Source organism: Maritimimonas sp. 2205BS37-2 (assembly GCF_056591755.1).
This window is the reverse complement of record NZ_JBWQOI010000001.1, coordinates 1,441,783-1,499,453: the sequence shown is the minus strand read 5'-3', so window position 1 is coordinate 1,499,453 and position 57,671 is coordinate 1,441,783. Positions and strand designations below refer to the sequence as shown.

At 33.9% G+C, this 57,671-nt stretch carries 59 protein-coding genes (2 of these 59 only partly in view); 15 read left to right on the top strand and 44 right to left on the bottom strand.

The features are described from left to right. Positions 1–389, bottom strand: the beginning of a protein-coding gene (locus AC1EUU_RS07135) for a pyridoxal phosphate-dependent aminotransferase (protein ID WP_480200699.1). The gene continues 802 nt to the left of window position 1, outside the view; only the first 389 of its 1,191 coding nucleotides appear in the window; the start codon lies at positions 387–389; its stop codon lies beyond the left edge, outside the window. A gap of 145 nt (positions 390–534) precedes the next feature. Here AC1EUU_RS07135 and AC1EUU_RS07130 point away from each other — a divergent pair, with 145 nt between their 5' ends. Then, complete coding sequence (locus AC1EUU_RS07130; protein WP_480200698.1) at positions 535–1,869, top strand: retropepsin-like aspartic protease; 1,335 nt, start codon at positions 535–537, stop codon at positions 1,867–1,869. A gap of 25 nt (positions 1,870–1,894) precedes the next feature. On the opposite strand, the gene AC1EUU_RS07125 is transcribed toward AC1EUU_RS07130, so the two are convergent. After that, a complete protein-coding gene (locus AC1EUU_RS07125) occupies positions 1,895–2,350 on the bottom strand; it encodes a DUF1573 domain-containing protein (RefSeq protein ID WP_480200697.1) in 456 nt (151 codons plus the stop codon). Positions 2,351–2,477: 127 nt separating this feature from the next. Between AC1EUU_RS07125 and AC1EUU_RS07120 the strand changes: the two genes are divergently transcribed. Beyond that, positions 2,478–5,111, top strand: a complete 2,634-nt coding sequence (locus AC1EUU_RS07120; RefSeq protein ID WP_480200696.1) for a valine--tRNA ligase — start codon at positions 2,478–2,480, stop codon at positions 5,109–5,111. Here AC1EUU_RS07120 and AC1EUU_RS07115 read toward each other — a convergent pair. The 9 genes from AC1EUU_RS07115 to rsfS are packed head-to-tail and all read right to left on the bottom strand — an operon-like array spanning position 5,103 to position 11,909. Beyond that, positions 5,103–5,585, bottom strand: a complete 483-nt coding sequence (locus tag AC1EUU_RS07115) for a DinB family protein (RefSeq protein WP_480200695.1) — start codon at positions 5,583–5,585, stop codon at positions 5,103–5,105. The two genes, AC1EUU_RS07120 and AC1EUU_RS07115, sit on opposite strands and share 9 nt — an antisense overlap. A 27-nt stretch (positions 5,586–5,612) precedes the next feature. Then, on the bottom strand, positions 5,613–6,455 hold the full coding sequence (locus AC1EUU_RS07110) for a cyclase family protein (RefSeq protein ID WP_480200694.1): 843 nt from the start codon (positions 6,453–6,455) through the stop codon (positions 5,613–5,615). Positions 6,456–6,482: 27 nt separating this feature from the next. Continuing rightward, complete coding sequence (locus AC1EUU_RS07105; RefSeq protein WP_480200693.1) at positions 6,483–7,082, bottom strand: YceI family protein; 600 nt, start codon at positions 7,080–7,082, stop codon at positions 6,483–6,485. Positions 7,083–7,087: 5 nt separating this feature from the next. Beyond that, complete coding sequence (locus tag AC1EUU_RS07100) at positions 7,088–7,357, bottom strand: acyl-CoA-binding protein (protein ID WP_480200692.1); 270 nt, start codon at positions 7,355–7,357, stop codon at positions 7,088–7,090. Positions 7,358–7,368: 11 nt separating this feature from the next. Beyond that, positions 7,369–8,022 carry a phosphatidylserine decarboxylase family protein gene (locus AC1EUU_RS07095; RefSeq protein ID WP_480200691.1) on the bottom strand — a complete coding sequence of 218 codons (654 nt, stop codon included), beginning with the start codon at positions 8,020–8,022 and terminating at the stop codon, positions 7,369–7,371. A 2-nt stretch (positions 8,023–8,024) separates the two neighbouring features. Continuing rightward, positions 8,025–8,819: a phosphatidate cytidylyltransferase gene (locus tag AC1EUU_RS07090; RefSeq protein WP_480200690.1), complete on the bottom strand. Its 795-nt coding sequence runs from the start codon at positions 8,817–8,819 to the stop codon at positions 8,025–8,027. Between the two features lie 3 nt (positions 8,820–8,822). After that, a complete protein-coding gene (locus AC1EUU_RS07085) occupies positions 8,823–9,425 on the bottom strand; it encodes an LUD domain-containing protein (RefSeq protein ID WP_480200689.1) in 603 nt (200 codons plus the stop codon). Positions 9,426–9,471: 46 nt separating this feature from the next. Continuing rightward, positions 9,472–11,517: an ATP-dependent zinc metalloprotease FtsH gene (ftsH, locus tag AC1EUU_RS07080; protein WP_480200688.1), complete on the bottom strand. Its 2,046-nt coding sequence runs from the start codon at positions 11,515–11,517 to the stop codon at positions 9,472–9,474. A gap of 20 nt (positions 11,518–11,537) precedes the next feature. Then, positions 11,538–11,909 carry a ribosome silencing factor gene (rsfS, locus tag AC1EUU_RS07075; protein ID WP_480200687.1) on the bottom strand — a complete coding sequence of 124 codons (372 nt, stop codon included), beginning with the start codon at positions 11,907–11,909 and terminating at the stop codon, positions 11,538–11,540. Between the two features lie 74 nt (positions 11,910–11,983). Here rsfS and AC1EUU_RS07070 point away from each other — a divergent pair, with 74 nt between their 5' ends. After that, positions 11,984–12,715 carry a biotin--[acetyl-CoA-carboxylase] ligase gene (locus AC1EUU_RS07070; protein WP_480200686.1) on the top strand — a complete coding sequence of 244 codons (732 nt, stop codon included), beginning with the start codon at positions 11,984–11,986 and terminating at the stop codon, positions 12,713–12,715. On the opposite strand, the gene AC1EUU_RS07065 is transcribed toward AC1EUU_RS07070, so the two are convergent. Continuing rightward, the gene (locus AC1EUU_RS07065) at positions 12,712–13,101 is read right to left on the bottom strand and encodes an STK_08120 family protein (RefSeq protein ID WP_480200685.1); all 390 of its coding nucleotides are present in this window, start codon (positions 13,099–13,101) and stop codon (positions 12,712–12,714) included. The genes AC1EUU_RS07070 and AC1EUU_RS07065 overlap by 4 nt on opposite strands. A 12-nt stretch (positions 13,102–13,113) precedes the next feature. Beyond that, positions 13,114–13,752: an orotate phosphoribosyltransferase gene (gene pyrE / locus AC1EUU_RS07060; RefSeq protein WP_480200684.1), complete on the bottom strand. Its 639-nt coding sequence runs from the start codon at positions 13,750–13,752 to the stop codon at positions 13,114–13,116. Between the two features lie 7 nt (positions 13,753–13,759). Between pyrE and AC1EUU_RS07055 the strand changes: the two genes are divergently transcribed. From AC1EUU_RS07055 to AC1EUU_RS07045, 3 genes are all read left to right on the top strand, one after another. Next, the gene (locus tag AC1EUU_RS07055) at positions 13,760–14,362 is read left to right on the top strand and encodes an NUDIX hydrolase (protein WP_480200683.1); all 603 of its coding nucleotides are present in this window, start codon (positions 13,760–13,762) and stop codon (positions 14,360–14,362) included. A gap of 110 nt (positions 14,363–14,472) precedes the next feature. Further along, a complete protein-coding gene (locus tag AC1EUU_RS07050; RefSeq protein ID WP_480200682.1) occupies positions 14,473–15,375 on the top strand; it encodes a T9SS type A sorting domain-containing protein in 903 nt (300 codons plus the stop codon). 115 nt (positions 15,376–15,490) lie between these two features. Continuing rightward, positions 15,491–17,083, top strand: coding sequence for a SulP family inorganic anion transporter (locus tag AC1EUU_RS07045; protein WP_480200681.1), 1,593 nt, complete (start codon positions 15,491–15,493; stop codon positions 17,081–17,083). Here the strand turns inward: AC1EUU_RS07045 and AC1EUU_RS07040 are convergent. The 4 genes from AC1EUU_RS07040 to AC1EUU_RS07025 all read right to left on the bottom strand — a co-directional run bounded on the left by AC1EUU_RS07040 (position 17,067) and on the right by AC1EUU_RS07025 (position 20,697). Beyond that, a complete protein-coding gene (locus AC1EUU_RS07040) occupies positions 17,067–18,275 on the bottom strand; it encodes a serine hydrolase domain-containing protein (RefSeq protein ID WP_480200680.1) in 1,209 nt (402 codons plus the stop codon). The two genes, AC1EUU_RS07045 and AC1EUU_RS07040, sit on opposite strands and share 17 nt — an antisense overlap. An 18-nt stretch (positions 18,276–18,293) precedes the next feature. Next, a complete protein-coding gene (locus tag AC1EUU_RS07035) occupies positions 18,294–19,055 on the bottom strand; it encodes a helix-turn-helix domain-containing protein (protein WP_480200679.1) in 762 nt (253 codons plus the stop codon). A gap of 121 nt (positions 19,056–19,176) precedes the next feature. Then, entirely contained in the window at positions 19,177–19,632 is a 456-nt protein-coding gene (gene coaD / locus AC1EUU_RS07030) for a pantetheine-phosphate adenylyltransferase (protein ID WP_480200678.1), read from the bottom strand. Between the two features lie 75 nt (positions 19,633–19,707). Continuing rightward, complete coding sequence (locus tag AC1EUU_RS07025) at positions 19,708–20,697, bottom strand: D-alanine--D-alanine ligase (RefSeq protein ID WP_480200677.1); 990 nt, start codon at positions 20,695–20,697, stop codon at positions 19,708–19,710. An 88-nt stretch (positions 20,698–20,785) separates the two neighbouring features. On the opposite strand from AC1EUU_RS07025, the gene AC1EUU_RS07020 reads away from it, so the two are divergent. After that, complete coding sequence (locus AC1EUU_RS07020; RefSeq protein WP_480200676.1) at positions 20,786–21,370, top strand: PASTA domain-containing protein; 585 nt, start codon at positions 20,786–20,788, stop codon at positions 21,368–21,370. Further along, complete coding sequence (locus AC1EUU_RS07015) at positions 21,370–22,395, top strand: RluA family pseudouridine synthase (protein ID WP_480200675.1); 1,026 nt, start codon at positions 21,370–21,372, stop codon at positions 22,393–22,395. The genes AC1EUU_RS07020 and AC1EUU_RS07015 overlap by 1 nt, the downstream gene beginning before the upstream one ends. A 3-nt stretch (positions 22,396–22,398) precedes the next feature. Here the strand turns inward: AC1EUU_RS07015 and AC1EUU_RS07010 are convergent, their stop codons facing one another. From AC1EUU_RS07010 to AC1EUU_RS07000, 3 genes are all read right to left on the bottom strand, one after another. After that, positions 22,399–22,989: a sugar O-acetyltransferase gene (locus tag AC1EUU_RS07010; RefSeq protein WP_480200674.1), complete on the bottom strand. Its 591-nt coding sequence runs from the start codon at positions 22,987–22,989 to the stop codon at positions 22,399–22,401. Positions 22,990–23,055: 66 nt separating this feature from the next. Further along, positions 23,056–23,529 (bottom strand): SgcJ/EcaC family oxidoreductase, encoded by a 474-nt coding sequence (locus AC1EUU_RS07005; protein WP_480200673.1) that lies wholly within the window; start codon positions 23,527–23,529, stop codon positions 23,056–23,058. 3 nt (positions 23,530–23,532) lie between these two features. After that, positions 23,533–24,060 (bottom strand): GNAT family N-acetyltransferase, encoded by a 528-nt coding sequence (locus AC1EUU_RS07000; RefSeq protein WP_480200672.1) that lies wholly within the window; start codon positions 24,058–24,060, stop codon positions 23,533–23,535. A 95-nt stretch (positions 24,061–24,155) separates the two neighbouring features. Here AC1EUU_RS07000 and yaaA point away from each other — a divergent pair, with 95 nt between their 5' ends. Together yaaA and AC1EUU_RS06990 are read left to right on the top strand one after the other, a co-directional pair. Continuing rightward, positions 24,156–24,914, top strand: a complete 759-nt coding sequence (gene yaaA / locus AC1EUU_RS06995) for a peroxide stress protein YaaA (RefSeq protein ID WP_480200671.1) — start codon at positions 24,156–24,158, stop codon at positions 24,912–24,914. Between the two features lie 54 nt (positions 24,915–24,968). Beyond that, the gene (locus AC1EUU_RS06990) at positions 24,969–25,559 is read left to right on the top strand and encodes a SanA/YdcF family protein (RefSeq protein WP_480200670.1); all 591 of its coding nucleotides are present in this window, start codon (positions 24,969–24,971) and stop codon (positions 25,557–25,559) included. A gap of 92 nt (positions 25,560–25,651) precedes the next feature. Here the strand turns inward: AC1EUU_RS06990 and AC1EUU_RS06985 are convergent, their stop codons facing one another. Next, positions 25,652–27,073: an L-serine ammonia-lyase gene (locus AC1EUU_RS06985; protein WP_480200669.1), complete on the bottom strand. Its 1,422-nt coding sequence runs from the start codon at positions 27,071–27,073 to the stop codon at positions 25,652–25,654. Positions 27,074–27,280: 207 nt separating this feature from the next. Between AC1EUU_RS06985 and dnaK the strand changes: the two genes are divergently transcribed. After that, positions 27,281–29,194 carry a molecular chaperone DnaK gene (gene dnaK / locus AC1EUU_RS06980; protein ID WP_480200668.1) on the top strand — a complete coding sequence of 638 codons (1,914 nt, stop codon included), beginning with the start codon at positions 27,281–27,283 and terminating at the stop codon, positions 29,192–29,194. 59 nt (positions 29,195–29,253) lie between these two features. Here dnaK and AC1EUU_RS06975 read toward each other — a convergent pair whose 3' ends face one another. The 3 genes from AC1EUU_RS06975 to AC1EUU_RS06965 form a co-directional block, all read right to left on the bottom strand. Further along, complete coding sequence (locus AC1EUU_RS06975) at positions 29,254–30,042, bottom strand: PhzF family phenazine biosynthesis protein (RefSeq protein WP_480200667.1); 789 nt, start codon at positions 30,040–30,042, stop codon at positions 29,254–29,256. A 33-nt stretch (positions 30,043–30,075) separates the two neighbouring features. Next, positions 30,076–30,735 (bottom strand): CAP domain-containing protein, encoded by a 660-nt coding sequence (locus tag AC1EUU_RS06970; RefSeq protein ID WP_480200666.1) that lies wholly within the window; start codon positions 30,733–30,735, stop codon positions 30,076–30,078. An 87-nt stretch (positions 30,736–30,822) separates the two neighbouring features. Beyond that, positions 30,823–31,287, bottom strand: coding sequence for a CAP domain-containing protein (locus AC1EUU_RS06965; protein WP_480200665.1), 465 nt, complete (start codon positions 31,285–31,287; stop codon positions 30,823–30,825). A 118-nt stretch (positions 31,288–31,405) separates the two neighbouring features. On the opposite strand from AC1EUU_RS06965, the gene AC1EUU_RS06960 reads away from it, so the two are divergent. Beyond that, positions 31,406–32,782 (top strand): MATE family efflux transporter, encoded by a 1,377-nt coding sequence (locus tag AC1EUU_RS06960; protein ID WP_480200769.1) that lies wholly within the window; start codon positions 31,406–31,408, stop codon positions 32,780–32,782. A 1-nt stretch (position 32,783) separates the two neighbouring features. Further along, positions 32,784–34,241, top strand: coding sequence for an oligosaccharide flippase family protein (locus tag AC1EUU_RS06955; protein ID WP_480200664.1), 1,458 nt, complete (start codon positions 32,784–32,786; stop codon positions 34,239–34,241). Positions 34,242–34,281: 40 nt separating this feature from the next. Here AC1EUU_RS06955 and AC1EUU_RS06950 read toward each other — a convergent pair whose 3' ends face one another. After that, positions 34,282–34,995, bottom strand: coding sequence for a hypothetical protein (locus AC1EUU_RS06950; RefSeq protein WP_480200663.1), 714 nt, complete (start codon positions 34,993–34,995; stop codon positions 34,282–34,284). Between the two features lie 317 nt (positions 34,996–35,312). Between AC1EUU_RS06950 and AC1EUU_RS06945 the strand changes: the two genes are divergently transcribed. Then, the gene (locus AC1EUU_RS06945) at positions 35,313–35,813 is read left to right on the top strand and encodes a DinB family protein (protein WP_480200662.1); all 501 of its coding nucleotides are present in this window, start codon (positions 35,313–35,315) and stop codon (positions 35,811–35,813) included. Here the strand turns inward: AC1EUU_RS06945 and AC1EUU_RS06940 are convergent. The 18 genes from AC1EUU_RS06940 to AC1EUU_RS06855 form a co-directional block, all read right to left on the bottom strand. Further along, positions 35,810–36,868, bottom strand: a complete 1,059-nt coding sequence (locus tag AC1EUU_RS06940) for a hypothetical protein (RefSeq protein WP_480200661.1) — start codon at positions 36,866–36,868, stop codon at positions 35,810–35,812. The genes AC1EUU_RS06945 and AC1EUU_RS06940 overlap by 4 nt on opposite strands. Continuing rightward, positions 36,858–37,088 (bottom strand): DUF6095 family protein, encoded by a 231-nt coding sequence (locus AC1EUU_RS06935; RefSeq protein ID WP_480200660.1) that lies wholly within the window; start codon positions 37,086–37,088, stop codon positions 36,858–36,860. Before AC1EUU_RS06935 ends, AC1EUU_RS06940 begins: the two co-directional genes overlap by 11 nt. After that, the gene (gene murQ / locus AC1EUU_RS06930) at positions 37,085–37,897 is read right to left on the bottom strand and encodes an N-acetylmuramic acid 6-phosphate etherase (protein WP_480200659.1); all 813 of its coding nucleotides are present in this window, start codon (positions 37,895–37,897) and stop codon (positions 37,085–37,087) included. The genes AC1EUU_RS06935 and murQ overlap by 4 nt, the downstream gene beginning before the upstream one ends. Positions 37,898–38,107: 210 nt before the next feature. Beyond that, positions 38,108–40,333, bottom strand: a complete 2,226-nt coding sequence (locus tag AC1EUU_RS06925; RefSeq protein WP_480200658.1) for an NADP-dependent isocitrate dehydrogenase — start codon at positions 40,331–40,333, stop codon at positions 38,108–38,110. Positions 40,334–41,355: 1,022 nt separating this feature from the next. After that, on the bottom strand, positions 41,356–41,706 hold the full coding sequence (gene rplS / locus AC1EUU_RS06920; RefSeq protein WP_480200657.1) for a 50S ribosomal protein L19: 351 nt from the start codon (positions 41,704–41,706) through the stop codon (positions 41,356–41,358). 100 nt (positions 41,707–41,806) lie between these two features. Next, a complete protein-coding gene (trmD, locus tag AC1EUU_RS06915; protein WP_480200656.1) occupies positions 41,807–42,502 on the bottom strand; it encodes a tRNA (guanosine(37)-N1)-methyltransferase TrmD in 696 nt (231 codons plus the stop codon). Between the two features lie 22 nt (positions 42,503–42,524). Further along, positions 42,525–43,472, bottom strand: a complete 948-nt coding sequence (locus AC1EUU_RS06910) for an XdhC family protein (RefSeq protein WP_480200655.1) — start codon at positions 43,470–43,472, stop codon at positions 42,525–42,527. Next, positions 43,469–44,902, bottom strand: a complete 1,434-nt coding sequence (locus tag AC1EUU_RS06905) for a DUF6986 family protein (protein ID WP_480200654.1) — start codon at positions 44,900–44,902, stop codon at positions 43,469–43,471. The genes AC1EUU_RS06910 and AC1EUU_RS06905 overlap by 4 nt, the downstream gene beginning before the upstream one ends. A gap of 17 nt (positions 44,903–44,919) precedes the next feature. Then, positions 44,920–45,783: a 2-oxo-4-hydroxy-4-carboxy-5-ureidoimidazoline decarboxylase gene (gene uraD, locus AC1EUU_RS06900; RefSeq protein WP_480200653.1), complete on the bottom strand. Its 864-nt coding sequence runs from the start codon at positions 45,781–45,783 to the stop codon at positions 44,920–44,922. 5 nt (positions 45,784–45,788) lie between these two features. After that, positions 45,789–47,186 (bottom strand): urate hydroxylase PuuD, encoded by a 1,398-nt coding sequence (locus tag AC1EUU_RS06895; protein ID WP_480200652.1) that lies wholly within the window; start codon positions 47,184–47,186, stop codon positions 45,789–45,791. A 1-nt stretch (position 47,187) separates the two neighbouring features. Continuing rightward, complete coding sequence (gene alc, locus AC1EUU_RS06890; RefSeq protein ID WP_480200651.1) at positions 47,188–48,186, bottom strand: allantoicase; 999 nt, start codon at positions 48,184–48,186, stop codon at positions 47,188–47,190. Between the two features lie 11 nt (positions 48,187–48,197). Then, entirely contained in the window at positions 48,198–49,541 is a 1,344-nt protein-coding gene (allB, locus tag AC1EUU_RS06885; protein ID WP_480200650.1) for an allantoinase AllB, read from the bottom strand. After that, positions 49,541–51,814: a xanthine dehydrogenase molybdopterin binding subunit gene (locus AC1EUU_RS06880; protein WP_480200649.1), complete on the bottom strand. Its 2,274-nt coding sequence runs from the start codon at positions 51,812–51,814 to the stop codon at positions 49,541–49,543. Before AC1EUU_RS06880 ends, allB begins: the two co-directional genes overlap by 1 nt. Next, positions 51,807–53,219, bottom strand: a complete 1,413-nt coding sequence (locus AC1EUU_RS06875) for an FAD binding domain-containing protein (RefSeq protein ID WP_480200648.1) — start codon at positions 53,217–53,219, stop codon at positions 51,807–51,809. Before AC1EUU_RS06875 ends, AC1EUU_RS06880 begins: the two co-directional genes overlap by 8 nt. A 62-nt stretch (positions 53,220–53,281) precedes the next feature. After that, positions 53,282–53,923, bottom strand: a complete 642-nt coding sequence (locus AC1EUU_RS06870; RefSeq protein ID WP_480200647.1) for a peptidylprolyl isomerase — start codon at positions 53,921–53,923, stop codon at positions 53,282–53,284. After that, positions 53,904–54,800, bottom strand: a complete 897-nt coding sequence (locus AC1EUU_RS06865) for a TolB-like translocation protein (protein WP_480200646.1) — start codon at positions 54,798–54,800, stop codon at positions 53,904–53,906. Before AC1EUU_RS06865 ends, AC1EUU_RS06870 begins: the two co-directional genes overlap by 20 nt. 11 nt (positions 54,801–54,811) lie before the next feature. Then, the gene (locus AC1EUU_RS06860; RefSeq protein ID WP_480200645.1) at positions 54,812–56,308 is read right to left on the bottom strand and encodes a S10 family peptidase; all 1,497 of its coding nucleotides are present in this window, start codon (positions 56,306–56,308) and stop codon (positions 54,812–54,814) included. Positions 56,309–56,411: 103 nt separating this feature from the next. Continuing rightward, a complete protein-coding gene (locus AC1EUU_RS06855; RefSeq protein WP_480200644.1) occupies positions 56,412–56,981 on the bottom strand; it encodes a YdeI/OmpD-associated family protein in 570 nt (189 codons plus the stop codon). Positions 56,982–57,046: 65 nt separating this feature from the next. On the opposite strand from AC1EUU_RS06855, the gene AC1EUU_RS06850 reads away from it, so the two are divergent. Beyond that, entirely contained in the window at positions 57,047–57,631 is a 585-nt protein-coding gene (locus AC1EUU_RS06850) for a hypothetical protein (protein ID WP_480200643.1), read from the top strand. 1 nt (position 57,632) lies between these two features. Here the strand turns inward: AC1EUU_RS06850 and AC1EUU_RS06845 are convergent, their stop codons facing one another. Next, a protein-coding gene (locus tag AC1EUU_RS06845; protein ID WP_480200642.1) for a DUF5655 domain-containing protein crosses the window boundary here: on the bottom strand, positions 57,633–57,671 show its 3' end. It continues 504 nt past the right edge of the window; 39 of the gene's 543 nt are visible here — the last part of the coding sequence; the start codon falls outside the window, past its right edge; the stop codon is at positions 57,633–57,635.

Below are 57,671 nucleotides of genomic sequence, written 5' to 3'. Positions count from 1 at the left end.
GAAAAACCATTATAGTTTGCATAAAAGGGCTCAGGTATAATTACTTCATCATCGGTGTCCATAATACTACCAAAAGTAAAGAGCAAAGCTTCACTGCCACCAGTAGTGACAATAATATCATTTGCATTTACCTCAATATCGTTTTTTGCATAGTAGTTTGCCAATTTTTCACGGTAGGTTTCAGATCCTTCTGACCGTGCATATTCTAAGACATCAATGTCAGCTTGCTTTACAGCATCCAAAGCTACTTGAGGTGTCTTAATATCGGGCTGACCTATATTGAGATGATAAACCTTTGTTCCTCTTTTTTTAGCGGCTTCGGCATACGGAACTAATTTTCGAATTGGTGATTCGGGCATTGCAATGCCCTTTTGAGATATAGTTGGCATGAACTTTACTTTAAAATTGATACAAATTTCAGAAATTAAAACGGATTGAGAAATACTTTTATCAAGATTTTATAAGCGTTAAAATTATGCTAAATATTTCGACCTTGAAGCAGCTTTTTGTAGATTTAGTTACTTAACCAATTCTATGACTAGTTTAAAAAAGGTACTATTACTTTTTCTTCTTTTTAACTTATGTGTGTTTTCTTCATACTCACAAGACATTTTTAGAATCCAAGGAAATGGGAAAAGTCACGGAATGTCTTTTAAAATGATTAATAACCTTATTGTAATACCCGTTGAAGTAAATGGATCTAAACTTAATTTTTTGTTAGATACAGGCGTTAATAAAACGATCATTTTCAATTTAAGTGTTGAAGATTCTACACGATTAAAGAACACACAAAAAATACGTATTCGTGGACTGGGTGAAGGAAGTTATATAGACGCCATACGATCTAAAGGAAATCTATTTCAAATTGGTAAGATTGCCAATGGTCAACATATGGTATACTTGATACCTGGGAAAGAATTTGATTTAGCAGCTCGCCTGGGAGTCGATGTTAATGGAATCATTGGAGGTGATCTATTTCGTGATTTTGTAATTGATATTAATTATACTACCAAAAGGATAAAGTTTTATGATCCCAAGGAGTATGAATATAAAAAGTGTAAAACCTGCGAGGTTTATAAACTTTCGTTCAATAGGGGAAAGCCCTACATTGACATTAAAGTAAGATCTAATGATGAAATTGTAGAAACCAAGTTATTAATTGATACCGGTGGAGGAAAAACATTATGGCTTTTTGATAAATCTCACGAGAAAATAAAATTACCCAAAAACTATTTTGAAGATTTTTTGGGTAGGGGTCTTAGTGGAAATATTTATGGAAGACGAAGTAAAATTGATGAAATTATTTTAGGGAACTATAGCTTTAGAAATGCAAATGTAGCATATCCAGATTCGGCTTCTGTAGCTACTGCATATCGTTTTAAAGAGCGCAATGGTAGTTTGGGAGCAGGTATTTTAAAACGCTTTAGATTGCTTTTTGATTATAGAAATGAAAAGTTTGTTATTAAAAAGAAATCGTCGTACTACAGAGAGCCTTTTTTATATAATATGAGCGGTATTGAGCTTTTACATGGTGGAACAATGATGGTTAAAGGGAAGAGGCATTCAAGAGATGCATTCGGCCGAAGTACAGAAAATAAATCTATAGTGCAAATTGTTTATGAGTATGTATACGATTTTAAACCTTTGTATAGAATTTCACTTGTGCGGAAAAATTCTCCTGCTTCGAAAGCAGGTTTATTACCAAACGATATTATAATTGATATAAATGGAAAGCCTGCTTATCAGTATGAGCTGGAAGAGATCATTCATATGTTCTCTAAAGAAGAAGGCAAGTTAATTAAACTATTTATTGATAGAAATGGTAAAAAACTGTTTTACTCATTTAGGTTGGAAGACATGCTTAAATAAAAAAAGCGGCTTTTAACCGCTTTAATTAGTTATTTTCTACAACACTCTTTTCCTTTCGTTCTAAAAGGGTCAAAGCACTTACTTTTTTAACTACACCTTTTATGTATACCACTTTTTTAGCATCTGATGCGTTCGAAAAAATGGTAATGGCTTTATTAAACGGGGCCACCCTGTTCGTATCGTATTTTACAGTCATTTCCGCAGTTTGTCCGGGCATAATAGGTTCTTTAGGAACCGTAGGTACCGTACAACCGCAGCTAGTTTTTACATTAGAAATGATCAAAGGTGATTTTCCTACGTTTTTGAACTTAAAAACGCGTTTCCCGTCCGATCCCTTTTCAACTGTTCCGTAATCAATGGTCTCTTCTTCAAATTCAAACACTGGAGCGTTAGGATCTACTTTTTTTGCTTCAACTTTAGTCTGCGCACTCACAGAAAATCCTATCAGTCCAATAAATAATAATAAAGCTATTTTTTTCATAATTCTATCGTTCTTTTTACAGGGTAAATATACTTAATTTTTACCCTTAAAATTGTAACGGGTAAAGTTTTAACATATTGTTGATAATTGTACCTTTGCACTTCATTTTTATCAAGAAGTACGCCAAATGGAAATTCCAGCGATTTATAGTGCAAAAAAAGTAGAGGAGAAGTGGTATAACTATTGGATGAAGCACGAGTTTTTCAAGTCTATACCAGATGAAAGAGAGCCTTATACGATTGTTATTCCACCACCTAATGTAACAGGAGTCTTGCATATGGGACACATGTTGAATAACACTATTCAAGATGTTCTTATTCGTCGTGCACGTTTGCAAGGGAAAAATGCTTGTTGGGTGCCTGGTACCGACCATGCTTCTATTGCAACTGAGGCAAAAGTAGTAGCAAAGCTAAAAGAACAGGGCATTGATAAAAATGATATAACTCGAGAAGAGTTTTTAAAACATGCTTGGGACTGGACACATGAATATGGCGGGGTCATTTTAGAGCAGTTAAAGAAGCTAGGATGTTCATGTGATTGGTCACGTACAAAATTCACAATGGATGATGATATGAGTGAAGCGGTAGTAAAGGTATTTATAGACCTTTATAATAAGGGACATATTTATCGCGGCTACCGTATGGTAAATTGGGATCCACAAGCGCAAACGACATTGTCTGATGAAGAAGTAATTCATGAGGAACGTACAGATAAGCTATACTATGTGAAATACCAAATCGAGGGCGAAAATGAATTCATCACAATTGCAACTACACGCCCAGAAACAATTTTGGGAGATACAGCAGTATGTATTAATCCAAATGATGAACGTTATACCCATTTAAAAGGTAAAAAGGTAGTTGTACCTATCTGTAATCGTATTGTGCCAATTATTCAAGATGATTATGTTGATATTGAGTTTGGTACAGGATGCTTAAAAGTAACACCCGCTCATGATGTAAACGATAAGGAAATCGGCGATCGCCACAATTTAGAAATCATTGATGTTCTAAATGCAGACGGCAGCATGAATGGCTTCGGATTACATCATGAAGGAAAAGATAGAGTGATAGCTCGAAAAGATGTTGCCAAGGAGCTAGAGGATTCTAATCTTTTGGTTAAAACAGAGAGTATTACACATAATGTTGGTACTTCAGAACGCACAAAAGCAGTTATAGAACCAAGGTTATCAGATCAATGGTTCTTGAAAATGGAAGAATTGGTGAAACCCGCAATCAAAGCGGTGTTAGAAACCAATGAAGTAAAATTGTTTCCAAAAAAGTTCAATAATACTTATCGTCATTGGATGGAAAACATTCGTGACTGGAATATTTCAAGACAGCTATGGTGGGGACAGCAGATTCCGGCCTATTATTATGGAGAAGGAAAGGAAGATTTTGTTGTTGCCGAAAGTAGGGAAAGAGCATTGGATTTAGCTAAAGAAAGAACAAATAATAATGCGTTAACGGTTGATGACTTACGTCAAGATTCAGATGCTTTAGATACCTGGTTCTCATCGTGGTTGTGGCCAATGTCTGTTTTTGATGGAATTCGCAATCCTGAGAACGATGAAATTAAATACTACTATCCAACAAATGATTTAGTTACAGGCCCCGATATACTATTCTTTTGGGTTGCACGTATGATTATTTCAGGATATGAATATAAAGGCGAACGACCATTCGAAAATGTGTATTTAACGGGGTTGGTACGTGACAAGCAACGACGTAAAATGAGTAAATCCCTTGGGAACTCACCGGATGCATTAAAATTGATTGACGATTATGGAGCAGATGGTGTTCGCGTAGGTTTATTATTGAGTTCTGCAGCAGGAAATGACTTGTTGTTTGATGAAGCATTATGCCAACAAGGGAAACAATTTGCAAATAAAATTTGGAATGCTTTTAGACTTGTTAAAGGATGGGAAGTAGCCAAAACAGTGCAGCCCGAATCGGCTAAAATAGCAATTGCCTGGTATAAGACTAAATTCAATAAAACCTTAGCGGAAATTGAAGATCACTATAGTAAATATAGATTGTCCGATGCTCTCATGGCGATATACAAATTGGTTTGGGATGATTTCGCATCTTGGTTACTCGAAATTGTAAAGCCAACTTATGGTGAACCAATTGATGCTATAACATACAATGAGGTTATAAGCATTTTTGAAAATAATTTAAAGATACTACACCCATTTATGCCGTTCTTGACGGAAGATATATGGCAGTATATTGCTGAAAGAACTCCAGAAAACGCCCTTATCGTTGCTAAATATCCAGAGATAGAGACGGTTGATGAAAGTTTAATAACTGCATTTAATTTTACGTCTGAGGTGGTTTCTGGTATCAGAAGTATCCGTAAAGAAAAAAATATCGCTTTTAAGAACCCAATAGAACTAGTGATATTAAATCATGAAGAGGTTTCTACTGATTTTGATGTTGTAATAAAGAAGCTAGGAAATATTAATAACCTTTCTTACACCACTGAAAAAATTGAAGGAGCTTTAAGTTTTCGTGTGAAGTCAAATGAATATTTTATCCCAATTTCTTCTGATAATATTAATATAGAAGATGAGATTAAAAAGTTGACTGAAGAATTGAACTATACAGAAGGGTTTTTGAAATCTGTTCAAAAGAAATTAGCAAATGAACGTTTTGTAAATAATGCGCCCGAACAAGTAGTTGCCAATGAAAAGAAAAAAGAAGCTGATGCTTTAGCTAAAATTGAAACTATTAAGGCAAGTTTGGCAAACTTAGGATAGTGAACTTTTTTCTCGAATAAGTTTTTTGATTAGCGAAATCTGACCTAAATGATAATAGGTATGCTCAATCATTCCATTGATATTCCTTAGGTAAGTACCATATTTTTTATCAACAAAGACATCATTTATTTTTTCATCAGACATTGCTTGAACGTAGTTAATAAATTCTTCACTATTATGGATTAAGGTATTTACTAAAGTATTCCAATCGTCGTTAGATTCTAGTGGTGGCATGTCGAAACTATATTTATCTCTAATTTCAAGCTTTCCGTTTTTAAAAAAATTAACAATTCCTTCAATATAATAGTTGATGTGAAAGGTAAGAACGGCTATGGTGTTTAAAGTCCCAATTTTTGTAATAGCCTCTCTAAATGAAACATCGGCCAATTGATCTTTCATATTGGTATTGGCTACCCATTTACCATCTAATACTACTTCTCGAAATCTATCTGCAAGTTGATGAGACTGTGACATATATGCTTAAATTTTAATTTAGTTTGATTAGTTGTTTAAAACAGCAACAACTCTTAAAGGAGCTCCGCTTCCTCCTTTTATTTTCATTGGAAGCGCGATAATCTCAAAATCTTTATTTGGTAATTGTTCAAGATTAGTAAGATTTTCAAAAACGGGTATGTTCTTATCTAATAAAATGACATGACTTTTAAAATATTCCGATTGTCCATAATCTATACTAGGTGTATCAATCCCTATGGCGTTGATATTTCGGTTCAGTACTAACCATTCGGCTGCTTCAGGAGAAAGGCCTGGAAAGTGGAGCTGTTTTATGGCATGCTGACCGCGTTCATTGGTTCCAAGATATTTCATTTTGTCTGGATAATAGGTTGAATACCCTGTTTGCAATAAAACGATACTTTCATCAGGAATTTTAACTCCCGCTACCTTTTCCCAATTCTTTAGATCTTCTATACTTATAAGGTAATCAGGATTATGAAGTGCTTTTGAAGTAATATCAATTTTAATAGCATTGCCAATGAGATTCTCAAGAGGTATTTGATCTACCGTTTGCCTATTTTCAGCAAAGTGAATAGGAGCATCAATATGTGTACCTCCATGTTCTGCCGTACTAAAATTATTGGCAGTATAATAAAACCCTTTAGGGTTTTGCCCAGCATAAACAGTATCTAATTTGAATTCTTTAGAAGTAACCCAGTAAATGGTTTCCTCTGAAAAATCATGAGATAGGTCTATGAGTTTTCGGGTGGAGTCATTCGATTCTTTTATAGAATGAGATTGTTTTTTACAAGAAACTGCTAAGCAAATTAAGAACGAGCAACTGAAAATCATTATGGCATGTACTAATCTTATTTGATAACGGTTTGTCATAGTAGTTGCCTTCTCAATAGACCTCGTTTATTTTTTTCTTAGATAAATAGCGGCATCAATACCTACTTCGCTCCATGTTTTACTAACTAGATCTGGGCCTTTATGTAATTCAAAACAGGCTTTACTAATCGATTCTAAGGCTGCAGTGGCTTGAAAATCATTAACAATATCTAATGTACCACTAAGTTCAACTAATTGTCCGCTTGCAATATAAGTAACCGGTATTTCTTTACTTACATTGTTCATTTTTAGATTCACAGTTCCTTTACCATCTTCGTTTAAATTTAAAGTACCTGTTAACGCAACAGTTGCATCCATTACTTCAAAGAAAAGTTGCTTTAATTTACCATCACGTTCTTCATCACCAGAAAATAAGCTGCTAACGGGTAAGCTAAATGTAGTGCCGTTTAAAGCTTCTAAGGCAGTAGCGGCTTCTTTACTATTTGCAATTTCAACGGTTTTAAATTGACCTTTAACAGGAATTTTAGAGGTGGTTTTATAACCAGTCCAATTTACAGTGATAGTCTCTGCAATAACAGAGAATTTTGCCGATTCCTTTTTTACTTCTTTCTTACATGATGTTAAAAGAAATGCAAATACGAGCGTAAAAAGAGCTATTTTTTTCATAAACGTTATTCGATATTTTGTTCAGTTATGGCTTCTACTAATTCAATATAATGTTTTTTAGCTTCCTCTTCAGTAAGCATGTTAATTTGAAACCAAGCATTTAATTTAAAGGCATTTCTAACTTCATTTTCACCGGAAGGAGTTGTGTAATTAGTACCCTTTGTAGCTTGTTTATAATAGGCATATAGCTTTAGCATGATGTCAGGGGGTAATTTTTCCTTCATTGAAGAAGAAATTTTATAGGCCTTTTCAAACTTTCTATTAACTTCTTCCATACCGATCACCATTAGGTGTTTTCAGCAATTACAGTAATCCCTCCCTTCGCTTTTTGATCTAAAGCTACATTTACCTTCATATGTAAAGGTAAAAAAATATCTACTCTTGATCCAAACTTTATAAAACCAGCATCTGTACCCTGTTTTACTTCTTCACCTTCATTTGCGTAGTTAACGATTCGTCTTGCGAGAGCTCCAGCAATTTGCCTGTATAAGATTTCACCTACATTTTTGTTTTCAACAACAATGGTAGTACGTTCATTTTCTTCAGATGATTTTGGATGCCAAGCCACTAAATATTTCCCAGGATGATATTTGCTGAAATTAACTTTTCCGCTAATAGGATAACGAGTAACGTGCACGTTAACCGGAGACATGAAGATAGATACTTGCCTGCGCTTATCTTTGAAATATTCTTTTTCTTCAACTTCTTCGATCACGACTACTTTTCCGTCTACAGGAGCAATAATTTGGTCTAAATTCTCAATCGTTACACGTTTTGGGTTTCTAAAAAACTGTAGTATTAGTATGAATAGTATTAGTAAAACAAACATTAACAGTCTATTCAACCAATCGACCGTAACGAATTGATCAATTAATAAAAATAGTGCCGTTAAAATTATGATCGTAGTAATAATAATTTTATAACCTTCTTTATGAAACATGCTTAGTAAAATAAGTGTAAATATACGTAAACAAAAGGAGCAGCGAAGATAATACTATCTAGTCTATCTAAGAAGCCACCGTGTCCGGGAATCAAATTGCTACTATCTTTTACCTGTGCTTCCCGCTTAAATTTTGATTCAATTAAATCACCTAATAGCCCAAAGATCACTGCCAGTATTGCAATAATCAACCAACTAACTAATGTTAAAATAGGAACGTATTGTGCTAAAAAATAAGCAGCTACTACAGTAGCAATCATGCCTCCTAAGGCCCCTTCAACTGTTTTATTTGGTGAAATTTTTTCGTAGAGCTTTGTTTTGCCTACTGTACTGCCTACCAGATATGCAAAGGTGTCATTGGTCCAAATCAAGATAAAAATTGAAATAATAGTTTTTGGATGATACTCACCGTTAATAAAAGGAATACTCGTCATAAAAGTAAATGGCAACACAATATAAGCTATTGCTAAAAAGAAATGCCCAATCTTACTAGAAGTAATACTTATTTTGGTTATGAATAATTGATATATAAATGGGATAAATAACGAGATAATAACAAAGAACTGAAAATATTTAGAATTAAGTATAGGGAGTTCAGCAAATCTAAAATAAATGAGTGATGCAACTACGAAAACCCAGTTGTACTTTAAGTTTATAAGCTTTTTGAATTCATAAAGGCAAAGCATCATTAATACAAAAAAAACGATATAGAACGATTCTTTACTATGTAATGCAGACCCCACAATTATAGCAACATACGCTAAGCCGGAAGTGGCTCGAATCAATAGTTCTTTCATTTTTTACAAGTCTTCTAACAAAAGTAAGTACAAATTTTTGGCATTGGCATTACCGTAGCTTAAAAAATCATCGGCAGCCTTACCGGGCATATAACTTTTAATAGAACTGATATTAGTAGGGAAATTATGCACATAATTTTTACGAATAGCCATCAACCCTTCACTTGTAGTTCTCACCAATTGACTCGTTCTGGCTAAAACAATAAAGTGATCTGGTAATTTTGATAATTTGTATTGCTGTACTTGATTCGAAGAAAACATCACACTACCATTGTCAGATACTAAATGTTCACAGAACGTAAGTACAGGATTGTTTGCTGAGAAATTATTTGTGTTATGTTTACCAATAATAGTTAATAGCTTACCTAGATCATTGTCTAAACAAGCTATTTCGTTCCAATGGTTCTCCTCAATTATGTTTAATAAGTTTTGATTAACTTCTTCTTGATGAGTGCAGTATAAGAACTTGCCTCCCTTTTTTATGAAGTTGTGAACAAAAATATCATCCAAAGAAAGGTCTGCCGTATCTGTTGCTACAGCAGACCTTTGTATATTTTGTGGTGAAAAGTCTTTTTTAGAATTGAAAAGTTTTTTGAATAAGTTCATGCATTATTCTTCTATGAGCTAATCAAAAATAATAAAACTGGACAGACTAAGCGAATTCTGTTGAAATCTCGCCCTCATTGTTTAAATCTTTTAACGGACTGTCTTCTTTACTATCTTGTTTTTCTTCTTTAGATGCCGTTTTTTCAGCAGCTTTCTCTTTAGGGTACGCAAGGGGCTCCTTTTTGAAAGGACGCTTACCAAAAATACGCTCGAGATCATCGCTAAAAATCACCTCTTTCTCTAATAGTAAATCAGCTAATTCTGTCAATTCTTTTTTATGTTTCTTTAAAATTTCTTGAGCACGTTCATATTGTGCTTCAATAATTTTAGAAATCTCTTTGTCGATTAATTGAGCAGTTTCTTCACTATAAGGTTTTGAGAAATTATAATCAGACTGACCACTGGAGTCATAGTAAGTAATGTTGCCTAATTTATCGCTCAAACCATACACTGCCACCATAGCGCGTGCCTGTTTTGTAACTTTTTCAAGATCGCTAAGAGCACCTGTAGAAATTTTATCAAAGATGATTTTCTCAGCGGCTCTACCACCTAAAGTTGCACACATTTCATCTAGCATTTGTTCGGTACGAACAATCATGCGCTCTTCTGGTAAGTACCATGCAGCACCTAATGACTGTCCTCTCGGCACTATTGTTACCTTTACTAAAGGAGCAGCATGCTCTAACATCCAACTTACGGTAGCATGACCGGCTTCATGATATGCAATAGTTTCTTTTTCTTTTTTGGTGATAATTTTATTTTTCTTCTCTAAACCACCAACAATTCTATCAACGGCATCTAAGAAATCTTGATGCGTTACTGTTTTATTGTTATTTCGTGCAGCACCTAAAGCAGCTTCATTACATACATTAGCAATGTCTGCACCTGAAAAACCAGGAGTCTGCTTGGCTAAAAATTCAATGTCTACGTTGCCATCTAACTTTAAAGGCTTAACATGCACTTGAAAGATTTCTCTACGCTCATTCATATCTGGTAAATCAACATAGATTTGTCTATCAAATCTTCCGGCACGCATTAAAGCTTTATCAAGTACATCAGCGCGGTTGGTAGCAGCTAGCACAATCACGTTGGTATCAGTACCAAAGCCATCCATCTCTGTTAGCAATTGATTTAAAGTATTCTCTCGCTCATCGTTACCTCCCGTAATATTATTTCTACCTCTGGCACGACCAATAGCATCAATTTCGTCAATAAAGATAATAGATGGTGATTTTTGAGCAGCTTGTTTAAATAGGTCTCTCACACGAGAAGCACCAACACCAACAAACATTTCAACAAAATCTGAGCCCGAAAGTGAAAAGAAAGGCACTTTAGCTTCGCCAGCAACGGCTTTTGCCAAAAGGGTTTTACCAGTTCCCGGAGGACCTACTAGTAATGCTCCCTTTGGTATTTTACCACCTAGTTTGGTATATTTATCAGGGTTTCTTAAAAAATCCACAATTTCTTGAACTTCTTCTTTCGCTCCCTCTAAACCAGCAACATCTTTAAAAGAAGTTTGTACCTTCTGATCTTGATCAAAAAGTTTCGCCTTTGACTTACCAATATTGAATATTTGTCCGCCTGGACCGCCACCACCACCAGAACCCGACATACGGCGCATAATGAAAATCCAGATAACTATAATAAAAATAAAGGGTAACCACATAAAAATACCATCCCAAATATTAGTCTGTTTGGCATTATCCCGGTCAAAATCAAGAGCATATTCTGTCTTTGCTGATTTTAATTCATTCTCAAAATTTTGTAGATCACCAAAATCAAACACATACAATGGTTTTGATTTATTAAAGAATGGGCTACTTGTTTTTGATTTATGTTTATCTTTATCTAGAGCATTCTCCTTAATAATGATTTGTGCGAAATCATCATTAACAATGATAATCTTCTTAATATCATTGTTCTGAAGGATAGTTTTAAATTCGTTGTTAGATAATTTATCGGTATTTAAATCTGCATTATTAAAGAATTGATATCCAATTATCAATGCGAAAAGAATTCCATAAACCCAATAAAAATTAAATTTGAATTTAAACTCCTTAAATGGTTTATTATTTTTTTTGTCTTGACTCATAAAATACTGTAAACGTTAATTTAGTAAGTGGTTTGGATTGAAGTAATTTTGGCGTCTCCCCAAAGGCTTTCTATATCGTAGAATTCCCGCACTTGTTTTTGAAAAATGTGAACAACAACATTAACGTAGTCTATCAACACCCACTCTGCATTAGCTTCACCTTCTACATGCCAAGGCTTATCTTTTAATGATTTACTTACTACTTTTTGAACTGATCCGGTGATTGCGTTTACCTGAGTATTAGAATTTCCTTCGCAAATCACAAAATAATCACAAACGGTATTCTCTATTTCTCTTAGGTCTAAAATGCTTATATTATCGCCTTTTACTTTTTCAATTCCCTTAATAATTTCAGTTATCAACTGATCAGAACTCACTTTAATCTTCGTCATTCAAATGCTTTAATGATTACCACAAAGGTATTATATTTTATCGTTAATGAAATGTTATATTTGTATAAATATATATGAAACTAGTCAAACTTGATGCCATAGATTCTACCAGTATTTTTTTAAAAGATTTGGTACAGAATACTAACGTAGAAAACTGGACAGTTATTATCGCTGAAAACCAAACTGCCGGTAAAGGGCAATTTAAGAATAAATGGCAGTCTAAGCCTGGTAAAAACCTAACATTTAGCGTTTTATGTGAATTTAATGATTTAAAAGCTGAAAATGCCTTTTATCTAAATTGTATTGTGTCACTGGCAATTCTTAATGTACTCTATAAATATATTCCTGATAGATTAAGCATAAAATGGCCTAACGACATTTTGTCACATTCAAAAAAATTATGCGGAATTTTGATTGAGAATACTGTCAATAACGCCAATATTACACGCGCTATTATTGGAGTAGGTTTAAATGTAAATCAAATAAAGTTTGATGCCGGTTTATCTAAAGCAACTTCAATGAAGTTAATTTCTGGCAACAATTTTGACAAAGTATCTCTACTAGATGAAATCATTAGAGAACTTAAGCTATTAGTACAGCAAATTGAGCAAAAAGCTTTCTCTACTATTAGAAAGAACTATCACAAGCATCTATATAGAATTAATACCCCTGCTATGTATAAAGAACCATCGGGGTTCCAGTTTATGGGAAAAATACTTGGTATTAACGAACTAGGAAATTTGCTTGTTGAAATAGAAGATGAATCCGTAAGATCTTTTGACTTAAAAGAGATTCAATTTATTTAAAGCTGTTCTATATTTTCACTTAAGATTCTAATAAATTTCTTTAAAGGACTTTTAACCATCATCGCCATCATCGGGTTAAACGTACCATCAAAAACAAGTTGAACCTCACTAGATTCATCATCAATTTCGTAAATATTACCAGTTAAAGTAAATGGTATCTTATCGCTAGCTGCGCCTAAAACTACCGTGCTATTTGGTACTAATTCTTTTACTATTAGTTTGATTTCTGGCATACCTTTTAATGCAAAAACAAAACCGTTTTCACGAGTTTCGAATTTGTCGATATTCTCAGGCATTATTTTTTCGAAATTAGCCGGATCTGCTAAAAACTCATACATTTGTTCTGCAGACTTACTTGTTGTAACTGTTGGACTTTCTAAATTCATTCTATTTATAAATTATTGCCACGTGTCAGGGCTCTTGCGCCATAACTGTAGCGTTTCTAATTCTGTATTGTTTATATAATTGGTATCTATTGCTTGCTCTAACAAGTTAGTATAATCACTCAAAGTTAATAGTTCTATATTAGATTTTTCAAAATTAGCTACTGCAAAATCAAAGCCATAAGAAAAAATTGCAACCATTCCTTTTACAGTGGCGCCAAAATCTTGTAACGCTTTTACAGCATTTAAACTACTTTTTCCTGTACTTATTAGATCTTCCACCACTACAACATTCAGGCCACTTTCTAAATAGCCCTCAATTTGATTTTGACGTCCATGCTTTTTAGGTTCAGGTCTCACATAAACAAATGGAACACCTAATTCTTGTGCTACTAAAACTCCAATGGCTATGGCACCGGTTGCTACCCCGGCAATTACATCAGGCTTGCCATATTTGGTTTCAACTATTTTTGCCAGCTCTTCACGCAAAAAATTACGAATTTCTACAAACGAAAGTGTTGTTCTATTGTCACAATAAATTGGAGATTTCCAGCCAGAAGCCCAAGTAAAAGGTTCGTTGGGTTGTAGTTTAATAGCTTTGATCTGTAAAAGCAATTCAGCAGTTTTTTTTGCCGTATTTTTGTCTAAAATCATGCCGCAAATGTATACAATTTTTATCAATGAATCGGTAATTTATTTAACCGAAAAACCAATGAAAAAGGAAGAAATACTGGCCAAAAACTACGATAAAATTAGTTTAGAAGAAACCATTGATAATCTTGAAATAGGAACATTAAAATCTATTAATGTGTATAGTAGTGATTTGAATAGACTTTGGATTGATTTCAAAACTATTTTTGAGATTATTGAAGCTGCGGGAGGTTTGGTTCTTAATGAAAAAAATGAAACTCTTTGGATTTACAGAAACGATAAATGGGATTTACCTAAGGGCAAAATTGAAAAAGGAGAAACTAAAGAAATAGCCGCAGTTAGGGAAGTAGAAGAAGAATGTGGAGTGACCATATCAAAGATTGTGTGTCTTATTACCGAAACGTATCATGTTTATAGATATGATGACAATAGGATTTTAAAGATTACACATTGGTATAAAATGTTTGCTGATAGCGGTCAAAAATTAAATCCTCAATTAGAAGAAAATATTACAAAAGTAGTGTGGAAAGATAGTGTTAAAGTGCAAAAAGTGCTTGTTAACACTTATGAAAACATAAAATTATTATGTAGATTTGCTCTCCCTAATAAGTAGGATAAAATCTCTTAATGTTGTTATATATTAAATAGAGTTATAAAAATATTAGAAATTTAGAATTGCGTATGAAAAAAATTACTTCCCTTGTATTTATTATGTTTCTTGTTATGCAGGTTAGCCTTGCACAACAATTAACGTACTCTTCATCTCAAGTTATATTAGATGGTAATTCCGTTGCGTGTACAACTAAAGATGATGATGGAAACATTATCTATGTGAATGATAATACATTTTATAGATATTTTGATCTAAATGATTTTGGAATTACCAGCAGCTATGATATTACATCTATTGATTATGCTGTGCAGCAATTAGAAAATGCTCCTGCCGGAGGTTTCCCTGTTTCTATAGGGATTTATTCAGTTAGCGGAGGTTTCCCTGCAGGAACTTTAACCTTAGTGACTCAGGTTACAGAGAATTTACAAGATCAAGCATTAACAATGAGAAATGTTGCAATTTCAACAACTATTCCAGCTAATGGAAAGTTTGCAATTGGAATATCAGTGCCTAGCGATGCCCCGGGCGTAGGTGGAAATGGAGAGGTACGATTTCAAATTGGTTCAAATAAAGGCGGTGTTAATGGTGATGGTGATATCGATGGTGATGGAGATGTAGACGGAGATGATGCTCTTGTTGATAATGAGTTGAATTCTTATATCCAATCAACTGATTGTAACTTGTCGACTCCTACCAGTTTTTTTGATCAAGGTCGACCAGATGTTAAAATAGTATTGAATGTTAATGGTAGTGGTGCAACAGCTAGTACAGGAGACTTAGATTTGGTAGGATTTAATTATTATCCAAACCCGGTAAAAGACCAATTGCATTTAAAGGCCGATGAAGAAATTTCGAGCATTAGTGTTTTTAATATTTTAGGTCAAGAAGTGTTAAGGAAAAGCATTTCCAAAATTGAGGATAACATAAGCTTAGCGTCATTATCTTCAGGCACTTATTTAGTAAAAGCACAAGTAAATGATAAAACAGGTTCTTTTAAATTAGTAAAAGAGTAAGTTAAGTATAAACGAGTATGAAAATCCCACGTGAGTGGGATTTTTTTATGGCTAAAATTCAATTTGTCAGGCTTTTAAATTAGTGTATCTTTGCCGCCTTGTAAAAACTACCATTATGACAGAATTTATCAGAAAACGCGCAGCAAATGCTAAAAATGATATTTTAAGTGGTTTAACCGTAGCTTTGGCTTTAGTGCCTGAAGCGGTGGCTTTCGCTTTTGTTGCCGGGGTTGATCCATTAGTGGGTTTGTATGCCGCGTTTATGATTGGCTTAATTACTTCTGTTTTTGGAGGTAGACCGGGAATGATCTCTGGTGCTACCGGTGCTTTAGCCGTTGTGATGGTACATTTGGTTGCAGAAGGGAATGCACTAGGGTCAGAAGGTGAAAATTTAGGACTATACTATCTATTTGCCACTGTTATTTTAATGGGGATTATACAAATGCTAGCAGGAGTATTTAAATTGGGTAAGTTCGTACGCTTAATTCCTCATCCCGTTATGATGGGATTTGTAAATGGATTGGCTATTGTCATCTTTTTATCTCAATTGGGAATGTTTAAAGAAGTAGTTAATGGCGAAAAGGTTTGGATGCATGGTACTGAGTTATGGATTATGATTGGCCTCGTAGCTCTAACAATGGGAATTATGTTTGGACTACCAAAGCTAAACAAAAAACTTCCAGAGGCCTTGATAGCTATTTTAGCCGTTTCAGCTATTGTTATTTTCGGAGGATTAGATGTGGCTACCGTTGGTAGCTTTATTAAAGATGGAGGTGGAGAAGGCTTAAAAGGAGGATTACCTATATTTCAATCTGATATTTTTTCAAAGGTTCCATTAAACATAGAAACTTTAAGGTTTATTGGTCCGTATGCATTAATACTTGCAGCGATTGGACTTATAGAATCTTTAATGACTTTAAATCTTGTTGATGAGCTTACTGAAACCCGTGGAAACTCAAATAGAGAATGTTTGGCACAGGGTGGTGCTAATATTGTTACTGGTTTATTTGGTGGTATGGGTGGTTGCGCAATGATCGGCCAGTCTATTATCAATATAAAAGGCGGCGGTAGAGGTCGTTTATCTGGTATTGTAGCTGCATTAGCGTTGTTAGCATTTATTTTATTTGCTTCTGGTTTAATTGAACAGGTTCCTATTGCGGCTCTAGTAGGGGTAATGTTCATGGTAGTGATTGGTACTTTTGCTTGGAGTAGTTTTAGAATTTTAAATAAAATTCCACTGAGTGACGTGATAGTTTTAGTGGCGGTTTCTGCGTTGACTGTTGTTTTTGATTTAGCCATTGCGGTAATAGCGGGTGTAATCATTTCGGCATTGGTGTTTTCATGGGAAAATGCAAAGCGTATCAGAGCAAAAAAATATGAAAAAGAAGATGGAACGAAAGTTTATGAAATTTGGGGGCCTTTATTTTTTGGAAGCATTCAAGCATTTAACAGTAAGTTTGATGTGAAGAATGACCCTGATAACATAGAAATTGACTTTATAGAATCTCGCGTATCTGATCATTCAGCATTAGAAGCTCTTTTTAATTTAATCGGAAAGTATGAAGAGGTTGGAAAGAGAGTGAAAATTAAACACTTAAGCCCTTCTTGCCAACGACTTATGGTAAAGGCCTCTCCAAGACTTGCTAGCGTTATCTTAAAAGACATTGATGACCCGCGTTATCATGTAATGTCTAAGGTGCTGGATTAATTTTTTCTGTTCCTTTATTGATGAATAGTCTTGCAATTTTATAGGCCGTATCAAATAATTTAAAAGAGTCATGGGTTCGGTTTATCATAACTGCAACTGTGATATTATATTCTGGTAACAGAATTAGTAACGCTGAAGCACCCATGGCAACCCCTCCATGATGTATTACTTTAATTTTTAGCTCGTTTTGAAGTACAGCTTGACTATCGTCATTTCTCCACCCTAAGGCATAATTCTGTTTATTAACATTTCCATTTTTTAGTTTTATTGGACTGAAGAGTGTTTTCGAGATGGTACTATCTAGTAGCGCATTGTTTAGCATGGCATTTCCAAATTTTATAAGGTCATTTGGAGTAGATAAGAATCCACCGCCTGCCCATTTATTACTATTATTTACGTCATAAGATTCTTTATACATGTTATCTTTAATAGTATAAAATTCCGAAACATTTGTGACTTTTTGATTTTTTCTATCGGCTATCGTATGATGCATATTCAATGGAATGAACACATTTTCACTCATAAAATCTAGAAAATTACTGTTTGAAGCACCCTCAATCATAGCGCTCAATAATGTATAATTATAACTGCTGTAACTAAAATTAGTTGAAGGTTCAAATAGCAAATGATCATTATTAAATACCGTCACGCTTTCTTTGATAGAATAAAACTCGCGGGTATTGTAATACTCCCAAATTGGAAAGCATAGGCAAGTTTTATAGTTCCTTATTCCCGATGTGTGAGATGCTGTTTGCTCTAAGGTTAATTTAGACAACTTTTCACTGATATACGGAACATAATCTTTCACCATCGAATTTAGTTTCAATTTATTTTGTTGCATCAAAACACCAACTCCCATAGAGGTAAGTGCTTTAGAAGTACTACCTATCCTAAATTTAGTATTAGTGTCTACCTTCAATCTTTTGTCCAAGTTTTTAAAGCCAATTGAGTTTGACCAAATAATAGTATTATTTATACCGATTGCAACCGAAAGGGCAGGTGTTTTGAGTTTTAAATATTCATTCTTTAAGATGCTATCGGCTTCCCCAAAATTCGTTTTAAGATTTACCTCTTGACTTATTAGATTAGGTAACTTTTTCCTACCAACGTTGTAAAGAATAATTGGTTCAAAAAAGAAATATATTAATAATAAAACTACTGTAAATACAATGTATTTAGATAATTTCTTCATAATAAAAAGAATGATAACTTACTGCTTAACAAGATCGGAAGCTTTGTAAAGTAGTATAATTTCAAATACCATGGCTGGGATATATACGATTAAGCCAGCAACGGCTAAAAAAACAGTAATTAGTAGTGCTCCGGTAATAATTTCTAAAATACCCGTTGCTAGAGCAAGATTACCTAGATCTTTCATTATTTTGATTAAAGCAATTCCAAAAACCAATTGAATGCATCCAAAAGTAATCGATTCTATAGTTAAAATAATTTCTCTTGGTAAGAGGTCAAAGTATAAAGAAAGAATGTCAAAACTGATAGCTAAAAAGAAAGAAATTAATAAAAGGTATGAAGTGATTTTAAGAATGGGATTCTTAAAAATATCACTGATAATTGTAAACCCGTACATAAAGAAAGAAAAACTCACCAATACAACTAATTTTACAAAAACATAAAAAAGATTGGTGTAAATAAGCATGTCATGATAGATGAGATAATATTCTGCTGCAAACTCAAAAAAACCTGTAATGAAATAGATGATGCCAAATATCCATGCTAATTTGAGAAATTTGCGTGCATGACTTGAGAATTTAGCATCAAGGATAGTGTTAAAATCATAGCCCAGCACATCAAGAATTGATTTTATGGTATAGCTTCTTGGTGTTACTTCACCTGCCTCTATACGTTGAATTGTTCGTACATTAAGATTGCATTTTTCAACAAGCTCTTCTTGAGTGAAGCCTTTAATCTTTCTTAACTCTAAAATTTTCTTACCTAATTCTGGCTGCTTCATTGTATGTATGTTTTGCGATTTCATAACAATGTTACATTACAGAATTTAGTTGCACAATTATTTGAGAAGTCTTTCACCCGACATTTGCCCGACATTTAATTTCGTGTTTAATTTCAGCACGTTATTTAACTATAACACTGTTTGGAACAAGCTTGGTGTAATCACCATTATTACGAATTACATCGCGCACGATGGAAGAAGAAATATAAGAAGTACGCGCTGCAGTTAAAAGAAAAACAGTTTCGATAGGGGCAAGATCCCTATTGGTATGAGCAATGGCTTTTTCAAATTCAAAGTCTGCTGGGTTTCGAAGGCCACGTAGAATAAAATCAATATTTAATTCTTTACAAAAATCAACCGTTAGGCCTTTATACGTAACAACTTTTACTTTTGGTTCATCGTTAAAAGCATCTTTTATAAATTGTTTTCGCTCTTCTAACGAAAACATATATTTTTTCTCGGCATTTACACCAATAGCTACAATTACCTCGTCAAATAATTGAACACCGCGTTTTATAATATCATAATGACCAAGAGTGATTGGATCAAAAGATCCTGGGAATAGTGCTTTTTTCATGCCTTCTTTGATTTTCCCATTTAGGGAGAAGAATTAATAAAGTATAAATGTAGAAAAAACTCCTTAGAAAATGATTTATTTCTTTTCTTTAGAAAGATTTAGAGCGGTTTCTATTGCATTTCCAAATAATGCTTCTAAGCTAATGTTAGCAGCATTAGCCTGTTGAGGTAATAAGCTAGCTTCTGTTAATCCAGGCACCGTATTAATTTCCAAGAAATAAGGCTCATCACCAATAAAGATATATTCTGCTCTTGAAAATCCACTTAGGTTTAAAATTTCATATACTTGTTTCGCTACAGAATTAAGACGCTGTAGTTGTTTTTTAGAAATTCTAGCTGGTGTAATTTCCTTTGAAGCTCCAAGATATTTTGCTTCATAATCAAAAAAGTCATTATCTGAAACGATTTCAGTTGCAGGTAGCACTTTAGTTTTTCCTTTATAATCTATAACGCCAACGGAAACTTCAATACCATCTAAAAATGACTCTATTAGAATCTCGTTATCTTCTGCGAAGGCATAATTAATAGCTTCTTTTAAATGCTTCTTTTTTGTAACCTTACTGATACCAAAGCTAGACCCGGCATTGTTGGGTTTTACAAAACAAGGTAAACCAACTGTTTCTAAAATTTCATCTTCATTGATTTTATCACCATTATCTAAATAAACCGAGGTTGCAGCTTTGATTCCATAATGACGTACTACGCTTAAGGTGTCACGTTTATTAAACGTTAGCGCCATTTGATAAAATGGGGCAGAAGTATGTTTAATTCCTAAAAGTTCAAAGTATGCTAAAATTGTTCCGTCTTCTCCCGGATGTCCATGAATAGCATTAAAAATACAATCAAAAGTGATTTTTTTGTTATTTTTTATAAAAGAGAAATCACCCTTATCTATTAAATATTCATTTTCATTTGTAATGACCGCCCATTTTTCTTTTAAAATATGAACTCTAAAAACATCATATTTTTCCTTGTTCAGGTGTTTATAAACAACTTCTCCACTCATCATAGAAATTTCAACTTCTGATGAATAGCCTCCCATAATAATGGCAATATTTTTCTTCATATTCTACTAGAAGTAAACTAGATTAAGCCATAAAAATACGTTTTTTATCGTTTTTTAAGTAAGTTTGCCTCTACTAAATACAACCAGAATGCAACTATTACAATATTTAAAAAGTAAGCAATTTATTAGAACAGTTATAACTATGATTCTAAGTTTGGTAATTGCTGTTTTTTTATTGACTAGGTTTTTAGGTTTTAGAACGAATCACAATCAGAAAATTTCTGTACCAGACCTGGCAAAACTTTCATTTGATGAAGCCGAGAAAAAATTAGAAGAGGTAGATCTGGCTAGTATTGTAATAGATTCTGCTAGTTTTAATCCTGATTATCCACCAAGGTCTGTAATAGAACAAAATCCAGAAGCAGGCGATTTTGTTAAAGAAGGTAGAAAGATTTATTTAACCTTAAATGCTTCCAATTACAGAAAGATAGCTATTCCCGATGTATTAGGTAAAACCAAACGTCAGGTGGTAACGCATTTAACTTCTATAGGATTTAGAATTGGGAAATCTACGTATATACCAGATATAGGTAAAGATGTGGTTAGAAAATTAAAATTTGATAATAAAGATATTGAGAAGGGCGAGTTGATCGCAAAAAACTCGGTTATCGATTTGGTACTTGGTGATGGGAAATTAGGAAATGATAGTGATGTTGATGAAGATCAGAATTAATGAGTGAGCACGTAACCGAAATAGAACAAGACGGTCTTTACGAGCATTTTAAGTTTATCGCAGCTGAAGGACAAGAACCTTTGAGAGTTGATAAATTTTTAATGAACTTTATTGAAAATGCTACGCGAAATAAAATTCAGCAAGCTGTTAAGGCAGGTAATGTCTTGGTAAACGAAAAGGTTGTAAAGGCCAATTATAAAATAAAACCAAAGGATGTTGTTCGCGTGGTATTGGCGCATCCACCACATGAAAATTTACTGGTAGCAGAAGATATACCCATTGATATTGTTTACGAAGATGATGCACTCATTGTTGTTAACAAACCAGCGGGTATGGTTGTGCATCCAGGGCATGGTAATTACAGCGGAACATTGGTAAATGGCTTGATTCATCATATTGAAAACTTGCCTAAAAATTCTAATGAACGCCCAGGACTTATTCATAGAATTGATAAAGATACGAGTGGTTTATTGGTTGTTGCTAAAACTGAATATGCCATGGCCAATTTAGCAAAGCAATTCTTTGATAGAACTACCGATAGAAAGTACCTCGCCTTAGTTTGGGGGAATTTAGATGATGAGGAAGGAACTATCACTGGCAATATTGGTAGAAGTTATAAGAATCGTTTACAGATGGATGTTTTTCCTGATGGCGAACATGGAAAACACGCTGTAACTCATTACAAAGTAGTAGAAAGATTTAGTTATGTTACTTTGGTTGAGTGTAAGCTTGAAACTGGACGCACTCACCAGATTAGAGCACATTTTAAACACATCGGCCATACTTTATTTAACGATGAACGTTATGGAGGTAATAAAATCTTAAAAGGAACCACTTTTAGTAAATACAAACAATTTGTTGAAAATTGTTTTAAGATATTACCTCGCCAAGCACTGCATGCGAAAACGTTAGGATTTGAACATCCTACTACTAAAAAATGGCTAGAGTTTGATTCAAAAATTCCAGATGATATGGTTGCCGCACTAGAGAAGTGGAGATCTTATACTGTTAATCGAAAAGATTAATATTTATTTTTTTAGAGCCCTAATTACCTTACAAGGATTGCCAATTGCTATTGCGTTTTCTGGAATGGACTTATTCACTAAACTACCAGCTCCAATAACAGAATTTCTTCCAATTTCAACACCAGGTAAAATAATAACACCACCTCCAATCCAAACATTATCGTGTATTTTGACAGGTAGAGCAAAAGTTCTAAAAAAAGGAAGCCCTTCACTTTTATGATGCTCATTTAATCTTATATTTTTATCAGTATGATGTGTAGAGGTGTAAATCTGAACGTTGGAGGCAATCATTACATTATTTCCTATTGTAATTTTATTACAATCAACAAAGGTGCAATTCATACCTACGATTACATTATTTCCTATTTCTATGTGATTTCCATAATCACAATAAAACGGTACATCGATTGCCACATTTTCTCCAATCGCGCCTAGTAACTTGTTTAACACTTTAGTCTTTTTCTCGGGCTTATGGTAAGGTAAAGCATTATACTTATATGTTAATTTTCTCGACCTTTTAATCATTTTTAGTATTTCAGGAGCCGCAGAATTGAAGGGCTCTCCTGCTAAACATTTTTCAATTTCCGATTTCATTTTGAGTTTTATTATACGAAGTTTTTAATTTGTATCTATTTTGGCAAATGATTTTAAGACTTGACACTATTTTATGCTCTTTTTTCTATAATCAACAGCGGTGATTTCGCCATCCTCGTTTACAATGTGGGTTTCTTTTCCTGGCACAATATCGGTATTGTGAGCTGCAATACATAACCATCTACCCTCGCTCTTTTGAACAACAAAAGTGAATATATTCTTTCGGTCAGCCGGATTAGCGACTTCTTTTATTTCAGTTTGATTGCTCAGTTTCATACGAGCATGAACAATGGCGATGTCTTCTTGTAAGAACTTTACCTTTGTTTTTCGTAATTCGGCAGTAGATTTATTAAATATTTTTTTTAGTCCATAATCATGAGCTTTGAAAATGTCATCACGATGATGCCACCATAGCCCAACAACATTGATAAACTCAGCATCTTCTATAAATAAGCTTGCTATACCCTTGGCATCCCTAATATTCCAAAAATGAATAAATAAGAGCGGTATATCTTTTGGTCTTTTAGCTATTGTTTCCATAAATTAATTAAGAGGTAGTTTAAATCCATAAACCGGAAGTTTATCTTGCATAAAGTCAATGTATTCATATCTCTGAAAACCGAGCTTTTCATACATCTTCCAAGCTATTTTCATGGCTTCAGTAGAATGAATAATTAATGTTTTATTACCTGATTGTTTTGCCTTTTCTACGCAGGCCAAACTTAATAGTTTGCCAATACCTTTACCTCTTGTATTTGGAGCTACTGCCAACAATCGAAACCCTGAGGCATTTTTCTCTTTAGTAGCCGGGCCGCCGGAACCATAATAGTACATGTCACCGAAATAAACAACCCCGCCAACTATTTCTCCTAAATGAGTTGCAGCTATTAACAATTCAGTTTTAGGTTTTTTTGTTTGCTCACCGATATTTGCAAGCATATCATAATATTTGGGTTGCTCTTTAGGTGTAGGAAACCCTTCTAATTGTGAATACACGGCAACCATTAATTGGCCTATAATCTTAAATTCGTTAGGTTTTGCATTGCGAACAAGGTATTCGGATGTATCCATAAATTTTAACAATATAGTTATCAATTTTAAAAGTACTAAAAGTTTGATGATTGCGATTTTGAGTTGTATTTTTATCATGTAAAAGAATCTAGCAAATGAAAATAGTTATCTCACCTGCCAAATCACTTGATTGCGAAACGCAAATACCTACTAATAAATATACGGAACCAGCTTTTTTAACACAATCAGAAAAATTGGCCGGCGTACTAAAAAAGAAAAGTGCTAAACAGTTATCAAAGCTTATGAGCATTTCTGATAATCTGGGGCAGTTGAATTATGAGCGTAATCAAAATTGGTCGCTACCTTTTACAACCGATAATGCTCGACAAGCTATTTATATGTTTAAAGGAGATGTATATCGAGGTTTCGACATTGATTCTTTACCGGAGGAAAAATTAGATCAATTGCAAGATAAATTGCGTATTCTTTCTGGTCAATATGGTCTTTTAAAGCCACTCGATTTAATGCAACCTTATCGTTTAGAAATGGGCACGCGTTTAAAAGTTGGTAGAAAAGATAACCTCTATCAGTTTTGGGATACTTCCATCACTGAAGCTTTAAACGAAGAGTTAGAAGATGGCGAGGTATTTGTAAATCTGGCGAGTGCAGAATATTTTAAGGCAATAAAACCCAAGCTATTAAAAGTTCCTGTAATTACTTGTGTGTTTAAAGACTTTAAAAATGGTCAATACAAAACGATAATGACCTTTGCTAAATTGGCACGTGGGTATATGACACGTTATATAGTAGATAATAATGTTGATACTATTGAAGGATTGAAACGATTTGATAAGGAAGGCTATGCTTTTGATGCTAATATGTCTTCTGAAACTGAGTTAGTATTTACAAGATAGATGAAGAGAAGATTCTTTAGGCTATTTAAGGTCGGTTTCATTCTCTCTTTTATTATGCTAGCTTTTATTTTATGGTCAAATACCAGAATAGAATATGTTAGTAAAGGAAAAACCTATTCAAATGTAAATCTTATTCCTAAAAATAAAGTTGGACTTGTATTAGGAACTTCTAAATTTCTTCAAAATGGGACGATTAATTTGTATTATAAATATCGTATTGATGCAACAGTTTCTCTTTTTAGATCAAAAAGAATAGATTATATAATTATTAGTGGTGATAATAGTACTAAAAGCTACGATGAACCAACTACCTTTAAAAATGATCTTGTTAATCATGGAATTCCTCAGGATAAAATTTACCTAGATTATGCTGGTTTTAGAACTTTGGATTCGATGGTACGCGCCAAAGAAATTTTTGGACAAGATAGTATCACCATTATCTCCCAAGAGTTTCATAATGAAAGAGCAATTTATTTAGCTAAGAATTTTGGAATAAATGCTATTGGTTTTAACGCCAAAGATATACATGGAAGGTATGGACTTAAAGTGAAACTAAGAGAGTATTTAGCTAGAACCAAGGTATTTTTAGATATTTTAACAGGAGTACAACCCAAATTTTTGGGTGAGAAAATCGAAATTAAGTAAAGGTTAATTCTAATTCAGTTTAATTGGAATTGTTTTGAGTGCAAGTCTGTTAAAAATCGATTTAGAAGCTGTTAAAAATAAAATAATTTTAACTAGCAATCAGTCAAGCTAACTTTTACTGCTAATCCTCCTTCAGAAGTTTCTTTGTACTTGTTATGCATGTCTTTAGCAGTTTCCCACATAGTATCCACAACTTTATCTAAAGGCACCTTAACATGTTCAGGATCCGTTTCTAGTGCTAACTCAGCAGCATTGATAGCTTTGATGGCTCCCATTGAATTGCGCTCAATACATGGTACTTGTACCAAACCTGCAATAGGATCACAGGTTAAGCCTAAATGATGTTCCATGGCAATTTCGGATGCAATCATTACTTGCTCTGGTGTTCCTCCTAGCAATTCACATAAAGCACCAGCGGCCATAGCCGAAGATACACCTATTTCTGCCTGGCAGCCACCCATGGCAGCCGATATTGTGGCGCCCTTTTTAAAAATACTACCAATTTCTCCGGCCACTAATAAGAACTGTTTTATATGTTTAAAATCAGCATGATGATTTTCGATCACCATATAATACATTAAAACAGCTGGAATCACACCTGCACTTCCATTGGTTGGTGCAGTGACAACACGTCCTAGAGAGGCATTCACCTCATTTACACTTAGTGCAAAACAGCTTACCCATTTAAGTATTTGTCTGAACTTAACTTCGGTTTTTCGAATGGTTTCTAACCACTCATTGAAAGAAGCATAAGGTAAATCACCTATTAATTTTTGATGCATATCAAATGCACGGCGACGCACATTAAGTCCGCCTGGTAACTTACCTTCTGTATGACAACCAATATACATGCACTCTAACATGGTATTCCAAATACGTTGAAGTTCATAGTCTATCTCCTTATCGGATCTAATGGATTTTTCATTTTCTAAAACTACTTCAGAGATTGAAAGGTTTAAGTTGTTGCAATAGGTTAGTAATTCACTCGCTTTTTGGATAGGATGAGGGAATATATTATTAAAGATATCTTCTTTCTTTTTAGAGTTTTCTAAGGCTTCTTTTACCACAAACCCACCACCAATTGAATAGAAAGTAGAAGAGATGCTTTTTTGATTTATGTATGCAGTAAATGTAAGACCGTTAGCGTGAAATGGTAAAAACTCTCGGTTAAAAACGATAGCTTCTTTACGAAATGGAACTTTGCTTTTTCCATCAAAACTTATCGTATTTGTTGTATTCGTAATACTAATAATTTTTGAAATATCTTCAACCGGAATAGTTTCGGGGTCTGCCCCCGATAGTCCTAATATTACCGCTAAATCTGTGGCATGCCCTTTTCCTGTTAGAGATAAAGAACCGTATAAATCAACCTTTATTTTTTCCACTTTATTAAAGATTCCGGTATCTTTAAGTTCTTTGATCCAGCGCTCAGCGGCTCGCCATGGTCCTAGTGTATGCGAACTTGAGGGGCCGATGCCGATTTTAAGCATGTCAAAAATACTAATGCTCTCCATTACTATATAAATTTAGGCTAAAGTAAAAAAACAGATGATAATTACTAATGTTTTCTTTTTATTGTCATTCTAAGATTTATTACTGCCACTCTGTCATTTTCTAAAAAACTTTACTGCCAAAGCACCTTAAAAACACTGCTGGCATAGTCATTGTCTACTTTAAAGCATATTAAAAATTCTGAGAAACAAAAACAACAAAACAATATTATGAGTAAAATTATAGGAATAGATTTAGGAACTACCAATTCATGTGTTTCTGTTATGGAAGGTAATGAGCCTGTGGTAATTCCTAATGCTGAAGGTAAAAGAACAACGCCATCAGTAATCGCTTTCGTTGAAGGTGGTGAGATAAAGGTTGGTGATCCGGCTAAGCGTCAAGCGGTTACAAACCCAACCAAAACGGTTTATTCTATCAAGCGCTTTATGGGTAACAAATACTCTGAATCTCAAAAAGAAGCAGAGCGTGTACCATATAAAGTGGTTAAGGGTGATAATAATACACCTCGTGTTGATATTGATGGTCGTTTATATACACCTCAAGAATTATCGGCTATGGTACTTCAAAAAATGAAGAAAACTGCAGAAGATTACTTAGGAACTTCGGTAAGCCAAGCGGTTATTACGGTGCCCGCGTATTTTAATGACGCACAGCGTCAAGCTACAAAAGAAGCTGGTGAAATCGCAGGCCTAAAAGTTGAGCGTATTATTAATGAGCCCACTGCAGCTGCTTTAGCATATGGTTTAGATAAGAAAAATGAAGATCAAAAAATAGTTGTATTTGATTTTGGTGGAGGTACACATGACGTTTCTATCCTAGAATTAGGAGATGGAGTATTTGAAGTATTATCTACCGATGGAGACACGCACTTAGGTGGTGATGACGTTGATCAAAAGATTATTAATTGGTTAGCTGAGGAGTTTAAGTCTGAAGAGAATATGGACTTGCGTAAAGATCCAATGGCTTTACAACGTTTAAAGGAAGCTGCTGAAAAAGCAAAAATTGAATTATCATCTTCTCAACAAACGGAAATTAACTTGCCTTATATTACGGCTACTTCTAGCGGACCTAAACACTTAGTAAGAACATTAACGAGATCTAAGTTTGAGCAGTTAATTGATGATTTAGTAAAAAGAACTATTGAGCCTTGTAGAACAGCATTAAAAAATGCTGATCTTTCTGCAAGTGATATTGATGAAATTATTTTAGTTGGTGGTTCTACACGTATTCCTGCTGTGCAGGAAGCTGTTGAAAAATTCTTCAGTAAAAAACCTTCTAAGGGTGTAAATCCTGATGAAGTTGTTGCTGTTGGTGCTGCAATTCAAGGAGGTGTTTTAACTGGTGATGTAAAAGATGTATTGTTATTAGATGTAACGCCACTTTCATTAGGTATTGAAACAATGGGTAATGTATTTACTAAGTTAATTGAAGCGAATACAACAATACCAACTAAAAAGTCGCAAGTATTCTCAACTGCTGCAGATAATCAGCCTTCTGTAGAGATTCATGTGTTACAAGGAGAACGTGCAATGGCTGCTGATAATAAAACCATTGGACGATTCCATTTAGACGGAATTCCACCTGCACCAAGAGGAGTACCACAAATTGAAGTAACCTTTGATATCGATGCGAATGGTATTATTAATGTATCTGCTAAAGATAAAGGTACAGGTAAAGAACATAATATACGAATTGAAGCTTCTTCTGGATTGACAGATGAGGAAATCGAAAAAATGAAGCAAGAAGCCGAAGCAAACGCTGAGGCTGATAAAAAAGCAAAGGAAACAGCAGAAAAAATTAATGCTGCAGATTCTATGATCTTCCAAACAGAGAAGCAATTGAGTGAATTTGGTGAAAAATTATCTGCTGATAAGAAAGCACCAATTGAAACCGCTTTAGAAGAGTTGAAAAAAGCGCATGAGTCTAAAGATTTAGATCAGATTGATGCTGCAATGGAAAAGATCAATGAAGCTTGGAAAGCTGCTTCTGAAGAAATGTATAAAGCTCAGCAAGATGCGCAAGCAGCCGGAGCAAATGGCGCTGCAGATGCAGATGCTTCTGGTTCTTCAAATGAAGGAGACGATGTACAAGATGTAGACTTCGAAGAAGTGAAAGAAGAGTAACAGTTTTTTGACTGTTTTAAATATAGAAAATCCCGCTCAATGAGTGGGATTTTTTATTTTTATAAGGTGATTTTCCCTTGAAGGTATTTTATCGCGTTTCCTTTAATAAAAACCCTATGATCTTTTAAACTGCAGAACAATTCACCAACTCTCTCTGAGATTTGTAAAGCGTGTAGTTCTTTTTTATTGAGTCTTTCAGACCAAAATGGAGTTAAAGTACAATGCGCAGATCCTGTTACCGGGTCTTCAAATATAGGTGCTTGAGGAGTGAAAAAACGAGAAACAAAATCTACTTCGTTACCCCTAGAGGTAATTATTATTCCACCAGGGTCTAAGTTAATTTGGTTTAGCAATACCTGATTAAGTTGAATATTCTTTACATCACTTTCATTTTCATAAACCAATAAATAATCTCGGTCTTTATAAACTTCCTGTGGTTGAATATTTAAACTGTCTCTAATAATTTGTGGTAATTCTGTAGGTCTTGGAGGTCGGCTAGGAAAGTTCATTTCAAATAAACCATTGTCTTTCTTAACTTTTAATATTCCGCTAAGGGTCTCAAAGGAAATTACTTCTTTATTATAATCTAAACGTTCAAATAATACAAATGCCGAAGCTAAGGTTGCATGACCACATAAGTCCATTTCAATTCGTGGAGTAAACCAACGAAGCTGAAAGTTTCCATTATCAAGTTTAACAAAATAGGCTGTTTCAGCCAAATTATTTTCTTTGGCTATATTTAATAGCGTTTCGTCTGATAACCATTCTTCTAGCGGACAAACAGCCGCAGGATTACCGCCAAAAACTTTAGCAGTAAAAGCATCAATTTGATAAATATCTAATACCATTAGTAACAATTATTGTGTTACTAAAGTACAATTCTATCGATAAAATAATTGTGTGTAGTACAATCTTCCTTGTGAATTTTTAATTGCAGCAATGCCAATATGTGTAAAATTACCTTCGATATTTGCCCTATGACCATCGCTATTTAACCAACCATTCATTACACTTTCGGCAGATGAATAACCGGCAGCTACATTTTCTCCAGCGCTCCTTGCATTTACTTTTTGTTGTAATTCTTGAAACCTTAAACTAAAGTCATCATGGCTAATCTTATTTTGAGCGATCATATATTCGGTATGCTCAATTGCTAGTTCTGTAGCGGTACAATTTAATTCAAGAGGCGATTTTCCTATGCTTTGTCTATGCTCATTAACAAGATCTAATATCTTATTGCTAATACTTACTTCATTAGAATTAGAATCATTACAGTCATTATCTGAGCTATTGTCATCGGTGTTTCCTTCATCGTTTCCGTCATTTCCACCGTTGTTATTATCGTCATCACTTCCGCCGTTGTTATCATCATTGCTTCCATCGTTGCCACCATCGTTATTATTGTCGCTGTCATTATTATTAGAATCATTATCATCGACAACTTCGCTATTATCTGGATTACCATCCAGAATAAGTTCTTCCTCTGTACAAGATGCTATTGCAAATAATATAATTACAATTAAGAGTAATTTATTTTTCATGATAAGATTTTGTTTTTAAAGACAACAAAACTAGCTGTATGAAAATACAGCTAGCTCCTAACTTTCGGTTAGATTAGTTTCCCTTTTTTATTTAAAAAACAGTTGTGTATAGTAATATTTACCCTTACTATCTTTTTTTACAGAAATACCAGTATGGGTAAAATCTCCCTCTACATTAGCTTTTAGCCAGATGTTATCTAAACATTCTGCAATGGCTTTTTCTGCGCTAACGTCATAGCCAATATTTTCGGTAACTTCTTCGGCATTCTCTTTTAGCTCTAAAGTTTCCCACCTTAAATCATAATTGTCATGATTTACATTGTTTTTAGCAATCATATAGGTAGTATGTTCAGCGGCTAATTTATCGGCAGTAGCATTTCTAACCAATAGAGGCTTTCCAATGCTTAGGCGATGGTTGTTTACCAATGAAATAAGTTGTTTTGCTATCGTAGTTTCATCTACAATATTAGGATTGGCATCAAGACCTGCATCAGACCAAGATATCAATACTAAAATAAAGGGAAGTGTCCAGAATAATAATTTTCTATTCATGATATAAATTGTTTAGCATTATCTATAACTGATTTATTGTTTTTTTATTGTGCTTTTTCTCATTTTTACTGGTAGAAGAAAACATGTACCTTTACCTGCTAAAAATCAAACACAAACCTTGAGCCTAAGTCAATATACTTCAGAATTTCGTTATAACCTTAAACTAGCTTATCCGGTAATGTTAGGTATGATTGGTCATACCCTGGTAGCATTTATAGATAATATTATGGTTGGTCAATTGGGTACTGCTGAATTGGCGGCAGTTTCATTGGGTAATAGTTTTATTTTTATTGCCATGAGCTTAGGTATTGGGTTTTCAACCGCAATTACTCCTTTGGTTGCCGAAGCTGATGGTGAAAAAAATATAGAAAAAGGAAAGCAAGCTTTTAATCATGGATTATTTCTATGTACCATACTGGGAGTATCACTCTTTTTAATGATCTTAATGATTAAGCCATTGATGTATCATATGGATCAGCCGGTAGAAGTTGTTGAATTGGCGATGCCATATTTGAATTTAGTTGCCGTTTCTTTGGTTCCGCTTGTTATGTTTCAGGCTTTTAAACAGTTCGCTGATGGTTTATCACAAACCAAGTATGCTATGTGGGCTACAATTCTGGCGAATGTGATTAATGTTCTTTTAAACTATTTATTGATTTTTGGTAAGTTCGGTTTCCCGCAGTTGGGTATTATAGGGGCCGCAATTGGTACTTTGGCATCAAGAATTGTCATGTTAATATTCATCTGGTTTTTGCTAAAACAAAAGAAAAAATTTCAACCTTATTTAGAGCGTTTTAGTTTTCAAAAGATTAAAAAATCAATTTTAAAGAAGATTATTGACCTAGGTTTTCCATCTGCTTTACAAATGTTATTTGAAGTGGCAGTTTTTACGGCAGCTATATGGCTTTCGGGCGTGTTAGGTAAGAACCCTCAAGCTGCGAATCAAATTGCTCTAAATTTATCTTCGATGACATTTATGGTGGCTATGGGCTTAAGTGTGGCGGCCATGATACGCGTAGGCAATCAAAAAGGTCTAAAGAATTTTAAAGAACTTCGTCGTATTGCATTTTCTATTTTTTTATTAGTTGTTATTCTTGATATTTTCTTTGCATTAATTTTTATGATCTTTAATCAAGATTTACCTTTACTATATCTTGATCAACATGATTTAACCAATCAAGCAGATAATATGACTGTGATTGGAATCGCAGCCAAATTGCTATTGGTAGCGGCAATCTTTCAGATATCAGATGGTGTTCAAGTGGTGGTTTTAGGTGCTTTACGTGGATTGCAAGATGTTAAAATACCAACACTAATCACATTTATAGCCTATTGGATTATAGGTTTTCCTATTAGTTATTTTTTAGGAAGAGAACATGTATATGGTAGCGTAGGGATTTGGATTGGATTGTTAGCTGGACTCACCGCCTCTGCAGTAATGTTATACATTAGGTTTAACTATCTCACTAAAAAGTTAATCACTCAGAAACACTAATATGGGTATTGTTTTAAAACAATCTTTTATTAATACTTTGGTTCTATTTCTAGGCTTTGCCATTGGAGGTATTAATGTACTGTTTTTATATACTCATTTTTTACATGAAGATTATTATGGTTTAATTACTTTCCTATTATCTTCGGCAAATATTATTCTGCCTTTACTGATTTTTGGTATGCAACATACCATTATTAAATTCTTTAGTTCTTATAAAACCAAAAAGCAACAAGATCAGTTTTTAACTGCTTCACTATTTTTACCTTTGTTAATTATTATTCCTCTGGCAATAATAGGGGCTTTAGCCTACGAAAGTATTGCTGGTTGGTTGTCTGCTAAAAATGCTATTATAAAACCTTATACATACCTTATTTTTTTAGTAGCCGTTTTTATGGGATATTTTGAAGTATTCTATGCGTGGAGTAAGATTCAATTACAGTCTGTTTTTGGCAACTTTATCAAGGAGATTTTTGCTCGTTTTGCAACAAGTATCCTTTTGTTTTTAGTTTATTTAGGAAAGATATCGAACGAGCAATTTATTTATGCTCTTGTTTTTGTTTATGCGATAAGAATGTTGATAATGTCGATTTATGCTTTCTCTTTATATAAACCAAAATTCATTTTTAAGCAACCAGAGAACTTAAAAGAGATTATGTCTTACTCTTTTTATATAATTTTAGCGGGTTCTGCAGCCGGAATTTTATTAGAGATTGACAAGTTTATGATTCCTCAATTAGAACAGATCGCTAAAGTGGCTTATTACTCTGTTGGTATTTATATAGCTTCTGTGATTGCTATACCTTCTAGGGCAATGCAGCAGATCATCAATCCTATCACTGCAAAAGAACTAAGTGCTAATAATTTAACCGAAGTTGAAAGCTTGTATAAAAAAAGCTCTATCAACTTACTTATTGCTGGAGGACTTCTATTTTTATTAATTAATTTAAATGTAAGCGATTTATATAAAGTTATAGATAAGCCCGAGTTTTCGGTAGGTGTTTTAATTGTTTTGTTAATTTCTGTTTCAGAAATTATAAAGCTAGCCCTTGGTACAAATGGAGCTATTTTAACTAACTCAAAATATTACAAAGTATTTTTTTATTTTTCGGTTGCAATGGCGCTTAGCGTTATTGTTCTGAATAAGTGGCTTATTGGTGTATTTGGTATTAATGGAGCGGCGTTGGCAACATTTTTAGTAGTATTTGTATATAGCTTTATTAAAATCTTATATATACATAGAAAATTAAATATGCAACCTTTTTCAGCTAATACTATTAAGGTTGCATTACTAATTGTTTCAATGTTTTTTGCATTTTATTTTTGGAATTTTCCATTTCATCCTATTGCGAATATTCTTTTAAAAGTATTGATTCTTTCCGTTATTTATGTGTTCTTAATTATTAAGTTAAAAGTTTCAGAAGATATTGAAGAATTCTTGAAACGCTATTTACCAATATAAAAAATCCCGTACCTTAATAGTACGGGATTCTAACGTTCATCTACCTTCTTCTTTTTCGATCTTTATAATCATCATCGTAATCGTCTTGTTTTTTTAATTTTTTACGCTTGATGATTTTTCCTTTTTTATGTCCTTTTTTCAAGCCTCTGTGGCTTTTAGATTTATAATAATAATAGTCATTATCTTCTCCGTAATCTTCATAGTACTCGTAGAAGTCATCGTTGTAAAAGAAATCATCATTATAATCATAAATTGGTCCATAATAATGTTCATCAAAATGAATTCCTGTTCCATATCGCGGCTTCACTTGTCCATAATACCTTATCTTACCGTAACGATCATATCTAATTGTTAATCCGCCTACACGCTTTAATCTTCTACCTCTATGGTAGTCAATAAATACAGAACCAACTCTTGTAACGTTACCATATCTATTGTAATTGATAAAAACATTTCCTACTCGACGTACTCTACCGAAATAATCTCTGTCTATTGATATTCCTCTATATGGAATTCGTTTAGCGTAGCGCCTTCCATTTCTATAGTAATGTTTGGTTCTATGACGAGTGCGGGTATTAAAATCTATTTCACCGTTCGGAAATACATAAAATTTTATTCCGCGTTCCATAAACTTAATAGGTTTTGAGCCGTAATAATTGTAATAACCCTTAATGTTTGATTTAATGCCATTTGTGGCTTCAACAGTAGAAACCATCATGAGCATTCCTAAAAATAATAGTAGTCCTTTTTTCATAATATATGGTTTTAAAGGATTATGCCTACTCTATCAGTTTTTCGGCTTTCACTTGTTAGTTAATTTTCAAAGAGCGTGCCAAAGAAAATTTTGTTGAAAATCATTGAATATTTTTTTTAATTTAATTTATTGAAAATCAATTTGTTGTAAGTAATTTAATTTATTTTGAGAAATTGGCTTTTTGTACTTTGTGATATTTCTCTATTTTAGTGAGCCGATTTGTTGATAAGATATTGATTAATGAAATTAGTTATTATATCGTAGCGTAAATTAATTGTTATCTTTGCGACTAAGCACTCAATCTTAACCATTAGAATATGATCGAAGCAATTCAGCACAACCTAAATAGGGGCGTGCGTTTACTGAATAGTATTACTGATATGCAGTATAGTGATGAATCTGTAAAACCTTATTATTCGAGCATTGGAAGGCATATGAGACATATTTTAGATGTTTTTGATTGTGTCTTTTGCGGTCTTGAAAATGGAAAAATAGATCTTACAGCTAGAAAACGAAATGAATTGGCGGAGCAGAAAACGGCTTTTGGATTGGCATATTTCGATGATATTTTAGAGAAGGTGAGGCAAGTTGATCACTATGATTTGAATCAAATAGTTGCTGTTACCGACGACTTGGGTTTAGGTAAGGTTACCGCTAACTACACGTTAAATTCCATTTTAATTCAAGCACATAGCCATGCCATACATCATTTTGCAAGTATAGGGTATATTATTGCTGAATTGGGTATTGAACTACCTGATGCTGATTTTGGATACAATCCAACTACACCTAAGTTTGAACGTAGAATAGGTTCTTAATTGACCTTGTTTAAACCAATTATTTTCTTTGAATATTTTCGTAACCAAAAAATATCTTTAAGATAGGGGATGATCTTTGGGTATGATACATCAAATTGATCATGATTGGTACGCGCAATAGTACTTATTTTTTTCCAATGATCTTTGATGCTTTTTAGTGCATCAAAATAAGTGGCATCTTGCGCATCATAGATATGTGTGGGCTCTGAAATAATGCCGTTAATTTCTAATATTTTAAAATTTTCACCTCGTTTTAAGCCCTCAAAAGTATCATACTTTATGTCTAATCGCCCGTAGTACCATCCATTAATTTGCTTATTAATGGTATCTATGGTTTTTCTTAACTCCTTACATATTAAATGATTTCCATTTAAAAACTGAGTGCCTTTAGAATGATTGCCTATAACCGTTAAGACTTTTTCTTCACCTTTTTCTAGAATGGTACTCATTGCTTCCTTATGGATGTTTTCAAGTAAATCATAATAAAGATATGCTCGCTTGTCGCCTAGAATTAACTCAGAAAGTGTAGCAATACCATCACCTTTAATTGTTAAAAATTTCTTTAAGGTAATTGATGAAATCTCACCTTTGTTTTTAGTTGGAATCCGTGAATAAAAAATACCACATTCATTTTTATAGCTTACAAATTCTTGAATAATAATATCAACATCATTTCGCGTTAAATATGCCTTTAATTCATTCTCTGAATCTATCTTTTTAACTAAGTACCCTCTAAACCCTACATCTGGCTTTGCAATTAATGGGTATGTAATACCAGCCGATTTAATTCGAGCGCTGGTAATTTTAAAACTTTGTAGAGTAGGGACTAATACCGTTTTAGGTCTAAATGCTTCGGGGATTAGTTGTATCGTCTTATACTTTGATTCGGTACCATTACCCGAATATTTTATTGCCGGATTAGTGGCCAGGTAAAACACCAAGTTTTTTGCTTTAATGGCCTTCCAGAAGTAATAGGGAATTAATGGCACATAAAACATAAAAGTTGGCCAATGCTCCCATTGTGTTAGTTTTGTGTAAAAAACTTTAGTCTTCATCTTTATCAAACAGTGCTTTCATAATGGTGCTTACGGCTTTAGCAGTAAGTAAAATGGCTAGAATTGCTAATATTATTCCTACAATTAGAATTAGATAGGTGTTATCTTTTGCCAAGGCCTTAAAGCCAATGGTAACTACTATTGGAGCACCAAAGAGTAGTGGTAATGCCAAAGCAAAGTATTTTAATCCTTTTGATACAGATGTTTTTTTAGCACTCATTTTTTATAGCTTTTAATTGCACTACGTACACTGCCGTATTTTAGTAGTAACTCGTTAGCTAAACTTTCAGAAATATTTAATTCATTCATTACCATTCTAGTACCTCGATCAACTAATTTATTATTAGAAAGTTGCATGTCAACCATTTTATTGCCTTTCACTTTACCAAGTTGTATCATCGTGGCAGTAGAAAGCATATTTAAAACTAATTTTTGAGCTGTGCCTGCTTTCATTCGTGAGCTCCCGGTAACAAATTCAGGCCCAACTATAACAACGATAGGGAATTGGGCTGTTAGTGCTAAAGGGCTTTCATTATTACATGTAATGCAACCTGTAATAATACCATGTTCATTACATTTTTTTAGCGCACCAATTACATATGGAGTGGTGCCAGAGGCTGCAATACCAATGACAACATCCTTATCGGAAATATTATATTCTTTTAAGTCTAACCACCCCTGTTCTGTACTATCTTCTGCAAACTCTACAGCCTTTCTTATGGCGGCATCACCGCCCGCCATTAACCCAATAACCAAATCATGCGAAACACCAAATGTAGGAGGGCATTCTGAAGCATCTACAATTCCTAATCTCCCACTAGTACCAGCACCGATGTAGAATAGTCGCCCACCTGTTTTCAACTTTGCCACAATCTGCTCTGTGAGCCTTTCTATTTGAAGCATCGCTTTTTCTATAGCATATGGAACAGTTTTATCTTCATTATTAATGTTCTTTAATAACTCAGAAATAGACATATCCTCAAGATGGTCATAATGCGAATCTTGTTCGGTAGTTTTGGTAAAACTCATAGTTCAAAAATACTGATTAAACAGTTATGTCACTATTTTTTAAAGTCAAAAGTGACTTTTCTTAAAAGAGTGTGTCTAAATTAATGTATGGTTTTGAGTTGATAGCTTAGCGCTATGAATTAAAAGAAATAAATGCGAATTAAAAAGGAGAGGTAATTAAAAAAGCAGGTGAACTTTCACCTGCTTTTGATTTAAGGAGTATTTTACTATCTATATTGATGTCAAAATAGCATTTAACTTTTTGATAGGCCTCATAGCCTCATTAGCTAAATCATCGTTAGGTTCATAATAGCCGCCTATATCTACTGAATCACCCTGAATGGCATTTAGCTCATCAATTATAGCTGATTCGTTAGCCTCCATTTTTTTAGCAACGGAATTAAATTGTGTTTTAAGCTCATTATCATTATTTTGTTCAGCTAAAGCCTGTGCCCAATACATTGCTAAATAAAAATGGCTCCCTCTATTATCTAATTCACCCGCTTTACGCGATGGTGATTTTTTATTATCTAAGAACTTATCAGTGGCCTCATCTAATGTTTCGGCTAATATTTTAGCTTTTTCATTATTGGTTGTTTCCGCTAAATGCTCCAATGATACGGCTAGGGCTAAAAATTCTCCTAAAGAATCCCAGCGTAAGTGGTTTTCTTTAACAAATTGTTGTACGTGCTTGGGTGCAGAACCCCCAGCTCCTGTTTCAAATAGACCACCACCATTCATAAGTGGAACGATAGATAACATTTTTGCAGAAGTTCCTAATTCAAGAATAGGGAAGAGGTCTGTTAGATAATCTCGTAAAACGTTACCAGTTACAGAAATGGTGTCTTTGCCATCTTTAATCCTTTCTAAAGTATATTGAGTAGCTTCAACTGGAGACATGATCTTTATCTCTAAATTGTTTATATCATGATCTTTTAAATAGCTTTCAACTTTTTTAATCAGCTCAGCGTCATGTGAACGACTTTTGTCTAACCAGAAAATCGCTGGTGTTCGTGTGGCTTTAGAACGGGTTACTGCTAATTTTACCCAATCTTGTATTGGTGCATCTTTTACTTGGCACATACGCCAGATATCCCCTTTTTCAACACTATGTTCAATAAGAACGGTACCATTTTCATCTATAACCTGTACTATACCATTGCCTTTTAGTTCAAAAGTTTTATCATGTGAACCATATTCTTCAGCTTTTTGAGCCATTAAACCAACATTTGGTACTGTACCCATAGTGGTAGGGTCAAAAGCGCCATGCTCTCTACAAAAGTCCATTACTACTTGATAGATGCCTGCATAAGAACTATCAGGTATTACCGCTTTTGTGTCTTGCTGTTTTCCTTCTTTGTTCCACATTTGCCCAGAAGTACGTATCATTGCAGGCATTGACGCATCGATAATTATATCTGATGGCACATGTAAGTTGGTAATTCCTTTATCAGAATTAACCATTGCCAAATCGGGGCAATTTGCATAAGCCGTCTCGATATCAGTGAGGATTTCATTTCTTTTTTCTTCAGAAACTTCATCAAGGTTGTTTAGTACGTCACCAAACCCATTGTTGGCATCCACACCAATTTCATCAAAAACTTCCGAATGTTTTTCAAAAACATCTTTAAAGAAAACACGAACGGCATGACCAAAAATGATTGGATCTGATACCTTCATCATTGTTGCCTTCATGTGTAATGAAAATAAGATACCTTGATCTTTTGCATCTTTAACTTGTTCTTCCAAGAAGTCAAGCAAGATTTTTTTGTTCATTACTGTAGCGTCAATAATTTCACCATTTAACAAAGAGATATTCTTTTTTAGTAAAAAAGTACTTTTATTTTCATCTACAAATTGAATATTCACTGAAGTAGCAGTATCAATGGTTACTGATTTCTCATTATGTGCGAAGTCACCGCTGCTCATAGTAGCAACATGCGATTTAGAATTTCGACTCCAAGCGCCCATTGAATGAGGGTTCTTTTTTGCGTAGTTTTTGATTGCTTTGGGTGCACGTCTATCAGAATTTCCTTCTCGTAATACGGGATTAACAGCAGACCCTTTTATCTTATTATAACGAGCCAATATTTCTTTCTCTTCTGCAGTTGTAGCTTCCTCAGGATAATCTGGTAGCGCATACCCTAAACTTTGTAATTCTTTTATCGCGGCTTCGAGTTGTGGTACAGAAGCACTAATATTGGGGAGTTTTATGATATTTGCTTCAGGCTTTTTTGCTAATTCACCTAATAAAGCAAGCGAATCTTCTACACGCTGATCTTCCGTCAAATAGTCAGAAAAGTTAGCTAAGATTCTTCCAGCTAATGAAATATCTTTAGTAATAATTTCAATGTTTGATGATTTTGTAAAAGCCTTTACGATAGGTAAGAATGATCGGGTAGCCAATGCAGGAGCCTCGTCTGTTTTAGTATAGATAATCTGTGCTTTATCTGGCATGTTATAATTTTTACTGTGAGATTTGTAATGTGTCTTTCGGCCTATAAAATTTGAAGAATTTTTAGCAGCCATTTTTTTGACGAGCAAATATACTATTTATAGCTAAATTTTTTGGTGATTTTTTTGATGAATACTTTTCAAAAAAAGATTTATGAAAGAATTTTATATCGTGGTATTGGGTAATTGTAAATAAAAAAGCACCTTAGTAGGAGTTAAGGTGCTTGTATTGTTATTTTTAATAGCTTTTTTATCAAAAAATTGTGCGCTAAACACTGAATTATGAAACTTAAAAATAACAACTAGAACGATTTCTCGTCAAAATCGAATCTAAATAGCTCATAGTAATTCTTTTTCACAGCGAAATTAAAAAAGGGGTAATTTTAATATATTTAGATTCTAATTATAAAAGTAATAGAATCCCTGCTGTTTATATATGTTTTGGCAAATCAACTTATTAACTACAACTAAACAGGGGTTATTAACAATTGTTAATAACTGTGTTGTTAAAAAACGAATGCCAACCATGTTTCCATAATTGGCATTCAGTTGAAACATTTAACACGAGTTTGTAATTAATTGCTTAACTACACTTTACTATTTATTGAAACAGTTCACTCTGCTAATTTGTTTCAGACAATTCTAACCGTATAATTTGTTCATCTACTTACGTACATAATCAAAGTTTATATGATTACAATTATCTCGTTTTTTAACTTCTTTACAAGTTCCAATTATTCATGCTAAATACTTGGCTCTATATAGTTAAGAATTTAAAAAACAAAAGAACGTTCTTCTTAGAAATTATACTTAAATATCTTTCTAATTAATCTTGCGATTTCATTATTAAAACATCTAATTGTTTATAATTTCTTTAGCGAATATACAGATGAAATTGAGATAATGAAATAATTAGTGTAATTAGTTATTAATAAAAAATTAGCTACGTTTATCAACAAATGTTAATATAAAAAAAGCCGCTTTGATTTAACAAAGCGGCTTCTGATTTTATATAAAAGATAATCTTATCTTCTTGCTTCCTTAATTCTAGCTTTTTTACCAGTAAGGTCTCTAAAATAAAAGATTCTTGCTCTTCTAACTTTACCTTTTTTGTTTAATTCAATTTTTTGAATGGCCGGTAAGTTAATAGGGAAAATACGTTCTACACCAACAGTTCCAGACATTTTTCTAATTGTAAATGTTTCTGAAGCACCGTTACCTCTTCTTTGAATAACTACACCTCTAAAGAACTGTGTTCTTGTTTTACTACCTTCCTTAATTTCGTAATAAACTGTTATGGTATCACCTGCAGAGAACTCAGGCATTTCATTTTTAGTTACAAACTCGTCTTGTACAAATTTTACTAACGATTCCATTTTACTTGTTTTATTTGTTTATCAAAACCAACATTCACGATTATCGTCAGAGGTTAATTTTGCGAGTGCAAAGATAATTAAAAGTTTTTATTTCAATAATTTAATCGAAGTTATTTTTGTCATTTTGTAAAAGATCAGGTCTAATTTGTTCTGTTCTTTCTTGAGCTTTATTTGAACGCCATTCATCAATTACTGGAAAATTCCCTGAAAGTAATACATCAGGCACTTTATGTCCCTTGTAATCTGATGGTCTTGTATATACAGGAGGAGCTAGAAGCCCATCTTGAAAAGAATCCGATAAAGCGGAAGTTTCGTCCCCAATTACACCTGGGATAAGCCTTATAATACTATCACACAATATGGCAGCTCCTAATTCGCCCCCACTTAAGACATAATCACCTACTGAAATTTCTTTAGTAATGAAAAGATCACGTACACGTTGATCTACTCCTTTATAATGTCCACACAGAATAATAAGATTTTCGCTTAGAGAAAGATTATTCGCTATTTGCTGGTTTAAAACTTTAGCATCGGGAGTCATGTAAATAATTTCATCATAATCTCGTTGCGATATTAATTCTGAAATACATTTATCAATAGGCTCTACCATAAGTACCATTCCTGCACCGCCTCCAAATTGGTAGTCATCTATTTTACCATGCTTGTTTACAGCGTATTTTCTAAGATCATGAAAATGGACTTCAACCAGTCCTTTTTTAATACCTCTACTTATAATGGAGTGCTCAAAAGGACTTTTTATTAATTCAGGGACAACAGAAATTATATCAATTCGCATGCAGCAAAAGTAATGAATTGATTTAATCTTTATTCTTTATTTGTATGATTTGAGCTGCAATGCTAATTGCAATTTCTTCGGGAGTTTGGCTATTAATAGAAAGGCCTATAGGCCCATATACTTTCGAAAGTTCGTTTCTGGTAAATCCTTCTTTTTGAAGCACATCAAACATAACATCAAGTTTTGCCTGGCTTCCCAAAACTCCTATAAATGAGTAATTTTTCTCTAACAACTTACTTAAAACCAATTTGTCTTCTGTGTATTTATTGGTCATAATAGCAATATAATTATCTGATTTCTCAGGAATATATTCTGCAACAGCGTTATAATCAATGATAAGTTTTTGATGTGCGTAATGATTTTCTTCAAAAGTGTTTAACTCTGTTCGATTATCTAATAGTATAACAAAAAAACCAAGTTCACCTAATAATTTAGATGTTGCAAGTCCTACATGTCCGGCTCCAACTATATAAATAGTGTCTTTAAACCCTATAAGTTCATTATAATGCCAATTTTCTTGACTTTCAATTTTGCTTTCATATTTTTTTGCGAGAATTTCGCGAGCGAAGCAATAGGATGATGGTGTTATAGAAAGGCTACCTTTTTCATTATTTTGCAAACACTTAAGAATATCTTCAATTACTATTTTATTTTTTGGGTCTAAAGGATGAAAAACCACGGTTTGCTCACCAGAGCATATCATTCCAGAACCATCATTTCTGGTTCCTTTATGATTTTGACGTTTAAGAAATATTCTAAGTTGATCTTTACGAAGAAGGTCTTTACATAATTCTACCAGATTGTGTTCCATAATACCACCACCAATAGAGCCATAGATTTCATGATCATCTGCAACTGCCATTTTAAAGCCCTGCCGACCAGGTGAGCTACCACTGTGATGAATAACAGTCATAGCATATAGCTTTTTATTTTGGCTTAACTTGTTATAAATGAACTCCCAATACCTCATTTTTGAGCTGCTCTTCTATCTTTTAAAATTTTAGCAAATGAGCGCGTTTTTATTTCGTCTAATGTTAACCCTGTAGCAAGTACTTCATCTATGGTAATAGCTCCACTGTTTAATGCCTTTAGAAAATAATTTAACAACCCTTGTCCGGTAGCCGCATCGTCAAATACATCACCTATTAACGTTGCTTGAGCTGCTTTTTCTACAAAGGTTTTTAACCGCATTACTGCATCATCATAACTTTCTAAGAAAAAGGCATAAACCGCAGTATAGCGCATTGGCAATTGAGCGGGGTTTAGATCCCAGCCTTGATATAATCCTTTGTATAGCGAATGCCTAATGTGATTATAACCTTTCAACCAAGCTTTATGCACTACTTCTTTATTTTCCTCTTCTTGTTTAGGTGTTAATTCACCTCTATGTGGCCCAATCGGCATAGTGTTCGTTGCACCATCAGATAACCATATTCCAGTATGAGCTAAGGCAACTTTAGTTGTGTAATGAGCGAAATCGCAAACATCGTGATCCATTTCTTGATATTTGGCTGTAATACTATTGGAAGCTGTGTAATCATAAGTTCCAAAATGTGTGGCAATACATCTACCTTTACTAGCAGAAATAAATCTGCGTAATGGATTTGTACCGTCTTTATCCATGATAGACTGAGTAGTTTCTACCATGATTTCCATTTCTAAACTTCCTTTTGGAAGACTGAATTCTTGCTCTATAATTTCCAAAAAAGCGACCATTGCCTCAATCTGTTCGGGGATGGTTACTTTAGGAAGCATTACTACAAAGTTATTTGGTAATTTTCCTTTGGTTTCAGTTAATAATGTGGTTAGAAAGATGTCTAAAGTGCGCAAGCCACGTTCTTTTAATTCCTCCGTAAATGGTTTAATTCTAATTCCAATGAAAGGTGAAAGTATATTCTTTCTCATTCCTTCTGCCACAGCTTTTGCTGCATTTATAGCAGTTTCATCTTCTTCGGCATCGGGTCTGTTACCAAAACCATCTTCAAAATCTATTCTAAAATCTTCTACTGCTTCGCTTTTTAATTTTGCAATTACCTTATTATAAATGCTGTATGAGAAGCCTGCGGGGTGTTCTTTTAAATCTTCTTTAGATAAATTTTCAATATTTTTAATTAATTCAACTTTGTCTAATTCAGAATTTGGAAGACGCTCATGTCCTTGTAACTGGAATGCCTTGCCAAACTCAATAAAATCGGGAGCATAAGTTAATAGCCCTTTTAAGGCAATTTCACCTAATACTTTTGGAGTGTCAGCCTTAAATAGGTTAGCGCCTCCATAAACAGTATGTATAGGTTGGCGATCTTCACGATCACCTTTGTATATTTTATTAAAAGTTTGATTTGCTTCTTTTAATCTGTCAAAAATGACTGTTCTTTTATTGTCTTTAATACTTAAATTCATTCTAAATATTCAAAAAATTAACTTCCTCTATATGTTGAATAACCAAAAGGATTGATCAATAATGGAATGTGATGATGTTTATTATCTTTTACTTCGAATTGTATAGAAACTTCGGGGTAAAAACCATTTTGACCTTTAGCTTCAAAGTAATTTTGTGTATTGAATTGCATTACATAAATTCCTTTTTCTAAGGTCCTGCCTGGTGGGAGTATGTCTGCTATTCGTCCATCATCATTTGTAATACCACTAGAAATAGGTTTCCATTCATCATCTCTTATCCCTTTTAAGGTAATTAACATACCATTAGCCGGAATACCAATTGAGGTGTCTAAAGCATGTGTGGTAATAGCACTTCTTAAGTTAGCTTCAGATAATTCACCTATTAACTTAACAAGTCTAATAACGGTTATTTTGTGCTGCTCATTCATGGCTACATAAATCTCATCTTCTTTTTCGTTGTGTAATCGAGTTTTTAAAATTGACAACATTTCAGCAGCCGATTTTCCACTAGCGCTAACTATAAAAATATAACCATATTTTTCTTCATAGAGTGAATTGGCTATAGCCAATTCTTGAATAATATTATTTGTAGCTTGAGAAACTTTCTCCTGCTCATTACCTGCCCAATCTTTTGTGCTTGCAAACTTTTCTTTTAAGCTATTAACATCTCCAATTTTTGGATGCCCAGAGAAAGCTTCTTTCCAATCTTTCTCATTACAGCTATTAAACCAAACATTTGATGCTTTGTTTATTAAATCACTAGTAGAAGAAAAAGGCATTTCGGCAACCATATTAGCAATCCATGATGTAGAAACGCAGCATTTTTCCAAAGCCATTTTAGCTTGTTGAACAGATAGTTTATTGAATTCGTTTAACGTCATACTTTTTATTTTAATGCTTGCTGATGAATCCAGCATTCAATTAAATCACGTTCTTTTTGTGTCATTCCGGTTTGATTTCCTAAGGGCATATCTTTACTTATGATAGCCCGTTGAAAAATTTTATCCTTAAAGTTAACAATTTGTTCTTCAGTGTCGTATTTAACGCCATTGGGAGCTGTTTTCCAAACGGCATCGGTTGGAGTAACAGAATGACAAGTAATACATCTATTCTGTATGATAGTATTTACCTGAGTAAAAGTAATTTCTTCTTCACACCCTTCTACTTTTGATGAAGGTGCAGTAACAAATGCCACAGCTAATAACATTATTATAGATACTGGCATTACCCAAACAGATAATTGATCTTGTTCGCGCAGATTTAGATAGTGTTTTATACCGGCACTTCCCACCGAAATTAGTAATAATACGATCCATTGGTAGGTATGTCCAAAGGTACTGGGGAAATGATTGCTTATCATTACAAAAAGTACAGGAAGTGTTAAGTAGTTATTGTGTAATGAGCGCATTCCTGCTGCTTTTGCCATTGAGGCATCAGGTAGTTTTCCTTTTTTAGCAGCGTTTACCATAGCTTTTTGCGCTGGGATAATCACAAAAAATACATTGGCCGCCATGATGGTTCCTAACAAGGCACCAAAATGAATGTAAGCTGCGCGTGCATTAAATACCTGAGCATAGAACCAAGCAAAACAAATACAAATGAAAATTCCAATAAAAGTAAAAGTATATCTTTGGTTAAAATTTTTACATAAGTAATCATAAATAGCCCATCCAAATAACAAAGAACCAACACCTATTGTTATAGCCGTGAGTGGTTCTAGGTTCATCACTTCTGGATCTATCAAAAATGATTTGGCGTTAAAATAGTATACCACAAATAACAAACAGAACCCGGTTAACCAAGTGAAATAGGCTTCATATTTAAACCAGTGTAGTTCTTTAGGAATTTTTTTTGGTGCTAGTTTATATTTTTCGAGATAATAAAACCCTCCTCCGTGGATGGCCCATAGATTACCGGCCAACTCATCGCGAACATCTTTAGTTCTGTTTAAGGCATTTTCTAAAAAGACAAAATAAAATGATGCTCCTATCCAAGCAATACCAAAAGTAATGTGTATCCACCTAATAATTAGATTGAGCCATTCAAAAAAATGACTTTCATAGATAGTACTTTTAATAAAGAAATAGTAGAGAAAATAAATACATAGTAGACTTGTCAATACCAATAAGGTATAAGCTACATTTTGTTTTACTGCAATTTTTTTTACAAGGTAATCATCATCAGTTGATTTGGCACGCTTCATCTGATGATGTAGGGTATAGGTAGCTTTAACTATAATTATTAATAAAATAACACCAATAAGTAAAGCTAAGGTTCCTATCATATTATTTTTTTATGTTTCCTAGTAAGCGTAATCTGCTTACACCGCCATCTGGGTATATTTTTAATTTCACATGCGTTATAGCCTCATGATCTCTAATATCTTTATCAGAGAACGGATTTTCTCTATGAGGTTTTAATCCTTTTTTGGGCATTAATTCTTGCCAATTGACTTTATTATTTATTACGTCATCATCGTTTTCAGAAATACAATAATCTATGGCACAACTTTCAGGGTGATTACCTTTAAAATGATAGGTGTCAACAATAATTTTTTCTACAAACCCTTTGTGCCCTAACTTAATAATAACCCAATCTTCATTATCTGGTGTTCTATTGCGTTTTGTTTCCCAGCCATCTCCCATATTTTTTCCTTTTCCAGGATTAAGGAGATTTTCCATAGCGCTAAAAAACATATCGTTACAATTCAGTGCCTTACCGCAATTATTAGCTAAAACTAAGTCTAGCTGTTCATCATCTTTTATTCTTGCCCAATCTTTATGTACTTCTCCATAGACACGAAATCTAGCTACGCCACCATCTGGATAGATATGTAATCTAACATGATTATAGATCTTACCGGTATCTACCTCAAAAAAATGTTGACTACCGGGTTCTAAGGGAGATTTTTCCAAAATTTCATCCCATTCTAAATAATTGGCTAATTGCCAGTCTTCAACGTCACCATCAAAATAAAGTGCATCAACCGAGGCGAAGGGTGGATGATTTCCTAAAAAATGACTGGTGTCTATGTCAAAACCTTTTATCTTACCTTCGGCACCAAGTTTTACTACGGCCCAATCATGGCCCTTATCTCTTTTTCTGCGAGATTCCCATCCATCCATCCATTTTCCTCTATCGGTATATTTCCCTTCAATAAAAATGGCCTGTTCGGGTTTGATAAGATTCTCTTTTTCGGCAAAAAAATCATCGGTGGCATAGACTACCTGTCCGCCAATTTTTTCTGATGCCAGATCTGTATATTTTAATAATTCATGCTTCACAATTAAAGGTTTTAGGTTTTTAACAATAACTTGCCTGCATTTAACTCCTTTAATTTACCATGCTGAACTACATGACTCCCTCTAACAAAGGTATGAATTATTTTGCCTTTTAGTTTTAGATTTAAGTATGGAGTGTTTTTATGTCTGTGAGCAATGATATTTTCTGTAACAATAAATTCTTCATTTTCATTCCAAACAGCAATATCAGCGTCGTATCCTTCCTTTAATTGTCCCTTTATATGAGCTAAGCCTAGAAACTTAGCAGGATTTGAGGTGAGTAATGGAATCAAAGTTTCCATACTTAATTTTTTATGTTGACCAGCGGTCCAAACCACAGGCAAGGTAAATTGTAGTCCTGAAATACCACCCCAGGCTTTAAATAAGTTACCGCTTTTTAATTCTTTCATTTCCGGTGGAGCAGGCGAGTGATCAGAAGCTAAAAAATCAAATTCGTTATTGAGTAGAGCATTCCATAATTGATCATTATTTTCTTTTTCTCTAATTGGAGGTGCACATTTATAAATTGGCTGTCCATCAGGTATTTTTTCAGCATCAAAGAAGAGGTAGTGCGGACAGGTTTCAACTGTAATTTTTTTGGTCTTTTTTTTTCGCTTATTTATTGATTTTAAACCACTTGCAGAAGAGAGGTGAACTATATGCGTTTTTATGTTATACTTTTCTTGTAAATCAAGCGTTAGTTTAAGTGCATTTAATTCCCATTCCGTGGGTCTAGATGCTAAATATGCGTTATAGCTTTTTGGATTCTTTGACGCCTGCGGAATGTTTTTTTTCTCCCCTAATTCACAATGTAATAATAAAGGAATATTATATTTTTTAAGAATTGGCGCGATTTTCTCTAAATCGCGCTTTGTTACATTCGGAAAATCATCAATTCCAGAATGAGTTAGAAATCCCTTAATTCCGAAAACGCCTTTATTTATAAGTGAATCTATGTCATTTTCATTGCCTGGAATAACGCCGCCATAAAAACCGCAGTGTACATGTAATTTACCTTTAGTTGCTAGTTTTTTTTGCTCAAAAGCATCTGAGTTTGTGGTAACAGGATCTGAATTTAACGGCATTTCTATCAAGGTAGTTACACCACCTAAAGCTGCTGATTTGGTTGCTGAATCAAAACCTTCCCAATGGGTTCTTCCGGGCTCATTAATATGCACATGTGCATCTATCAAACCTGGCATTACCACGGAGCCTTCAAAATCATAATAATGAATTTGATCGATAAGGTATTTACCATTATAAACGGTTTGTATTTTACCATTTTTTATATGTAATGTGGCTTCTCGTAATTGAGAGTCAATCCAACAGCGTTTGCTATAGAGTAAAAACTCACTCATTAACTTTTTTGCTTTTGATATAAGCCCATGAGAACTTTTTCAGGTGTCATCGGTGAATGGAATGCCAGCTCATAATTATCATTAAAAGCTTTGATAGCATTTTGCAACGCGAAATAAACACCAATACCATACATTAACGGTGGTTCTCCAACAGCTTTAGATTTTAATATGGCATGTTCGTGCCCATTTGTATCGATGGGAATAATTTCTATATCTTCTGCGATGGAAAAAACATCAGGAACTTTATAGGTTGATAATGCATTAGATCTTAATCGGCCATTTTTATCATAATCTATTTCTTCCATGGTCATCCAACCAATTCCCTGTGCCAATGCCCCTTCTACCTGGCCTAAATCAATACCTTCGCTCATACTTTTACCATAGTCATGCGCTATTTTAATAGTATCGATGGTATAAATACCTCTTGTACAATCTATGGTAGTAGTAATTATTGCTGTGCCATAAACATGGTATGCAAATGGGTGCCCTTTCTCTTTTGTTTTATCAAAATGAATAGTAGGAGTGGCATAATGTGCTTTTTCTGAGAGCGACACTCTAGCTAACATAGCCTTAGCAATTAAATCATTCCATGAAACTGATGATTTTTTTCCATTTAGATAAACATATTCTTTTTTTAAGGACAGCTCTTCTTCATTTACTTTAAGTTCATTGGCGGCAACCGTTTTTATTCTTGCAATAATTGCATTACAGGCTTTTAATAAAGCTTTTCCGTTAAGGTCGGCTGTTGAGCTAGCGGCACTAGGTGATGTATTGGCAACCCGTGTAGTATTTGTGGTTTCTAGCTTAACTTTGCTATGAGAAATGCCAAATGATTGTGCTGCAATTTGTAACATTTTGGTATTTACGCCTTGACCCATTTCAACCGCCCCTGTACTTACCCCAACACTGCCATCTTGGTATACATGTACTAATGCGCGTGCATTATTCATTGGTGTATTGGTGAAAGAAATTCCAAAACAGATTGGCATTAAGGCAATACCTTTTTTATAATCAAAGTTCTTGCTGTTAAAATTGTCAACTTCTTTTTTTAGCCTATTGTAGTCAAATTTTCTTAAAGCGGTTTCCCAAGAGTTTTTGGCTTCTGTTTGAGTCATTATCTGCCCAAAAGAGAATTCATCATTTTCTTGAACCAAGTTTGCCTCTTGAACTTCTTTTGCTGTTACACCTATTTCATTTGCCGCCTTTGCAATTGCAGCTTCTATTACGAACATGCCCTGTGGCCCTCCAAATCCTCTAAAAGCGGTATTAGGTGGAAGATTGGTTTTACAACTGTACACCGAGGCTTTTACATTCGGAACAAAATATGCGTTGGTGGCGTGAAATAAAGTTCTTTCTGCTACGGCAGGAGAAAGATCTGCGGCCGCGCCTGCATTTTGATAAAAATCGGCTTCAAAGGCAACGATCTTTAGATCTTTATTAAGACCAATTTTAAAATCACTCTCATAAGGATGTCTTTTGCCCGTCATTCTAAGGTCATCATGTCTATTTAAAACAAATTTCACAGAGCTCTTTAAATGATAAGTTGCCAGGCCGGCCATTACCGCCCAAGGAGTAGCTTGATCTTCTTTACCGCCAAATCCACCACCTAATCTTATAACATCAATTTCTATTTTATGCATTCCAATGCCTAAAACCTTGGCTATGGTCTTTTGAACTGCTGTAGGCCCTTGCGTAGAGGAGGTGATTTTTATATTTCCATTTTCAAGAGGAACGGCATAAGCACCTTGGGTTTCTAAGTATAAATGTTCTTGACCATTAGAAAATACTTCTCCCTCAAAAGTATAATCGCATTTTGTGAAAGCGTTTTTAGTATTTCCTAGCTTAAATGTTCTAGGGTTATTAATTAATTTTCCTTTGGCAATCGCATCTTTAGCACCTGTAATAACAGGTAATTCATCAATTTCTATTGTAATTAACGAGCGAGCTTTTCTAGCAATGAATTCAGATGTTGCAACGATAAATGCGATCGGCTGCCCCATAAAATGAACTTCTTTTGTGGCAAACAAAGGCTCATCTGCTATAATACCACCTATTTGGTTTTCTCCTGGAATATCAAGGTGTGTAAAAATACGAATCACACCTTCTAATTCTCGAGCTTTAGAATAATCAGTATTAATAATTTTTCCATGCGCTTTTGGTGAGTCAAAAATTACACCATGTAGGGTGTTTTGCTGCATGCTTAGGTCATCAACAAACAAGGACTCTCCTCTTACGTGACCGAATGAATCTATATTTTTAACCGACTTAGGCATCAACCAATTTTTTTAGGTTAAACTTTTTAGGGTATAGTTTTGTGAAATGCGCAAAAAATAATTGTTGGGCTAATAATCGTTTATAATCACTAGACCCCCGAACATCGCTAATAGGTGAGATTTCATCCTGCATTATTTCATTTGCCTGTTGAATTGTATCTAAGATGAGTTCTTTTCCTTGTAAATAATCAACTGTTTTATGCAAATATTTTGGAATAGGAGCTACACCACCAATAGATAAATGTACCTCTTCAATGAGACCTTTTTTAGTTTTAATACAAATAGCAGCATTAACACTTGCAATGTCTAAATGCGTACGCTTACTTACTTTTTCAAAGTTGAATTTGTGTTCGGGCTTTGGAACATTGAACGAAATATTTGTGATTACTTCTCCTTTCTTTAAGTCATAGACTTTATAAGATTTGTAAAAATCTTTTAGGCAAACACTTCTTAATTTACCTGAGTTTGTTTTGATAGTGATCTTGCTGTCTAAAGCTAAAAAAAGAATCGTCATATCGCCAATAGGAGAAGCATTTACAAAATTCCCGGCTAGGGTAGCCATATTACGAATGGGTTCGGAGGAAACCAGTTTTAAATACTGTTTGATATCAGGTATATAGACAGACATAGAATTGTTATTCATTATGTCGGTAACGGTGGTTGAAGCACCCATTGCACAGGTGTCTTTATAAAATGATATTCCTCTAATATCATGACTATCGGCTAATAGATGTATCTTCTTCTCTGAAAGCTCATCAGCTTTTTGAACATATAAGTCGGTACCACCTCCAACAAAATTTTGTCCAGACTTACCCATGGTCTTCTTTTTAAGTTGAATCAGTTTTTTTGGGATGTTCGCAAAGTAACTAGGTAAAAAACCATTATCTATTAGCCATATTAATGTATTCTTTGAGTCTCGTTCATCTATGGAATTCGTAACCTCTTTTACGGCTCTTTCAATAGATTTATAACCAGTACATCTACAAATATTTCCACTGATTGCATTGAGGCCATCAAAATAATTTTGAGATCTTTTATTAAGAGCAAAACAAGTTAAAGACATTACAAAACCAGGAGTGCAAAATCCACATTGGGTAGCGTAATTGTCAGCCATAGCTTTTTGCGCCACGTTCAATTCATTTTCCAAATTTATCCCTTCAATAGTTACAATATGTTTGCCATTTGCGTTGCCTAATGGCGAAATACATGAGGTTATACTTTGATAGGCAATAGATTTGTCTTCTTGCAGCTCACCAACTAATACAGTACAAGCACCACAATCGCCTTCCCGACATCCAATTTTGGTGCCTTTTAAATGTTTATGATACCGTATGAAATCTAGTAATGTAATTCCCGAATTTTCTTCGGTTTTTATGAGTCTATCGTTAAGAAAAAATTCGATCATAGCTTATAAAGTTATAAAAAATCTATTAAGATCAAGTATAAGCTATCGATAAAAAGAAAAGACTATTTTAATATATAGGCTTTGCGTATGTAGTCTAATTCTGGGAATTTTTTCGTCAAATAACTATTGCCATATTTTTGAATAGAATCTTGACGAGTTGAAGGTTTTCCAGCATATTTATCATAAAATGATTTAATAACATTCATGCCCTTAGTAACTTTAGCAACAACCGGAAAACCCTTAACATCATTATAGAATATTGTATCTAAGCGAGGCGAGTTACTTTTAAGATTAATGAAAAGTTGTGTTGTTCGACTTTCTTTTCCAGATCTAGCAAAAGAAATAGCTCCTTCTAAGTTCTTTTCTATTACTGGCTCATCAGGTACTTTGTAATTTTTCCAAGAATTATTAAGAATGGAATCGTTGTGTATACCGAATTGGGCAACAAAATTGGGTACAACTCTAAACAATGCAATGTTGGTGTAAAATTCACTCGAAATGAGTTGGTATAATCTATCGACTGCCTTTGGAGACCATTCTCTGCGAGCCTCAATATCAAAGGTGCCTTTGGTAGTTTCGAAACGTGCTGTAAAAACTTCTGGAGCTTGTTTTTTAACCCACTTCGTCTTAAAAACTTTAGGGCTACATGAAAATATTGCAAGAACCACTAAAATTAAGAATAGACTAATCTTCTTGGTTGGCACTTTCCCCATTTTTTTCATCTACTACAATAGCTAATTTGTTACCTAAAGGGCTAACTGCAAGGCGTGTAATTCCTTCAATGCCAAATGCTTCCAATGAAGCAATTTCCACCCAATCTTTATCTTCTTTCGGTTTGAATTTATAGAGCTTATTGCCTTTTCCCATTAAAATAGTACCGTCAGGTGTCCACGCCATATCTTGTGAGCCTTTTATGGCATCAACTATATATTCTTTCTGACTATTTAAAGGATCTATAGAATAGATTTCATGATCTTCATGTTCATGACTAATATAACTAACCAGTTGTGTATTAGGAATAATATGAATGGACCTTCCAATATTTTTTTCAATAGGATATTTAATCTGGTACTTAAGATTAGATACTTCTAAGGTAGGAGGATCATTTAAAACGAAAGAAACAACCATTTTTTTATTTAACCAGGCGTGATAACCTACTTTTAAGTTTTCAATTAATACTTTGGGTTTTTTTCTATTAAAGCGATATAACCACAATAATTGTGTCTCATCGTCATCTAATTTAATGGCTGTAAAATACTTTGTGAGTGGAGATTGTATTGGAGAATACTCGCTACCTAAAGTATTGGTAAGCCATGATTTAGACTTATTTTCTAAATCATATAGTGCAATATCTGTTTGATCATTTCTTGTAGAGGCAAATAGCACACCCGTACCATCTAATAAAAAAGAAGGTTGATTATCATAAACACCTTCGTTCTCAGAAATATTTATGGGATTTTCTAGTGTATAAGTTTTCAGGCTATCATTGACCACAAAATCAAATAGGTACACTTCTGTAGCCTGCTGTGAAAAACCTAGGCTGGAAATTAATATAGTTAATATTGTTAATATCTTTTTCATATACTAAAGCGCTAATATTTAGCTGGAACTCCATTTTTAGGAAGTGTTTTTTTAATAAATGCTCTTAGGTCATTATTTGCTTTTTCAAGATCTTCTTTACGTAAATACATCATATGTCCGCTTCGATATCCTTTAAAGTCAAACCTATCTTTCATTTTACCACTTGGGTCAATCTGCCACATGCTATATTTAGCACTAAAGTAAGTGGTTGCTCCATCATAATAACCAGATTGTGTCAATACATTTAAATATGGGTTTTGAGCCATAGCTTGTCGAAGCGTTTCTCTAACATTATTATTTGTTCTATCCCAAGGCCTAACAGGCCCAAACATATTGTACTTTATATCTGTTTTATAATTCAAAACCTCTCTTATATAATAATTGATAGCAGGGGTAAACGAATGTAACCAAGACGTTAATTCAGCACTATAATCAGGTGATTTTCCGGTTTCAGATTTATCAATCCCTAAATAACGAGAATCGAGCCTTCCTAAAGTTTGTCCGGTTTTATCACGTAGTAATTCTTTCCAGAAAAAACGAGGAGTTACATCTAAGTTACTTTGTAGAATGGCTTTCTCACTTAATCCTGAATAATATGCCATTTTTTTCGCTATTGCTTTACGTTCATCATCACTTATAAAACCACCTTTAGCCAATGCCGGCACGAGTTCATTAACAGCAAAGTTTTCTGATTCTGGCAAAATCTCTAAAAGGTCTTTGTTTTGGAGTTCTGAAGAAAGCATTTTATGATGCCATGCAGCGGCAGTCATATAGGGGAAATCAATACCGGTTGAAACGGGCACATCAGACTCAAATACTTTATAGTCTGCAGGAGAGACCATAATTACCCCGTTAAGATACATCCATTGATTGTTTTGCAATTCACCGGCTAACCCCATTACACGCGTACCGCCATAGCTTTCTCCAATTATATATTTTGGTGATTGCCATCTGTTGTTTCGAGAAACAAAGGTGGTGATCCATTCTGCCAGATATTTAATATCAGCATTGATGCCAAAGAATTGTTTTCTATCTGGATATTTTCCTTTTTCATCTTTGTACATACGTGAATATCCGGTATTGACAGGGTTTACGTAAACAATATCGGCAACATCAATAATTGAATAATGATTTTCTTTTACGCCATAAGGTTGAACCGGATATCCTTCATCATCAATTTTTAAAACTCTGGGTCCTGTATAAGCAACATGCATCCAAACTGATGCCGATCCAGGACCTCCATTAAATGAAATAATTAATGGTCTAGCAGCATCATTCTTTATTCCTGATCTTTTGTAATAAGTGTAGAACAATGAGGCAATTACCTTACCGTCTTTGTCCCAAACAGGTTGAGTGCCGGCGGTAGCGGTATAAGGAATAAGTTTGCCATTAACTGTTACAGTATTTTTTGTAATAACTGCAGAGTCCGCTTTTAATACTCTATCTTGTGCATACGCAGAAGCCATACAAAAGAATAGAGCTAATATTCTAATGAGCTGTTTTTTCATACTATTTAGTTTTGATTGCCTGTAGGGATAAGGAATCACACAAATATAGAAATAATTTGGGGCTTAAAGTAGATTTTAACAAAGGTATTTATCATTTAATGAATTATTTAGATTTTATATTCTGTCTGCATAATTCAATAATCTTGTCGATGCGCTTTTGTCGTGTTTCTTGCCTTTTGGCCTGATGAAGCCAGTATAAATAGCCTTTTCTATAACTTCTTGAAAAATTCTGATAATTTTCAAAAGCTCGACGATGTTCGTCGAATGCTATTTGCAAGTCTTTAGGAATAATTAAGTTTTCTACATCATCAAGAGCAAACCAAGAGCCATCTTTTTTTGCCACCTCAATTTTAGTTAGGCCGCTTTCATGGATCCTGTTATTTGCTAATAGTTCTTTTATATACTTTTTATTAAGAGCACTCCATACACTTTTGGGCTTTCTTGGGCAAAAGTATTGTCTACGTTTTCCGTCTCCCAAACTTTTAACCGTTGAATCTATCCATCCAAAACATAAAGCTACTTTTACGGCTTGCTCCCAACGCATCGTAGGAATATTTGTTTCTAGCTTGTAAAGGATGAGGTAAATACCACCAGATTTATCATGGTTTTTTAAGAGCCAATCATACCAATCAACATCAGTTGTAAAATATAATTCAGGTTTTTCTAAATTCATTAAAAATTATTTAACAGTAAAGTTAATATTTTGATAGTATCTTTAACACTACCAAATTTTAAATAATGAAATATTCTATTACTTTTTTAATTGCTTTGTTTATGACTGTTAATTTAAATGCTCAAGATGAGTTACCTTATTATCAAATACCAGATTATCCTGAAACCTATACTGCTGGATCTGTAGCTGCAAGAATGATCGATGGATTGGGGTTTAGATACTATTGGGCCACTGAAGGTTTAAGACAGGAAGACCTAGACTATAAACCAAGTGAAAGCGGTAGAGCGTGTAAAGAAACTATAGATCATTTATATGGTTTATCGAATGTTGTTATTAACGCGGCTACCAAAACTATAAATGATAGAACTAAACCTATAAAAGAAGAATTGACTTTCGAAGAGAAAAGAAAGAAAACCTTATTTAATCTTAAAAAAGCTGCAGACATCTTAAGAGGTCAAAAAGATTTATCTGATTTTAAACTTATTTTCAAGAGTAAGTTTGGAGAGTCAGAATATCCTTTTTGGAATAATATTAACGGTCCTATAGCAGACGCAATTTGGCATACAGGACAAGTAGTTTTAATGCGCAGAGCTTCTGGAAATCCTTTTAACTCTAAAGCAAGTGTTTTTAATGGAAAACTAAGAGATTAACTTAAACAGATTTGTTATAAGCTTCCTTAATCCAGCCTAA

Excerpts from the sequence above, each read along its gene's own strand:
- AC1EUU_RS07130 (WP_480200698.1), top strand. The coding sequence starts at position 535 with ATGACTAGTTTAAAAAAGGTACTATTACTTTTTCTTCTTTTTAACTTA.
- AC1EUU_RS07125 (WP_480200697.1), bottom strand. The coding sequence starts at position 2,350 with ATGAAAAAAATAGCTTTATTATTATTTATTGGACTGATAGGATTTTCT.
- AC1EUU_RS07120 (WP_480200696.1), top strand. The coding sequence starts at position 2,478 with ATGGAAATTCCAGCGATTTATAGTGCAAAAAAAGTAGAGGAGAAGTGG.
- AC1EUU_RS07115 (WP_480200695.1), bottom strand. The coding sequence starts at position 5,585 with ATGTCACAGTCTCATCAACTTGCAGATAGATTTCGAGAAGTAGTATTA.
- AC1EUU_RS07110 (WP_480200694.1), bottom strand. The coding sequence starts at position 6,455 with ATGACAAACCGTTATCAAATAAGATTAGTACATGCCATAATGATTTTC.
- AC1EUU_RS07105 (WP_480200693.1), bottom strand. The coding sequence starts at position 7,082 with ATGAAAAAAATAGCTCTTTTTACGCTCGTATTTGCATTTCTTTTAACA.
- AC1EUU_RS07100 (WP_480200692.1), bottom strand. The coding sequence starts at position 7,357 with ATGGAAGAAGTTAATAGAAAGTTTGAAAAGGCCTATAAAATTTCTTCT.
- AC1EUU_RS07095 (WP_480200691.1), bottom strand. The coding sequence starts at position 8,022 with ATGTTTCATAAAGAAGGTTATAAAATTATTATTACTACGATCATAATT.
- AC1EUU_RS07090 (WP_480200690.1), bottom strand. The coding sequence starts at position 8,819 with ATGAAAGAACTATTGATTCGAGCCACTTCCGGCTTAGCGTATGTTGCT.
- AC1EUU_RS07085 (WP_480200689.1), bottom strand. The coding sequence starts at position 9,425 with ATGAACTTATTCAAAAAACTTTTCAATTCTAAAAAAGACTTTTCACCA.
- ftsH (WP_480200688.1), bottom strand. The coding sequence starts at position 11,517 with ATGAGTCAAGACAAAAAAAATAATAAACCATTTAAGGAGTTTAAATTC.
- rsfS (WP_480200687.1), bottom strand. The coding sequence starts at position 11,909 with ATGACGAAGATTAAAGTGAGTTCTGATCAGTTGATAACTGAAATTATT.
- AC1EUU_RS07070 (WP_480200686.1), top strand. The coding sequence starts at position 11,984 with ATGAAACTAGTCAAACTTGATGCCATAGATTCTACCAGTATTTTTTTA.
- AC1EUU_RS07065 (WP_480200685.1), bottom strand. The coding sequence starts at position 13,101 with ATGAATTTAGAAAGTCCAACAGTTACAACAAGTAAGTCTGCAGAACAA.
- pyrE (WP_480200684.1), bottom strand. The coding sequence starts at position 13,752 with ATGATTTTAGACAAAAATACGGCAAAAAAAACTGCTGAATTGCTTTTA.
- AC1EUU_RS07055 (WP_480200683.1), top strand. The coding sequence starts at position 13,760 with ATGTATACAATTTTTATCAATGAATCGGTAATTTATTTAACCGAAAAA.
- AC1EUU_RS07050 (WP_480200682.1), top strand. The coding sequence starts at position 14,473 with ATGCAGGTTAGCCTTGCACAACAATTAACGTACTCTTCATCTCAAGTT.
- AC1EUU_RS07045 (WP_480200681.1), top strand. The coding sequence starts at position 15,491 with ATGACAGAATTTATCAGAAAACGCGCAGCAAATGCTAAAAATGATATT.
- AC1EUU_RS07040 (WP_480200680.1), bottom strand. The coding sequence starts at position 18,275 with ATGAAGAAATTATCTAAATACATTGTATTTACAGTAGTTTTATTATTA.
- AC1EUU_RS07035 (WP_480200679.1), bottom strand. The coding sequence starts at position 19,055 with ATGAAGCAGCCAGAATTAGGTAAGAAAATTTTAGAGTTAAGAAAGATT.
- coaD (WP_480200678.1), bottom strand. The coding sequence starts at position 19,632 with ATGAAAAAAGCACTATTCCCAGGATCTTTTGATCCAATCACTCTTGGT.
- AC1EUU_RS07025 (WP_480200677.1), bottom strand. The coding sequence starts at position 20,697 with ATGAAGAAAAATATTGCCATTATTATGGGAGGCTATTCATCAGAAGTT.
- AC1EUU_RS07020 (WP_480200676.1), top strand. The coding sequence starts at position 20,786 with ATGCAACTATTACAATATTTAAAAAGTAAGCAATTTATTAGAACAGTT.
- AC1EUU_RS07015 (WP_480200675.1), top strand. The coding sequence starts at position 21,370 with ATGAGTGAGCACGTAACCGAAATAGAACAAGACGGTCTTTACGAGCAT.
- AC1EUU_RS07010 (WP_480200674.1), bottom strand. The coding sequence starts at position 22,989 with ATGAAATCGGAAATTGAAAAATGTTTAGCAGGAGAGCCCTTCAATTCT.
- AC1EUU_RS07005 (WP_480200673.1), bottom strand. The coding sequence starts at position 23,529 with ATGGAAACAATAGCTAAAAGACCAAAAGATATACCGCTCTTATTTATT.
- AC1EUU_RS07000 (WP_480200672.1), bottom strand. The coding sequence starts at position 24,060 with ATGGATACATCCGAATACCTTGTTCGCAATGCAAAACCTAACGAATTT.
- yaaA (WP_480200671.1), top strand. The coding sequence starts at position 24,156 with ATGAAAATAGTTATCTCACCTGCCAAATCACTTGATTGCGAAACGCAA.
- AC1EUU_RS06990 (WP_480200670.1), top strand. The coding sequence starts at position 24,969 with ATGCTAGCTTTTATTTTATGGTCAAATACCAGAATAGAATATGTTAGT.
- AC1EUU_RS06985 (WP_480200669.1), bottom strand. The coding sequence starts at position 27,073 with ATGGAGAGCATTAGTATTTTTGACATGCTTAAAATCGGCATCGGCCCC.
- dnaK (WP_480200668.1), top strand. The coding sequence starts at position 27,281 with ATGAGTAAAATTATAGGAATAGATTTAGGAACTACCAATTCATGTGTT.
- AC1EUU_RS06975 (WP_480200667.1), bottom strand. The coding sequence starts at position 30,042 with ATGGTATTAGATATTTATCAAATTGATGCTTTTACTGCTAAAGTTTTT.
- AC1EUU_RS06970 (WP_480200666.1), bottom strand. The coding sequence starts at position 30,735 with ATGAAAAATAAATTACTCTTAATTGTAATTATATTATTTGCAATAGCA.
- AC1EUU_RS06965 (WP_480200665.1), bottom strand. The coding sequence starts at position 31,287 with ATGAATAGAAAATTATTATTCTGGACACTTCCCTTTATTTTAGTATTG.
- AC1EUU_RS06955 (WP_480200664.1), top strand. The coding sequence starts at position 32,784 with ATGGGTATTGTTTTAAAACAATCTTTTATTAATACTTTGGTTCTATTT.
- AC1EUU_RS06950 (WP_480200663.1), bottom strand. The coding sequence starts at position 34,995 with ATGAAAAAAGGACTACTATTATTTTTAGGAATGCTCATGATGGTTTCT.
- AC1EUU_RS06945 (WP_480200662.1), top strand. The coding sequence starts at position 35,313 with ATGATCGAAGCAATTCAGCACAACCTAAATAGGGGCGTGCGTTTACTG.
- AC1EUU_RS06940 (WP_480200661.1), bottom strand. The coding sequence starts at position 36,868 with ATGAAGACTAAAGTTTTTTACACAAAACTAACACAATGGGAGCATTGG.
- AC1EUU_RS06935 (WP_480200660.1), bottom strand. The coding sequence starts at position 37,088 with ATGAGTGCTAAAAAAACATCTGTATCAAAAGGATTAAAATACTTTGCT.
- murQ (WP_480200659.1), bottom strand. The coding sequence starts at position 37,897 with ATGAGTTTTACCAAAACTACCGAACAAGATTCGCATTATGACCATCTT.
- AC1EUU_RS06925 (WP_480200658.1), bottom strand. The coding sequence starts at position 40,333 with ATGCCAGATAAAGCACAGATTATCTATACTAAAACAGACGAGGCTCCT.
- rplS (WP_480200657.1), bottom strand. The coding sequence starts at position 41,706 with ATGGAATCGTTAGTAAAATTTGTACAAGACGAGTTTGTAACTAAAAAT.
- trmD (WP_480200656.1), bottom strand. The coding sequence starts at position 42,502 with ATGCGAATTGATATAATTTCTGTTGTCCCTGAATTAATAAAAAGTCCT.
- AC1EUU_RS06910 (WP_480200655.1), bottom strand. The coding sequence starts at position 43,472 with ATGAGGTATTGGGAGTTCATTTATAACAAGTTAAGCCAAAATAAAAAG.
- AC1EUU_RS06905 (WP_480200654.1), bottom strand. The coding sequence starts at position 44,902 with ATGAATTTAAGTATTAAAGACAATAAAAGAACAGTCATTTTTGACAGA.
- uraD (WP_480200653.1), bottom strand. The coding sequence starts at position 45,783 with ATGACGTTAAACGAATTCAATAAACTATCTGTTCAACAAGCTAAAATG.
- AC1EUU_RS06895 (WP_480200652.1), bottom strand. The coding sequence starts at position 47,186 with ATGATAGGAACCTTAGCTTTACTTATTGGTGTTATTTTATTAATAATT.
- allB (WP_480200650.1), bottom strand. The coding sequence starts at position 49,541 with ATGAGTGAGTTTTTACTCTATAGCAAACGCTGTTGGATTGACTCTCAA.
- AC1EUU_RS06880 (WP_480200649.1), bottom strand. The coding sequence starts at position 51,814 with ATGCCTAAGTCGGTTAAAAATATAGATTCATTCGGTCACGTAAGAGGA.
- AC1EUU_RS06875 (WP_480200648.1), bottom strand. The coding sequence starts at position 53,219 with ATGATCGAATTTTTTCTTAACGATAGACTCATAAAAACCGAAGAAAAT.
- AC1EUU_RS06865 (WP_480200646.1), bottom strand. The coding sequence starts at position 54,800 with ATGAAAAAGATATTAACAATATTAACTATATTAATTTCCAGCCTAGGT.
- AC1EUU_RS06860 (WP_480200645.1), bottom strand. The coding sequence starts at position 56,308 with ATGAAAAAACAGCTCATTAGAATATTAGCTCTATTCTTTTGTATGGCT.
- AC1EUU_RS06855 (WP_480200644.1), bottom strand. The coding sequence starts at position 56,981 with ATGAATTTAGAAAAACCTGAATTATATTTTACAACTGATGTTGATTGG.
- AC1EUU_RS06850 (WP_480200643.1), top strand. The coding sequence starts at position 57,047 with ATGAAATATTCTATTACTTTTTTAATTGCTTTGTTTATGACTGTTAAT.